Source organism: Paenibacillus sp. FSL H8-0260 (assembly GCF_045040625.1).
GTDB lineage: Bacteria > Bacillota > Bacilli > Paenibacillales > Paenibacillaceae > Paenibacillus_AQ > Paenibacillus_AQ odorifer.
This window is the reverse complement of record NZ_CP150298.1, coordinates 4,267,685-4,324,600: the sequence shown is the minus strand read 5'-3', so window position 1 is coordinate 4,324,600 and position 56,916 is coordinate 4,267,685. Positions and strand designations below refer to the sequence as shown.

The window sequence follows — 56,916 nt, the reverse complement described above, 5'->3', positions numbered from 1 at the left end:
GATTGGGATGCTGAGTGGAGAATTGTTCAGACTTGAGATTTCACAGGAGATGGGTGACTTCACAGCATTTTTCAGCCGTCCAGAAGTGTTGAGCCAGCTTACAGCTAATCAACAAAAGATCGTCAACGATTGCCGCAAAGAGTATGAGCGCAGTAAGAGTATTCCTTCCAAAAGATTTGAAGAGTACGCTGTCCTGTCTGCTCATTCCCAAACAATCTGGGAAGAAGCTAAGGAGAACAATGACTTTGCTACATTTGAACCTTATTTGAGTAAAATCGTAGCTCTGAAACAAGAGTTCATCGATTATTGGGGTGTAAATGGCACACGTTACGATACGCTACTAGATATGTATGAGCCTGATCTCACGGTAGAAAAGGTGGATGAAGTGTTCAGTCGCCTCCGCAGCCGCTTGGTTCCGTTAGTGGAAGCTATCGCTGCTTCACCCAATAAACCAGATACCAGCTTCTTGCAGCAGATTTTCCCTAAAGAGCAGCAACAAAAGTTTGGTAACTTTATTCTGAAGCAAATGGGCTATGACTTCGACGCAGGCCGCTTGGATGAGAGTGTGCATCCTTTTGCTACAGGGCTGAATCCAGGTGACGTTCGTATTACGACTGCTTATTTACTTGATAACGTGACTAGCGCCGTCTTCAGCTCACTGCATGAAGGTGGACATGCGCTTTACGAACAAAATATCAGCCAAGATTTAGTGGGAACACCACTGGCTCAAGGCGCATCGATGGGGATTCATGAATCTCAGTCGAGACTATGGGAGAATATGATCGGCCGCAGCCGTGCGTTCTGGCAACGTTATTACGGTGATCTGCAGCAGCATTTCCCAGAGCAGCTTGCGAATGTAGATGTAGAGGATTTCTACCGGGCTATTAACAGTGTGGAAAATTCATTCATCCGAATTGAAGCAGATGAGCTTACATACAATCTGCACATTATTGTGCGTTACGAGATCGAAAAGCTTATTTTTAATGAAGGTCTATCTGTCAAAGATCTGCCTCAGGTATGGAATGCTAAATATCAAGAATATTTAGGTATTACACCGCCTAATGATGCGCTTGGTGTATTGCAGGACGTGCACTGGTCCGGTGGAGACTTCGGATATTTTGCATCCTACTCTCTGGGAAATATGTATGCTGCCCAAATCTTGAATACACTCCGCAAGGAGCTGCCGAACTTCGATGAATTGATTGCTGCGGGAAATCTTTTGCCGATTAAAGAATGGTTAACAGAAAAAATCTACCGTTTCGGAAAAAGCCTGACCCCTTCGCAAATTATCGAACAAGTAACAGGTGAGCCGCTCAGTCCAGATTATCTGGCTGATTATTTGGAGGAGAAATACACGGAGATTTACAAACTGTAATCCAGTGAGGTCCGCGTGGTATAATAGAAAGAAAGCTTAGACGGAAGGATATGGATATGGCAAATACTCACACCTACACCCGGAGAGAAGAAGTCGCGAATGCGATTACGCACGGGATCGGAGCTGTATTAAGCGTCGCTGCACTTGTCCTGCTTGTTGTTTTTGCAAGTCTGAAAGGAACGGCATGGCATGTAGTCAGCTTCTCCATTTATGGAACGACAATGCTGCTTCTGTATCTCAATTCAACACTTGTGCATAGTCTCAAAGAGGGCAAGGCGAAGGATTTGTTCGAATTTTTCGATCACTCCTCTATTTATCTGTTTATCGCAGGCACGTATACACCCTTTTTGCTAGTAGCTATTCGGGGAACACTTGGCTGGAGTTTATTTGGTGTTATATGGGGAATCGCAGTATTTGGCGTTTTCTTCAAAGCGTTTTTTGTTAAAAAGTTCTTGTTCATGTCTACGGTATTCTACATTGCTATGGGTTGGCTGATTGTTATCGCCTGGAATCCTCTATCGGCAGTGGTAGCGGACGGTGGTATGATTCTGCTGATGGCTGGCGGAGTGCTTTATACTCTAGGTACAGTTTTTTATGTATGGAGAGGGTTTCCGTTCCATCACGCGATCTGGCATGTATTTGTTCTTGCAGGCAGTGTCACACATTTCTTCGCCATATTGATTTATGTACTGCCAATCCAATAATTTCAAGCGGATTTATCGCGGAAAATATGGATTTTTAATAAAGAAAGAGATGACAAGCAAAAGTGCTTGACATCTCTCTTTCTTTTAGGTATCATAAGGGACGTTGTGAAGGTGTAAAGTGTTTTTCCTTGACGAAGGGGTTGTCCTTAATGAGTCAGGAGAATAGGCTCGAGAAAACGAATCGTATCAATTTGCTTTTTGCCTTCTATGAACGACTGCTTACAGATAAGCAGCAAACGTTTCTTAAATATTATTTTCACGATGATTTTTCCTTGGGAGAGATTGCCGCTGAATTTGAAATCAGCCGCCAAGCTGTTTATGAGCATATTAAGCGGGCTGAGCAAGTCCTTGAGAATTATGAAGAAAAACTTGGACTATTAGTGAAACATGAGAGTCGTACTAAATATTTAGAAGAGCTGCGCAGACTGCCGGAGAATGGGATGCTGCCTGAGCAATATAAACTTCGGTTCGCGGAGATCGTGGATCGCTTGCAGAGGTTAGAGTAGCATGAAGGGAGAAATCTGCATATGGCGTTTGAAGGTTTAACCGGAAGATTGCAGAATGTGTTCAGCAAGCTACGCGGTAAAGGTAAAGTATCCGAAGAAGACGTAAACGAAGCTATGCGTGAAGTGCGGTTAGCCCTTCTGGAAGCCGATGTTAACTTTAAGGTAGTTAAAGAATTCGTGGCTAAGGTGAAAGAAAAGTCCATCGGCAAGGAAGTCATGGACAGCTTTACGCCTGGCATGGTAATTATCGACATCGTCAACAAGGAACTAACCGAGCTGATGGGCGGAAGCCAAGCGAAGCTGGCCAAGTCGAACAAGCCGCCGACCGTCATTATGATGGCGGGTCTACAAGGGGCTGGTAAGACAACCACTTCAGGTAAGCTGGCTAAGCTGTTACAGAAGGGCAATCATCGTCCGCTCCTGGTTGCGGGAGATATTTACCGGCCTGCTGCTATCAAGCAGCTGCAAGTGCTGGGAGAACAGATTAAGGTTCCTGTATTCTCACTTGGTGATCAGACTAGTCCGGTAGAAATTGCCAGACAAGCTGTACAACATGCGAAGGATAACGGACTTGATTATGTTATTATCGATACTGCAGGCCGCCTGCATATTGATGAAGAACTAATGGAAGAACTCAAGCAGATTCACAATGTTGTAAATCCTGATGAAGTACTTCTTGTAGTAGATGCTATGACAGGTCAAGACGCCGTGAATGTAGCCGAGAGCTTTAATAAGCAGCTTGAGCTTACAGGGGTCGTATTGACGAAACTCGACGGCGACAGCCGTGGTGGTGCTGCACTGTCAGTAAAAGCTGTTACCGGTTGCCCGATCAAATTCGCCGCTTTAGGGGAGAAGATCGACGCGCTGGAGCCGTTCCATCCGGAACGTATGGCTTCGCGGATTCTGGGTATGGGCGACATGCTGTCGCTGATTGAGAAAGCCCAGGCGAACATTGATACTGACAAGGCTAAAGAAATGGAACGTAAGATGCGTAATGCAGAGTTTACGTTCGATGATTTCCTTGAGCAAATGGATCAGGTGAAGAAGCTAGGCCCTATCGATCAAATTCTTGATATGCTCCCGGGTATGAACAAAGCCAAGGGCATTAAAGATTTAAAGGTCGACGATAAGCAAATGGGACGCGTTGAAGCCATAGTTCATTCTATGACTAAGGCGGAGAAGCAACAGCCTGAGATCATTAACCATAACCGCCGCAAGCGTATTGCAACCGGCAGCGGAACCTCAGTCGCTGAGGTCAACCGCCTCATCAAACAATTTGATGAGATGCGTAAGATGATGAAGCAATTCTCCGGCATGATGGGCGGAGGCGGCAAAGCCTCCAAGAAAAATGCCATGAAGCAGCTTAAAGGTCTTGGTGGTGGAAAAGGGCTGAAATTCCCTTTTAAATGATCTTGAATGTCTGACCAACTAATGTTGGAAACTATTATAAGGAGGTGATTTTTCGTGGCAGTACGTATTCGTCTAAAAAGAATGGGAGCGCATAAAGCGCCTTTCTATCGTGTAGTGGTTTCCGATTCCCGGTCCCCTCGTGACGGTCGTTTTATCGAGGAAATCGGTTATTATAATCCGATTGAACAACCGGCAGTAGTTAAGATCGATGAGGAAAAAGCTCTTAAATGGCTTCAAACAGGTGCGCAAGCATCTGATACCGTCCGCAACTTGCTTTCCAAAGCAGGCGTGATGAAGAAGTTTCATGAGCTTAAGCAACAGAAATAATGACTGATTGCGAGGGTCCTCTATGGAAGAATTAGTTGGAGTAATTGCTAAGGCTTTAGTGGATCATCCAGAAGATGTGACGGTACGGGCTGTGGAGAAAGAGCATTTGATTGTCTATGAGCTGTCCGTACATCCAGATGATGTAGGAAAGGTCATCGGCAAGCAAGGCAGGATCGCCAAGGCGCTCCGTACAGTAGTCACATCTGCAGCAGTCAAGAGCGATAAACGCGTAACTGTAGATATTTTATCTTAAATAATGCGTACAATGAGGGGCTAGGGATAGTATATCCCGGCTCCTTTTTGTTCAAATATATAGATGAAGCTTGTAGAGGAGAGGGTTATATGACGGAAGAATTAACCGTAGGCCGGCTTGTGAATACACATGGAATTCGCGGGGAGATTAAAGTATTATCCCATACCGATTTTCCTGAGGTTCGTTTCGCTAAAGACAAGAAGCTGTTCGTCATTCCTGCGGATGGCAGTGCAAAATTCGAAGTGACTGTAGAATCCGCTCGAGAGCATAAGGGTATGTTTATCGTTAAGCTTAAGGGATATACCAATATTAACGAAGTGGAAAAGTATAAGGGAAGTTTGCTTAAGGTGCCAAGTAATGATCTGGTTGATCTGCCAGAGAACGAATATTACTTCCACCAAATCGTTGGCTGTGAAGTTTATACGGATGATGCTGGAAGTGAACCGCTTGGCACAATTACGGAAATTTTACAGCCAGGTGCAAATGACGTGTGGGTTGTTAAGCCTGCTAAAGGTCAAGACATCCTTATCCCTGTAATTAACGATGTAGTGCTGAACGTGGACATTGAGGCCAAACGAATTACGGTTCACTTAATGGAAGGACTATTGCCATGATCAGAATTGATGTGCTAACGCTCTTTCCGGAGATGTGCGAAGGCGTATTTAGCACAAGTATTCTTGGTAAGGCACGCGAAAAAGGGATTGTATCTTTGAATGCTGTGAACTTTCGTGATTTCTCAGGAAATAAGCACAACAGTGTGGATGATACACCGTATGGCGGGGGCGGGGGTATGGTACTAAAGCCTGACCCGATCTTTGCAGCGGTAGAACATGTATTGGGGATCGAGGCTAGTCCTTTGGAGAATGGTTCTGAATCTGCAGTCCCGTCGCCTTCCTCTGTGAAGCCGCGCATCATTCTTATGTGCCCACAAGGAAAGACCTATAATCAGAAGATTGCTGAGGAACTGGCACAAGAGCAGCATCTAATCTTTATATGTGGTCATTATGAGGGCTACGATGAGCGGATACGGGAGCATCTGGTTACAGATGAACTGTCGATTGGCGATTACGTGTTAACGGGTGGAGAACTACCAGCACTGACGGTTATTGATTCAGTAGTTCGGCTACAGCCAGGGGCGCTTGGAAATGAAACCTCTGCGATCACGGATTCGTTCAGTACAGGGCTGTTGGAGTATCCTCACTACACTCGACCCGCTGAATTTCGCGGCTGGAAGGTACCAGATATGTTGCTGAGTGGCCATCACGCCAACATCGAAGTATGGCGGAGAGAGCAAGCGTTACAGCGTACACTTGAACGTAGACCTGATTTGCTCGAAAGTGCAGAACTAACATTGAAAGACAAGAAAACACTGGAACGTCTGAAAAATGAAATCAAGCCGGAGTAAAATTTTAATAAAACAGGCATATTTTACGTCTTTTTAACGTATCTTACGTTAAGGAGGCGTTTTTGTTATGTTTACTTAAGTATAAGAAGGGCTATAATCTCGTATTTTTTTGCGTAATTTCCAAAACAAATTAGCATAGGTGCGTTGAACTCTTCTATTTGGGGTAATAGATAGAGGTGGCGTAATACTATATGCAGCTTACGATGCAGCAAGCTTAACTATTGAAAGGAATGAACTGAAGTGACTACGAAGACGCGTGAAGAATTCAAGCCTAGCGTGGACACGATCCACAAAGATGCGGAGCCGCTCCGCACCGTGAATGATATTATCGATTATTATACAAATCGCAAATCGTAATTCCCATTCGCCCTTTAAAGCTTGAACATATAAGATTAATAATTAAGTATGAATAAGCAAGTCCAATAAAACCATTAGAGTATAGCGAACGAAAGTTCACTACATCTAATGGTTTTATTGTGCTCTACTAAGAGGTCAAACCCTGTGATTCTGATCAGAATGTAAACGCCCCCTCTTCAAGGAGAATTAAAAACTCTTTGGAAAGGGGGCGTTTGGTTAACTATAAAAATTCGTGGAGGCGCATTCTACTCTTTGCGAAAGAGGCGATATACTCCTGTAAGTAGAGCGTAAAGCGCAAAACATACGAGAACAGTAACTGCCCATGCATAGTTGCGAACGGTATAGGTAAGCGATGATAAAATAATAAAGATGGTAATACGCAGTACGCCTTCCTTAATAAACTGTTTACGTGCTACATTCATTCGATTGGCCTCCTTGAATGGATAGGATGGTACGGATAACAAGCCGAAAATATGTCTTTCCTTATATATAACCTTTGGGAATACAAAAAATGCAGAGAACGGAAAGTAAATATCGATCCAAACAAATGACCTATGTAACTTAGCCGTTACCGACCTGTACTCCTCACCATAGAGTATATCATTACGAATGAGGAGGAGTACACTAGTGGAGGCTTATTATAATTGCTTACGTTGTAAGAATAGAAGGGTACGTATCCTGACTACTGATGGCAGACAGCATGAAGGTGTGATTACAGATGTGGACAGATATAATGTTTACTTAAGAACAGGATCCAATGGACCTGTGCAGACTTCTGCATTTTTTGGTTACCCTTATGCTGCTGACAATATTTTAACTCTCAGCTTGTTCACGCTGTTGGCTATTGCATTAATCTGATATGATGATGCAAAAACAGACCGTCCGCTAATCCGGACGGTCTGTTTTTAGTGGTTGGTTACTCTACTGTAATTGCACCTATATCTGAGCTTAAGGATAACAAAGGACCTCCTCCGTTAACATCACGTTTGCCACCCTCAACCCCGGTGATCTGGCCTAGATCACTTTTAGCCACCAAGCTACATTTCACACCATCGGCTAGAACAGCATTGAGGCTACCTACATTTGTTGTCGCTTTAAGACGGCTATCACTCTTCATTCCGGCTATATCCATACGTATGCTTCCTGTATTAGACTCTAGAGTGGACTTACCGGTGATGTTAGCTCCTTCGATATCAATAGCTCCAACGTTGCTGACGATGCGGTAATTTCCGTCCAGATTGCGGAGACGAATTTGCCCGACATTATTGGTGATTTGATATTCATCCATACGGGTGGGGATCTTAATGGTATAGTTAATGCTAAAATCTGAATAACCGTATTTGTCTTGAGCCCAAGTCCATAAATCCTTCTTCGGATTTGATTTGGAATTTGTAGATACCTTCAGAGTATCGCCACTAACGTCTATTGAAATCTCAGCGTCATCCAAAATTTTCTGGCGGTCAGCTTTATGAGCGGAGCCGTTATGGGCTAAGATTGTCGCACTCACATTAATTTGATCACCCGTAGTTGATGTAACCTCTAGTTCTCCCACTGCATTGTTCATGCTAAGCACTGAAGCAGAGCCGATCTCTTTAGATAAGGATAGTTCTTTGCTAATGCTGTTTGCTTTAACTTCGTCGACCACCTTGGTAGCTGTATCCTGAACGGCCTGCTCCACGCTTGCAGCGGCTTTACCCAGCTCTTGCTTCACAGCCTCACCAATATTTTGCTGCACATCTTCAGTAATATTCTTTCCTAATTCATTATTAGCGGATTGCCTACCCGGTAATTCTGTGCATCCTGCCAGAAGTACGATGGACAAGACGGCTACAGCTGCCATTACGCTAGTTGTATTACTCTTTTTCATTGAATAAAATCCTCCTTATTTTTGGGTATATGTGTTCTTCCCTAAGCGCTACGTTATGTACGTACTTCTGTAAGTATAGCCTATGGGGATTTATTGTAAAAACGGCTGTAGGCGGGTTAATATACTGGACCAAAGACTAGGTATTTAAAAAGTGTTCACTACACTTCAAATTTCAATTGTGCTAAAATGAAATATAGATCTTACGCTCACATTAAAATGGGTAAGGGTACATATAAAAAGAGCGAAGATGCTCTCATATATAATCTTCAGCAGCTACTGAAAAGCGCTTTTTATAGTGAGATGTGCTAAGGCTAGTTTGCGAATACGATATAGACCGTTGCCTTACTTGCATCACAGGGCGGTCTTTTTATTTTCTTACCTCAAGTAAATCATGAAGAGCGGAGGGAGCCAGATGAAATATGTAGTTATTTTGCTTGTCTTGCTAGCGCTGGGTGTTGGGTATTATATCGTTCAGAAAAAGAAAACAAGCAGCTCAAGCGATCCTTTGCGCACAACTAGCAGTAATGTGATCTCAATGGATAGTCATCGCAAAGCCAAACAGAGTCCAGGGGAGCAACCTTGCTCTTCTTGCAAGAAGAAGAATGGGAAGTTGATCTTCTATGCTCAAGACAATGGAACCGTGGTCGGCTTGTGTAAAGACTGCCAGTCTAAGGCAAAAAAAAGAGATATGTTACCGTTATAAAATAGAAAAATAAGTTGTATTAGCCCGTCCTTTATGATATTATTAACTCTGTTGTGTGGAATACGGTGGTCCGCTGCGGATAATGAGGGAGAGCTCAGATCTCTCCGGAAGAGGCAAGAACACCTGTACGGAAGGAGGAAGTCCTTAATGAATATCCTACAAGCTATTACGCAAGAGCAACTTCGTAAAGATATCCCTAGTTTTCGTCCGGGTGACACTTTGAAGGTGCATGTAAAAGTTATCGAGGGAACTCGTGAGCGTATCCAGTTGTTCGAAGGCGTTGTAATCAAACGTCGTGGCGGTGGAATCAGTGAGACTTTTACGGTTCGTAAAATTTCTTACGGTGTTGGTGTGGAAAGAACATTCCCAATCAACTCGCCTAAACTCGAAAAAATCGAAGTGGCTCGTCGTGGTAAAGTGCGTCGTGCTAAGCTTTATTACCTTCGTGAACTACGTGGTAAAGCAGCGAGAATTAAAGAAATTCGTCGCTAGAATAGTGACAGAGGAGAGGGGCTTGAGTTCAAGCCCCTTTCGCTTTATTTTTTTTTGAAAATATAAGAAAAGCATAAGTTTTACGTTATACATTATTCTTATATTTCTCGCATAAACGCATACCGTCCTTAAAAGGACGCTGAGGGCGTTTTAGCTTGGTATACAATGCGTGTGACATATACGCTTGGGGATAAGCTTCTCCGAAAAGGCCTCCTGAAGGAGTATCTGTGGAGGGGTTTTTGGCAGGAGTTTTTTTGTGTTGTATAGTAAGAGTAGTATTAAGAGAGGACGGTGAACTATGCAGCAGGAACAAAGCGAAACTTTGGAATCAAGCGAGCAGAACCCACGTAAACAGAAAAATGAAGTGCTGGAATGGGTCAAGGCCATTGCGATTGCTTTAGTTCTGGTTATACTGATTCGCTGGCTTTTATTCAAGCCTTTTATTGTAGATGGACCTTCCATGCAGCCTAATTTCCATACGGGAGAACGTGTTATCGTTAATGAAATTTTATACGATATAAGATCTCCGCAGCGGGGTGAGGTTATTGTATTCCACGTGCCATCTGAAGGCAGAGATTTTATTAAACGTGTAATTGGTGTGGCTGGAGATACTGTGAAAGTAGAAGGAGATGTAGTTACAGTTAACGGTGAGGTTGTTAACGAGACTTACATCCAAGGCGCTATTGATGCTGCGCATAGTAACAACGCTCTGTATAATAATAAAGATTTTCCAAATGAAAAATTCACGGATGGTACTGTACCAGAAGGACATATTTTCGTTATGGGGGATAATCGCTCGGATAGTACAGACAGCCGGATGATTGGCTATGTGCCGCTGGGTGATATTGTGGGTCGTGCAGATTTAATCTTCTGGCCGATAAAAGATATTACACTGATTAACCATTAAGTTGACAGAAGTCAAAGGAGGTGACGGCAATGGCCATTCATTGGTTTCCTGGTCATATGACGAAGGCTAGGCGGCAAATCGAGGATAAGCTGAAGCTGATTGATGTTGTTATAGAGTTGCTCGATTCCCGTCTGCCGCTTTCCAGCCGCAATCCGATGATTGACGATATTTTGCGGGACAAGCCGAGATTAATTATTTTGAACAAAGCGGATCTGGCGGATCCGGAAATTACTCGGAAGTGGCTGGCGTACTTTAAGGAACAAGGGCATGTTGCCCATCCTGTGGACGCATCTACTGGAACAGGCGTTAAGGAGATTCCGGAGCAGGTCAAGCTGCTGTTGAAGGAAAAGATTGATCGGCAGATCGCAAGGGGAATGAACCCACGGGCTATGCGCGCATTGATCGTCGGTATTCCTAACGTCGGTAAATCAACGCTGATTAATCGAATGGCTGGTAAGAGTATCGCTGCTACGGGTGATCGCCCGGGGGTTACTAAGGGCCAGCAGTGGATTAAAACAGGAGGTAATCTGGAGCTTCTGGATACTCCTGGTATCTTATGGCCGAAGTTTGAGGATCAAGACGTGGGTTACCGCTTGGCCGTGACGGGTGCGATCAAAGAAGAAATCCTGAACATTGAGGACATTGCTTTTTATGCAGTGAAGTATTTGGTCAAGGATTATGGTTCCAGATTTCAAGAACGCTTTGGTATTGAGAAGCTTCCTGAGGATCTTGAGAACCCTGATGAGATCGTTGCAGTTATGGAAGCCGTGGGCCGCAAACGCGGTTGTCTGATTAGCGGTGGACGTGTTGATCTGGAAAAAGCTTCACGTGCTTTGCTGCATGAGCTGCGGGCAGGTAAGCTTGGTCGTTTTACGCTGGAAACACCTTAAAGGCGTTTAAATGAATGGGTATGGAAGAGCCATCCGGAAATTTTCGGGGGGCTCTTTTTTTGCTGATTTGGATCAAATTGGAGTGGTTATTTGTACATGACCATGTGAGCTTTACTATGGTAAGCTGACTTATGTAGTTTATAGAATAATTTATAATTGGCGGTGACAGATCGTGAGTACGATAGATATGTTGAGTTATGAAAAAGAGGGCTGGGAACAGTCTTATCGCCGTATAGCCGGCGTAGATGAAGTAGGCAGAGGTTGTTTGTTTGGGGATGTTGTTGCAGCAGCGGTGATTTTGCCGGAAGGGCTTATTATTGATGGCGTCAACGACTCTAAGAAGCTTACAGCGAAAAAAAGAGATGCCTTATTCGAGATTATTATGGAGCAGGCGATAGCTATTGGTGTAGGTTATGTGGATTCCCGCATGATTGATGAAATTAATATTAAACAGGCTTCTCGTCTGGCGATGAAAAAAGCGGTAGAAGGTCTTAGTCATACCCCGGACTATATGTTAATCGATGCTGAAAAAGTTGATCTTCCGTTGCCGCAGCAGGCGATCATAAAAGGAGATGCAAACAGCCAGTCCATTGCGGCAGCTTCGATTATAGCTAAAGTAACAAGAGATAGACTGTGTGAAGGGGTGTGGGAGGAATTATACCCTGATTATGGGATTGCGATACATAAAGGTTATGCGACCAAGTTTCACAGGGAACAAATTACGGCGTTAGGTCCGACACCTATGCATCGGCGCAGCTTTATTGGGAAGATTCTTGCTGAACAGCAAACCCTTTTTTAGAAATATCAGAATATAAAAGACGCCAAAGGCGTTTAAGCTTGGATGAATTCACCGCTCAAAAAAGTCGGATTAATACCGATATAGTAAGAAGAGAGAAAATGGAGGGAGGAGAAACGGTATGAATATCGGAACATTGATCCGTGGATTGCTCGGGGATAATAAACCGGGAGCAGCCAAGTCTTTGGAATTGAAGGAAGGGCAGGTTGTACGTGGTGTTGTATTGTCTGTATCGGATTCGGGAAAAGAAGCCGTTGTGCAGATTCAAGGCACACCTGTTCGTGCGGAGTTGGAAACACCACTACTGCCAGGAGAGACCCTGAACTTACAGGTTGGAGCACCCGGAGAAGGCGGATTGCCCGTATTGAAGCCGGTCTCCCTCGGCGAAACGGTGTTAGCCACCCCGCAAAACATGGGCGAGGCATTGGAATCGCTTGGGCTTACTGACTCCAAAGCGGGTCGGGAAATTGTGTTGGCGATGCAGTCGGGTGGTATTCCGCTTACCAAAGAGACAGCGGCGATTCTGGATGCTGTAATGAGTGCGAAACCTGCGGGCGTGCCGACCTCAGAGTGGCTTGATGCAGCTGTCATTTCTGTAAAGCGGGGCTTGCCGGTTACCCCTGAAAGTGTGAAAGGATTGCAGCAGGCAGTTTTTGGTCCGCAGCTTCATCAGCTTTTGTCAGCGCTCGAAGAACAGATTACGATTTGGGCAGGTCAAGTCGCCGGTGAAGAAACAACAACAGCCGAAGCTAAAACTGGAATGGGTACCCCAACCGGAAAGCTGAATGCTCCTGTAACGACAGGTACGGGCGCTGTGATTAACGGGGAAGCGGTATCAGCAGGTGATGCTGATGCGGAAATGGACCAGGTGGCGGTTAAAGGAACTGGACAACCTGTAAGTAAACCTGCTGAAGGTAGTGCTGGTGTTACTACTACAAGCGGAAGTGCTGCTGCAACAGGAGGGGCAACGGGAGCCGGAGTTATTTCTGATGAACCAATAATTCCTTTGAATTCAGTGAAATCAGAAATATCAGGAAGTGCAGCTGCAAGTACAGCTGAAACTCCTGAGAATGAAACCGGTATTGTAACTGCCAAGCCAGTGGTCCCCGAAGAGGCTGGTGAGGTAGCTCAGCTCTCGAAGAGTGGAAATACTGGTGAACCTTTGACTGGGAAAATAACTTCTACGCTTGCTTCAGGAACTCAGAGTAGTGCTGCTAACACGCAAGGGGACGGAATTGTAAGCAATCAAAATAGTTCTAATCAGAGCGAAACTCATGGCAATGAAATGAGTCTAAATAAAGATAGAGCGCAGGGTAGTGTCAGTGGCGCGATTACAAGCGCCACTGGATCAGCAGGTGCAGATAGCCAAGCTGCTGCGGGAAGCCAAGCTGCTGCGCCTAGCGGGGCTGCCCTGCTCGCGAAGCTGCAGGGCGTGCTCACCGAGCTGCGCGGCAGCATGCCGCAGCTCGCGAACGTCCCGCCCGCTGACGCGGCGGGACAAGATCCTGCCCCCGCGCCGGCAGCGCCGCGCGGGGAGACCACGGCTGCTGCGGCTTCGCCGGTGCAGCCAGACACCGCCCCACCCGCGGATGCGGAGTCGTGGGTGGGGCGGGTGTTGAAGCTGCTCGGTGCGGAGCACGAGCAGCAGGCCGTGCGCGGCGGCGCTTTGCCGGCCGCGGAGACAGCGCGAGCGGCAGCGGGGACAGCTGCAGCCGCGCTAGGCAGTGTCGGCGGGGAGCAAGCTGCCGACACGCTGAAGGGCGTGCTGCTGCAGCTTATGAGCAGCAGCGAGGTGCCGCCCGCGGTAAAAGATGCCGCGAGCGGGCTAGTGCAGCAGCTGACAGGCCAACAGCTGCTGCTGAATACAGATCGGACTGCTCCCTTCGCGCAGGTTACATTGTTCTTGCCGCTGCAAGGTCCAGATGGGCAGGAAACTGCATCGGTTCATATCCAGTCCAGGCGGGGCCGCAAAGGGGAGTTGGATGCAGCTAACTGTCGATTGTGGTTCGATTTGGACATGAAGCAGCTAGGGCAGACATTGGTAGATGTGCAGGTTGTAGATCGAATCGTTAGTCTTAAGCTTCATAATGATCATCCGTGGGTGCTTGAGCTGCTGGAGACGCGGCGTGAAGATATAAAAACTGCAGTAGAATCCATCGGTTATCAATTATCAGGTTTAAGAACCGAACCCTTGCCAGAATTGAATTTGCCTAAAGAGCTTGCTGGCTCCAATACTAATAAGTTTGTTGATTATGTTCCTGAGGCTTACAAAGGAGTGGATTACCGTATATGAATGAGCCTGTACAGCCAATTTCACAAGGGCTCAAAAAAGCGGTCGCTCTCAAATATAGTCCCGGACAAAACGAGGCTCCTGTCGTAGTAGCCAAGGGACAAGGCGCGATAGCAGACCTTATTCTGCAAAAGGCTAAGGAGAGCGGGGTTGCTGTTCAGGAAGATGCAGCCCTCGTGGAGGTTCTTTCAAAGCTTGATCTGGACCAACAGATTCCGTCTGAGCTCTATCAGCTGGTGGCGGAAATCCTCAGCTTTGTGTATCAGAGCGATCGTTCCGCTGGTGAACGGGGACAAGAATGAAAGAGCCCTATGTAAGAAAGCACTATAACCGCAAAGAGAAAGGAACTGCTGCAGAGAACGGAGCTGTGCAGTACCTATCTTCTAGCGGGTATATGATATTGGAACGGAATTGGCGTTGTCGTACTGGAGAGCTTGATATCATTGCGGAGCGTGAAGACTGTATTGTTGTTGTCGAAGTTCGTAGCCGCAGTGGAGAGCTGCTTCAGGGAACTCCAGAAGAATCGGTGAATGCTCGCAAAATAAACCAGGTTCGGAGTACAACACAGGTTTATTTGCATATGAAGGGTTATGAGGAACGGCGGGTTTCTTTTGATGTAATTAGCGTCTTGTTAAATGACGATCTTAGCCTAGCTTCACTTAGTCATATTCGCGAGGCGTTTTAAGAGTAACTCTATTTTCTCATGCGATTCTTTATGAATTTGCTGCTGTTCTGATAAAAAAGTCTTTACATACCTTCCGCACTGTGGGTCATTTCTCAAAAGAAATGGGTAAACATTAGGAGTAACTTTTTAATGTCATCATGAGGAGGGCTGTCTAGTGAAGAATAAACCTTCTGAAATGCAGGTTAGTTTTACATGCCAATATTGCCAGCAGAAGATTGAAGTGAAATTTAAAGCAGAGCCAATATCTGTCGTCTGTTGCGATAATTGCAATAAGACCTTCACGGTAATGCGGCCCACTATAGCGGAGGAAATATTAATAGATTGGGAAAATGAAGCGTTATTTCAAAAAATCCGGGCTGAAAAGTCGCAAAACAGCAATAGCAGTCTCTTAGCGCTTGTAATTAGAGTTATTGAACTGCTTACATGGCGTGACAAAGGCAATGGACAGGTGGAAGCGATCAAGGAGATGCGTGGCTGGCTCATTGACAATGAGGAGGCGCCTCCTTTAGCTGAACTGATTCAGAGTGATGTTAATAAACGTTCGAGTAAGCGGCGCGACTGGGAAAAGTAACATTAACAATAAAGAGGTATTCCGTCATCGCCTCATGACATAGAATGATACGTATAATTTCGTGAGAAATTAGGCGGAAAAGTCCTCGGGGCTCCGAATTTCCTAGGGTTTATGGGTAGTCGGAGCTTTTTTCATACATACTGTCATTAGAATAGGAACAAAAGGAGGGTGCACATGGCTAAGGTTTTTTTCACATCAGATCATCATTTTGGGCATAAGTTGATCATTGATTTTGAATCCAGACCCTTCAACGATGTAGAGCAAATGAATGAAGTTATGATTGAAAGTTGGAATTCGGTAGTGAATCCGGAAGACAAAGTATTTCATTTGGGAGACTTTTCTTTTCTGAATAAGGAGGCAACTCGTGCGATTGTGGCCAGGCTGCATGGATACAAAATCCTGATTCTTGGCAATCATGATCGCGGCCGCAGCCGAAGTTGGTGGCTTGATGCAGGTTTTGATGAGGTTAGTGAATATCCTTTGATTTATAAGGATTTCTTTTTCCTCTCACATGAGCCTATGTACATGAATAAACATATGCCTTACGTAAATGTGCACGGCCATATTCATGGGCAAAAATATGAGGGAAACAATCATTTTAACATTTGTGTAGAGCATTGGAACTATAAACCGTTGACTTTTGAGCAGATTAGGGACTCGGTCGTAGTTAAAGAAGGAGATTGATGTAGGTCTTTAGAGATGTGCTTTCGCTTTTATGTAAAACTTGAATTTCTTATTCTAAAGATAAATTGCTCACAGATTGCGTTAGGACACAACTTCTATAATGTACTTAACAGCTAATATATAATTGGAAAATAAGGAAGCACCTTTTTTCTTGAAGCTATGACACCCCAAATTAGGGTGTAATTCAGGAGATGAGGTGTTTTTATTATGTATGGGAAAATGTTTAGCGCGTGTCTGTATGGGATTGAAGGGGTAATGATTGGTGTGGAAATCGATCTTGCAAATGGACTGCCGCAGACGAATATCATTGGCTTACCAGATTCAGCGATTCGCGAGGCTGTTGAACGAGTTAGGGCTGCCGTTAAAAATTGCGGTTACCGCTATCCACAGCAGCGTATTACGATCAATCTTGCTCCAGCTGACCTGCGTAAAGAAGGTTCCGCTTTTGATCTAGCGATTGCTTTAGGGATACTGATAACTAGTGGCCAGTTGATTATGCCTTCAGCTCAAGAGATGCTTTTGATTGGAGAGCTTGCGCTCGACGGCAGTCTGCGTCCGGTTTCGGGTGTGTTGCCGATGGTTGAAGCAGCGCGTAAAAGCGGGTTTAAAGCCGTTCTGCTCCCGCAAGGCAATGCGGCAGAAGCCGCTTTAATCAGTGGCATAAATGTTTATACCATCGACCATTTGCAAGCGTTAGCGAATGCTGCTGAATCTGTGGCTAGCTTTGGTCCGATTATAGATAAGCTAGTTCCTCTAGAAGAATCTGAAGGATCACTACTTCCTTTTCCTGTATCCGTGAGTATGGGGATGGGGGCAAAAGAACAACCTCCGGTGCTTGTTCTTTCTGTTGAGCATCTCAAATATAACCCTAAATATTCTGATTCTGAGGCTGCTTCTTCCGAAGCGAATGAAATAATGGATGATTACAGTGATGTGCTTGGACAGCAACATGTGAAAAGAGCACTAACTATCGCGGCTGCAGGGATGCATAATATTATGCTCATCGGTCCACCTGGCACAGGCAAAACGATGCTGATCAAACGCCTTCCCAGTATCCTTCCGCAATTGTCGGACAGTGAGGCACTTGAGGTAACCAAAATTTTTAGTGCGGCTGGAAATTTGAAGGATGCACACAACGGTTTGCTGCGAAGTCGTCCATTTCGTTCTCCACACCACACGATATCTTCTGCCGGATTAATTGGAGGGGGCGGTATTCCCAAGCCAGGTGAGGTAAGTCTTGCGCATCGAGGTATTCTGTTTCTGGATGAATTGCCTGAATTCTCCCGGAATGTGCTTGAAGTGTTGCGACAGCCCCTCGAAGATGGGGTGGTTACTATAAGTCGTGCCCGGGCTTCCTTTACTTTTCCTGCCAAATTCATGCTCGCTGCATCGATGAATCCGTGCAGCTGCGGCTTTTTTGGAAGCGGTATCTCCCAGCAAAATTGTACCTGTAGTCCATCAAGGATTGCCCAATATCGAGCCAAAATATCCGGTCCATTATTGGATCGGATCGACTTACAGGTTGATGTTCCCCGCCCGAAGGAATGGAATCGGCAGGGGCATGTTTTATCGTCAGCAGAGATGCGTGCGGAGGTGTTGGCTGCTCAGGCCATCCAAGCTAAACGTTACAAACGACTGGCGATTTCATGGAACAGCGAACTTTCCGGTGCTTCCCTTCGGAAATATGCAAGCCTAAACCGTGAGAGTGCTCAAATACTGTATGACATATTGGAGAATTTAGGTCTAAGCATGCGAGCGCATGATCGGATTATTAAGCTATCCCGTACCATAGCTGATCTGGAGGGTGCACAGGATATTTCTTCTGCACATCTCGCGGAAGCTGTGCAATACCGTAATCTGGATCGACAGGTATTAGTGGAGGAATAAAGATAAAAGAGCAGCGATTCCCGTTAATGAGAATCGCTGCTCTATACTATGGACCGGTAGTGACGAGCATCGCCGAACCATTATTATGCTCTGATGCTTACGGAACGGACCTTGAGGACGTTGTTTGCAAGTTTTTAGCCCTTGGAGCGTAGATTCGGACTCTGGAGACGCTATTCCTTCGGAAGAAGGTTATATTGAGTGGTTTTCATTCCAATAGCTGCTATGAGGTCCGATAGCATCCCAAATATGGGATTAAGTTGCGTTTAAGATCAACTGTGTCCGTTAGCGACTTCGAATGTGAAATGCCACGTATTCAAACGAAGGTTAGATCGTTTAGCAAATTTCACATACATTTTTCTCTATAATTTCTTACAGTACATTCAGTTCTACTTCGATATTGCCACGAGTGGCACGGGAGTAAGGACATGCGCCATGGGCAGCTTCTACCAAAGATGCTGCGGTTTCTCTGTCAACGCCTTTAACCAGCACGTCAAGCTTAACCGCAATGCCGAATCCGCCATCTTCAACTTTACCAAAGCTTACAGTAGCCGTAACTTCACTGCCTTCAATCTTCACTTTTCCAAGACGAGCAACCATGTTCAGAGCACTGTCAAAACAAGCGGAGTAGCCAGCTGCGAATAATTGTTCAGGATTAGTGCCTTCACCACCGGCACCACCCATTTCGCGTGGTGTACTGATCGTAAGGTTGAGTTTAGGGCTTTCTGATTCTATATAACCGTTTCTTCCCCCAACGGCTTTAACTGTGGTTTCATACATCTTTTGTTGAATTGTCATCATAATAAATCTCTCCTATTCACTAATTAGTTTGTGTACAATCTAATTTATCACAATTAATATAAAAGTCAAATTAATTTTTTGCTATTATTATGATATATGAGGGAATTATGATAAAATAAAGAGATAAGGCGGGTGAATAAATATGAAAATGAGTGAAGAAGATATGCAGAAAATGACTACAACCCCAGAGCTGCTGATCGAGAATCAGCTCTGTTTTACCATTTATGCTTGCTCGCGTGAGATTACAAAGCTGTACCAACCGTATTTGGATAAGATCGGTTTAACTTACTCCCAATACTTAGTAATGCTTGTGTTATGGGAACGGCAGCAATGTACAGTGAAAGAGATTGGTGAGGCGTTATTTTTGGATTCAGGAACGCTGACTCCGTTATTGAAACGCTTGCAAGCTGCAGGCCTAATTATACGTGAACGCTCGATGCAGGATGAGCGAAAAGTATTAATCTCACTAACGAAACAAGGCTGGGCACTCCAAAGTGATGCCGTGTGTATTCCCGGCAAAATGATGGAAGAAACGACACTGACAAATAATGAATCCATAGAGCTACTTGATCAGTTTAAAGACTTACTGAATCGTGTTCACGAAGCTAATATCCAAGATAGTAAAAAGTAAGCGTAGTAAGGAGTCAATGCGATCGTTCGCATTCCGGCATGAAATCAAGCGAAAAAATGTGTACAAATCATGAATATATTTAAGGTAAGCGTTTTAAAAACATGTTACACTATTCTGGGTTCCTTTGTATGGCATATAGGTAAATATAAGCTTAGTCTTATAGATTTACACAATGTCTCTTGCAGAAATAATGCCATTCTTTTTACGAGTGGTAGATCAGTTTCTGCTGGTTCCGGAATAGTGCTGCATGTATAACATCAGCCTATCCCTAACCCCGCGGCAATCAAAACGGAAAGCGAGATGACAACAGGCTGCCTGTTTAGTCACCACGCTACTTTAGGAGGCTACCGCTATGAATATCCACGAGTATCAGGGAAAAGAAGTGCTTAAGAAGTACGGTGTAGCCGTACCGAATGGAAAAGTAGCTTATACAGTGGAGGAAGCGGTAGAAGCCGCAGAGTCACTGAGCACACCGGTTGTTGTAGTTAAAGCTCAGATTCACGCAGGTGGACGCGGTAAAGCTGGAGGAGTAAAGGTTGCTAAGAATATCGATGAGGTGCGTAGTTACGCAACTGAGATTCTGGGCAAGACTCTAGTAACTCACCAGACTGGACCGGAGGGTAAGGTAGTAAAAAGACTGCTCATTGAAGAGGGTTGTCAAATTGTTAAGGAGTATTATATTGGTATCGTAGTTGACAGAGGTACTGGCCGAGTGGTCATGATGGCTTCTGAAGAAGGCGGTACTGAAATTGAAGAAGTAGCTGCAACACATCCGGAGAAAATTTTTAAAGAGATCATTGATCCGGCAGTAGGTTTGCAGACGTTCCAGGCACGTAAGCTTGCTTACAGCATCGCTATTCCCAATGAGCTGGTAGGCAAAACTGTGAAATTCATGCAAGCGCTATATTTAGCTTTCGTGGATAAAGATTGCTCTATTGCCGAAATTAACCCTTTGGTAGTGACTGCGGATGGGAATGTGATGGCACTGGATGCCAAACTGAATTTTGATTCCAATGCCTTGTTCCGTCATAAGGATATTCTAGAGCTGCGGGATTTGGATGAAGAGGATTTAAAGGAAATCGAAGCCTCGAAGTATGACCTTAGTTACATTGCACTTGATGGCAATATTGGGTGCATGGTAAACGGTGCAGGTCTCGCGATGGCGACTATGGATATTATTAAGTATTATGGGGGCGAACCCGCCAACTTCTTGGATGTAGGGGGCGGTGCAACGACCGAGAAGGTAACAGAAGCCTTTAAAATCATTTTATCCGATGAAAAGGTGAACGGAATTTTTGTTAACATTTTCGGTGGTATTATGCGCTGTGATGTTATCGCTAACGGTGTTGTAGAAGCGGCTAGTCAACTGGGTTTGACCAAACCGCTGGTTGTGCGTCTTGAGGGAACAAATGTTGGATTGGGCAAGCAGATTTTGGCCGGATCGGGACTGAATATTGTTGCTGCTGATTCTATGGCGGACGGTGCCCGTAAGATTGTGTCTCTTGTGCAATAATGGCCTGATTTAGGAAGCCAGTTATCGTATTTGACAATATAAGTAGGGATGTGACTTAAGGCATGAGCATTCTTGTAGATAAAAATACGAAAGTTATCACGCAGGGAATTACAGGATCAACGGGTTTGTTCCATACTAAAGGTGCGCTGGATTATGGAACACAGATGGTTGGAGGGGTAACACCGGGTAAAGGTGGAACATCTGTCAACATCACGCTTGAAAATGGCAGTGAGGTTAGCCTTCCGGTTTTCGATACTGTTGTAGCTGCTAAGGCGGCTACAGGCGCAACCGCTAGTGTAATCTATGTGCCGCCGGCATTCGCAGCAGACTCCATAATGGAAGCCGTGGACGCAGAACTCGATTTGGTGATTTGTATTACCGAAGGGATTCCAGTGCTTGATATGGTAAAAGTGTCCCGTTATATGGAGGGGCGCTCTACTGTATTGATCGGACCCAACTGTCCGGGAGTTATCACTCCTGGTGAGTGCAAAATAGGAATTATGCCGGGTTATATTCATATGCCAGGGTATGTAGGTGTTGTCTCGCGCAGCGGAACTCTAACCTATGAGGCTGTTCATCAGCTGACTACGCGTGGAATCGGGCAATCTTCAGCTGTTGGTATTGGCGGTGACCCTGTTAAAGGCTCGGAGTTTATTGATATTCTGAAGCTTTTTAATGAGGATCCGGGTACAAAGGCAGTCATCATGATTGGCGAAATTGGCGGAACCGCAGAGGAAGAAGCAGCAGAGTGGATTCGCGAGCATATGACTAAGCCGGTTGTAGGGTTTATTGGCGGTGCTACTGCCCCTCCTGGCAAACGTATGGGGCATGCGGGTGCTATTATTTCCGGAGGCAAAGGCACAGCGAGTGAGAAAATTGCCGTACTTGAATCGTGCGGAATCAAGGTTGCTCCTACACCTGCCGAAATGGGCTCAACGCTGGTGAGTGTGCTTGAAGAACGCGGTATTCTTAGCGCTTTTACAACGCATTAATTATTTTTTTTTAATTGAAGGAATTCACTCTACGCGAGTGGGCTTCTTTCGTGTATAATTATTTCAGAGGTAAGCAACCTTTTGTTCCTATCCAAGGGATAAAAGGTTGCTTTTTTGTTTTTTGACATAGAAAAATATTGAATTACAAGAAAATATTGCATTACTCTAATTCATGTTACAAAATAGGGAAGGCTAACCCCTTCCATTAAAGGAGAGTAAGCTTATATGGAAGAAAAAGATCTGCTGTTTGGTTTTAATGAAGTGGAGGGGATTGGCTGGAAGAGTATCGACAAGATTCGCAGAGCCGGTTTAATGTCAGAACGAGCATTTTGCTGTAGTGCAAAAGATTGGGAAACGATCGGATTGAACGGAAAGCTGTCGAATTATCTTGCTTCCATATATACATTAGAATGGATCGCCAAAAGGCGCTTATTAATGGAAGAATGTGCAGTGAAAATGGTAACTGTGTTTGATGCGGCTTATCCTGTTTTGTTGAAGGAGACGGCACAGCCACCGTGGATCCTTTATTATCGAGGGCGTTTGGAACTGTTATCAACTCCTAGTGTGGCGATGGTTGGCACTCGTATGCCAACAGCTTATGGACGAAAGGTAGGGGAGATTCTCGCGGAGGAGCTTAGTGCAGCAGGTCTAACGGTGGTTAGCGGACTTGCGAGGGGGATCGATAGCATTTGTCATGAAGCGGCGCTAAGAAGCGGTGGAGGGACCATAGCGGTAGTGGCAACAGGGTTGGACAAAGTCTATCCAACTGAGAATATTGAACTGGAGCGGCGTATCTCTCAGGATGGGCTTGTCGTTACAGAGTATCCTCTTAGAACTAAAAGTCATCCTGGATTATTTCCACAGCGTAATCGGATCATAGCAGGTTTATCACGGGGGACAGTGGTCGTGGAGGCTGACAGTCGCAGTGGATCACTTATTACAGCCGATGCTGCCTTGGAAGCTGGAAGGGATGTCTTCGCAGTTCCCGGACCTATTACATCACCTAAGAGCAGAGGGGCGTTAGAGCTTATCAAACAGGGTGCAAAGCTGGTAACCAGTGGATTAGATATTATAGAAGAATACACTTCTTATTTGCCGAAAAACGTAATAAAAACAGGGAATAATAGCACTACCGAACAGACAGCAGACGACTTTATGATTGAAAAGAAATTGACAAATGAGGAGTCTCACCTATACCATATACTGCATCAAGGCCCTTTTATGTTGGACGATCTGCTTGTAAGAACAGGATGGGATTTTGGACATTTGCATTCAGTTCTGTTATCTTTAATCATAAAAAAAGCGGTAACACAATTACCAGGAGCTATTTACAAGGTAATTTGATATAGAGGTGCGAGTGTTAACGAGGAGGAAGAGTCTATGGCAGATGCATTAGTTATTGTCGAGTCGCCTGCAAAAGCGAAGACAATTGGCAAATATCTAGGTAGTAAATATATTGTAAAGGCATCAATGGGACATATTAGAGATCTACCGAAGAGTCAAATTGGTGTTGAGGTGGAGAATGATTTCAATCCAAAATATATTACTATCCGCGGTAAGGGATCTATATTGAAGGAATTGAAAGACGCTAGTAAAAAAGTTAAAAAAGTTTATCTCGCAGCTGACCCCGACCGCGAAGGGGAAGCAATTGCTTGGCATTTGGCGCATGCGCTGGATTTAGATAATACACAAGAATGCAGAGTTGTTTTTAATGAGATCACCAAACAAGCGGTAAAAGATGCTTTTAAGACACCGCGTAAGATTAATATGGATCTCGTGAATGCACAGCAGGCTAGACGTATTCTGGATCGACTGGTAGGGTACAAGATTAGCCCTCTATTATGGAAGAAAGTCAAAAAAGGTTTATCTGCTGGACGTGTACAATCCGTTGCCGTGAAGATCATTATGGATCGTGAGAATGAAATCTCCGCTTTTGTACCCACCGAATATTGGAGCATAACAGCGAAGCTTGGAATCCGGGATTCCGTCTTTGAAGCTAAGTTTCATAAGCTGAATGGTGTGAAAAAAGAACTGAACCAGGAAAGTGATGTTCAGGAGGTTCTTGAAGCCATTAAGAACGCATCTTTTAAGGTGAGTGATGTGAAGGAGAAGGAAAGACAACGTCATCCTTCAGCTCCTTTTACCACCAGTTCACTTCAACAGGAAGCAGCCCGTAAGCTTGGATTCCGTGCCGCTAAGACAATGTCTGTTGCACAGCAGCTATACGAAGGTGTGGAACTCGGTAAAGAAGGTACCGTAGGTTTGATCACTTATATGCGTACTGACTCCACGCGTCTCTCTGTCACCGCTCAGGATGAAGCTAAAGAGCTTATAACAGCTAAGTATGGTGAGAAGTTCTTGCCAGAATCCCCACGGCAGTATTCTAAAAAGGCAGCTGGAGCACAGGAAGCGCATGAAGCGATTCGTCCTACCTCGGCATTACGCGAACCTGAAATGGTCAAAGAGTTCTTGAGCCGTGATCAATTCCGTCTCTACAAGCTAGTGTGGGAGCGATTTGTATCAAGTCAGATGTCTTCTGCCCTGCTGGATACGCTTTCGGTCGATATTGCTGCAGGTAATGCTACATTCAGAGCTGTTGGTTCGAAGGTTTCATTCCCCGGGTTCATGAAGGTTTACGTAGAAGGCAACGATGACGGAACTACAGATGAAGACAAGTATTTGCCGCCGCTTCAAGCGGGAGATGCTTTAAATAAGCAGGAGATCGAGCCTAAGCAGCACTTTACACAACCGCCTCCACGATATACGGAAGCAAGACTTGTAAAGACGCTTGAGGAGCTGGGTATAGGCCGTCCAAGTACATATGCCCCAACGCTGGAAACCATCCAGAAGCGTGGTTATGTGGCTATTGAAGAGAAAAAATTCATGCCAACCGAACTTGGCGAGCTTGTTATAGAGCAGATGGAGCAATTTTTCCCGGAAATCCTAAACGTTGAATTCACCGCGAACATGGAAGGGGATCTTGACCATGTGGAAGAGGGCTCAGAAGACTGGGTAAAGGTTCTTGCAGAGTTCTACGAATCGTTTGAGAAGCGTTTGGTATTCGCGGAAGAAGAGATGAAAGAAATTGAGATTGAAGATGAAGTCTCTGATGAGATCTGTGAGAAATGCGGCAAACCTCTCGTGTATAAGCTGGGTCGCTTTGGGAAATTCCTAGCATGCTCTGGCTTTCCGGATTGCCGAAACACGAAACCGATTATCAAGGATATTGGCGTAACTTGCCCTAAATGTCATGAAGGTAAGGTTGTGGAGCGACGCAGCAAAAAAGGGCGAGTTTTCTATGGCTGCGACCAGTACCCTGGTTGTGATTTCGTTTCATGGGATAGACCTTCTATAAAACCATGTCCATCATGTGGATCTTGGATGATTGAGAAACGTAATAAGCAAGGAACCAAGCTACAATGTACATCTTGTGATCATACAGAGGCGGTTCTAGACAACGAAGAAGAATTAGCAGATTAATAGTCTCTATGGGAGGAAAAAAGACAGTGTCAGATACAGCAAAAGTAACAGTAATTGGAGCGGGTCTCGCAGGAAGCGAAGCCGCTTGGCAAATAGCATCACTAGGAGTACCGGTAAGATTATATGAGATGAGACCCGTAGTAAAGACACCAGCCCATCACACGAATCAATTTGCTGAACTGGTATGCAGCAACTCCTTGCGTGCGAATGGATTAGGAAATGCTGTAGGTGTATTGAAGGAAGAAATGCGGCGTTTGAACTCTCTTGTATTAGGTGCTGCTGACCGACACGCGGTACCCGCAGGAGGAGCACTCGCCGTAGATCGGGACGGATTCTCAGGTGAGATCACCCATACTTTGCATAATCATCCGCTCGTTGAAGTCATAAATGAAGAACTTACGCATATACCGGAGGAAGGGATTGTTGTTATTGCAACGGGCCCACTAACTTCACCGGCATTATCTGCTGAAATAAAAGGGCTGCTGGGTGAAGAGTATTTCTACTTCTATGATGCAGCAGCACCGATTGTTGAGAAAGACACCATTGATATGAACAAGGTGTATTTGGCTTCCCGTTATGATAAGGGAGAAGCGGCTTATCTGAACTGTCCGATGACAGAAGAGGAGTTCGACGTGTTTTATGATGCGTTGATTTCTGCTGAGACAGCAGCACTCAAGGATTTTGAGAAAGAGATATACTTTGAGGGCTGTATGCCTATTGAAATCATGATGAAACGCGGCAAGCAAACAGCGTTATTTGGCCCAATGAAGCCAGTAGGACTTATCAATCCGCATACAGGTAAACTTCCTTACGCGGTTGTGCAACTCCGTCAGGATAACGCTGCCGGCACACTTTACAATCTTGTTGGTTTTCAGACCCATTTGAAATGGGGCGAGCAGAAGCGTGTATTCTCGCTGATCCCAGGTCTTGAGAATGCTGAATATGTTCGTTATGGTGTGATGCACAGAAATACATTTATTAATTCTCCTAAGCTTCTGCACCCTACCTATCAGATGAAAGGCAAGGAAAGACTCTTTTTTGCTGGACAGATGACAGGTGTAGAAGGTTATGTTGAATCAGCTGCTTCCGGGCTCATTGCTGGTATTAATGCTGCACGGGCAGCACTTGGACAGGAAGGACTGATCTTCCCGCAGGATACTGTTCTAGGCAGCATGCCAGCTTATATTACTTCTGCCGATCCAGAGCATTTTCAGCCTATGAATGCCAATTTCGGTTTGTTGCCGAAGGTAGAGAAGAAGATCCGCAATAAGAAGGAAAAGAATGAAATGTTAGCTCATCGCGCTCTGGACAGTCTTGCCGAATATGCCAACCGTACAGGACTCGCTTATTCGGAGCCGGAGGTTGTCGATAGCGAACAAAGCCCATCTTAAGGAGGTAACTTACAATCATGGTACCCAGCTTTCATGCGACTACAATTTGTGCTGTAAGACATAACGGACAGGCAGCTATAGCAGGTGATGGACAGGTTACATTCGGAGAGAGTGTTATTATGAAGACGACGGCCAGAAAAGTCCGTCGCCTGTACAGAGGACAAGTAATAGCAGGCTTTGCGGGGTCCGTTGCGGATGCTATTACCCTATTCGAAAAATTCGAGGGCAAGCTGGAGGAGCATCATGGGAACCTGCAGCGGGCTGCAGTTGAATTAGCGAAGGACTGGCGTCAAGATCGTATTCTTCGGAAGCTTGAAGCTTTGATGATTGTTATGGATAAGGAAGGAATGCTCCTGATCTCCGGAAATGGTGAAATTATCGAACCGGATGATGACGTTCTTGCGATTGGTTCCGGTGGTAATTTTGCGCTGGCTTCAGGTCGAGCACTCAAACGTCATGCACCCAATCTTTCCGCTGCGGATATTGCTAGAGAATCGCTTCAGGTAGCTTCTGAAATTTGTGTGTACACTAATTCCAACATTATTGTTGAACAATTATAGACTCAGTGCCATAGAGACAAGGAGGAATTCACGATGGTGAATCAATCGCTTACACCCCGTCAAATTGTAGCCGAATTGGATAAATATATCGTAGGTCAGAAGCAAGCCAAGAAATCGGTAGCCGTTGCGCTTCGTAACCGGTATCGGCGCAGTCTGCTAGCAGAGGAACTGCGTGATGAAGTCGTTCCTAAGAACATCTTGATGATCGGACCTACAGGTGTGGGGAAGACAGAAATTGCCCGGCGTCTAGCAAAGCTTGTTAATGCACCGTTCATCAAAGTGGAGGCCACTAAATTTACTGAAGTCGGTTATGTAGGTCGAGATGTGGAATCTATGGTTCGTGATCTGGTAGAGACTTCTATTCGTATGGTGAAGCTTGAGCGTACGGAGAAGGTTAAGGATCGTGCGGAAGAACTGGCTAATGAGCGGATTGTTTCTATATTGGTCCCTTCCTCTTCCAAAAATAAATCACAAAAGAATCCTTTCGAGATGATTTTTGGAGGGAATTCTGCCCAAGAGGACTCTAAAGAAGACGCTGAGCAGGATGGAAGCCTAAGTGAACGCCGCCGTGGGGTTAGATTTAAGCTGTTAGCTGGTCAGCTGGAAGATGACATCATTGAAATTGATGTTGAGGATACAGCGCCAACTATGATGGATATGTTTGCAGGTCAAGGAAATGACCAGATGGGTATGAATATGCAAGAGATGTTCGGCAGTTTGCTGCCTAAGCGGACGAAGAAACGTAAGCTTCCTATTCGGGAAGCGCGCAAGGTACTCATTCAGGATGAGGCGGCCAAGCTGATAGATATGGATGATGTGATCCAGGAATCCGTGACTCGGGCTGAACAATCAGGCATTATTTTTATCGATGAAATCGATAAAGTAGCAAGTCAGGGAAAAGGGTCTGGACCGGATGTGTCGCGTGAAGGCGTGCAACGGGATATTTTGCCGATTGTAGAGGGCTCGACCATTATGACGAAATACGGTCCTGTGAAGACAGACTATGTACTCTTTATGGCTGCCGGAGCTTTCCATATTGCTAAGCCTTCAGATTTGATTCCAGAACTCCAAGGTCGTTTTCCGATTCGCGTAGAGCTGAGTAGTCTAACGTTAGAGGATTTCGTTTCTATTTTGACGGAACCAGAGAATGCTTTAACTAAACAATATGTGAATCTGCTTAAAACAGAAAATTTAGAAGTGGAATTCCAGAAGGATGCTATACATGAGATCGCCAAAATAGCGGCTTCAGTGAATCAAAATATGGAGAATATAGGTGCTCGGCGTCTTCATACTATTTTGGAGAAGCTGTTAGAGGATCTTTCTTTTGAAGCACCTGAGCTGACTTTAGAAAAAATGGTTATTACCCCGGAGTATGTGCGCGAGAAATTGGCAAGTATAGCTCAGGATCGTGATTTAAGTCAGTATATTCTTTAAAGCGACAAAAAAACAAAAAATCTATGTATTTTGAATTTGGGCATAACGGATTAGATAAATTACAAATTGGTGTCGCGAAAACGTAAAATTATGTCAAAACATGCAATTAAAAAGAAAAAAATGAGTTGAAAATGTAAATAAATAGTAATAAAGTGCTAAAAGCCCTGTCTTTTCTAAAAAGATAGGGCTTATTTCTTATTGTAATAATATACAAATTAAATGAAAATCAATGTATGTGAAAATGCTAAGTGTTATTCATTGCGACAGCGTTCGACGGAATACCGTAAATTTAGAGTATTTTTTTCTTTATTTGTCGAAAGCAAGCAGGTTTTTTGATGGAAGTTGTGGAATTCTTTTCATTATGATAGCTTTGAAAGGAGGAATTGTCTTGGGATTGCTGAATAGTGTCAGTTTTCAACGATTGCAGGGAGGCATTGATGCTGCCTATAAACGACAAAATGCTCTAGCAAATAATGTGGCTAATCAAGATACGCCCAATTTCAAACGTTCTGATGTTTCATTCGAAAGTATCCTGCAACAACAGGAAAGTGGAATCCAATCTACACTTAGAGCGAAAGTTTCGGATACCCGGCATTATCAATTTGGCAGCAACACAATTGTTCCCGCTGCTGTTGAAAATACTGATGAAACTACCTCTATGAACAATAACGACAACAATGTGGATGTAGATCGCGAAATGGCGTTAAGCGCAGAGAATCAGCTTAGGTATAGTTCTTATGTTGAACAGATTAACAGTCAGATTTCGATGATGCGAGCCGTAATTCAAGGAGGATAAGAGAGTATGAACTTTGGAAGTAGTTTTGGGATCAGCGCATCTGCATTAACGGCTCAACGGTTGCGGATGGATGTAATTTCTTCCAACGTAGCCAATGCTGAAACTACAAGAGCATCCGTGGTGGATGGCAAGGCTGTTCCTTACCGACGTAAGTTGGTTGTTTTGGAAACGAACGAAAGTAATAAATTCTCGAATATACTAAATTCGAAAATGAATAATAGCAATGAAGGGGTTAAGGTGCAGTCGATCATAGAAGATACTTCACCATTGAAGCCGGTATACAATCCGAGCCATCCTGATGCGGATGCTGAAGGATATGTCTATATGCCAAACGTAGACATTACCAAAGAAATGGTTGATATGTTATCTGCATCTCGTTCTTATGATGCCAATGTTACGATGCTTAATGCATCCAAGGCTATGGTAAGCAAGGCACTCGAAATTGGTAGATAAATGAATGTTGATTAACTTAAGGGGGGAAACAGTTGATACAGAATATATCTAATGGGGTTCAGGCTGTACAGCAGCTTGCTATGAAACCGACAACTTCCGAAGTTTCATCCACTCCTGCTAATTCGATGGAGAGCTTTGGCTCTTATCTTGAGGATGCGCTCAATAAAGTGGCTGATCAGGAACAACAAGCTAAGGATATGAGTAATAAATTTGTATTGGGAGAAGTGAACATTGACGAAGTGATGATTTCTTCCCAACAGGCTCTACTGAGTTTACAGTTGACTACACAAGTCCGGAACAAAGTGATTGAAGCCTATCAAGAAATTATGAGAACTCAAATATAATAAATCCTAGCTTAGTTTCGGATGGGGTGACACTGTGAATGAAAGATTTGCCCAATATCGGGAGAAGGTTCTCTTGTATTGGAACAGATTTAGTGGTAAACAGAAGATTTTATTCTTTTCAACATTGTTTATCATTCTAATAATAATCGTAGTTATGACCATGCAGCTTTCAAAAACAGAATATGAAGTAGCATTTCAAGATTTGGACAGTACGGATTCGGCTGGAGTAATGAAAGCCTTAGATTCAGCAGGTGTTTCATACCGATTAAGTCAAGATGGAAAGAGTATTTCTGTACCAAGTACAGAAGCAGCTCGGGTCAAGGTGGATATCGGTTCTCAGGGGATTGTTCAAGGTGGCTCTATCGGATATAAAGTCTTTGACGAAAATTCGTCAATGATAGGTACAACAGATAGCGAGTTTAACGTGAAGTACAATAATGCATTAAACGGTGAAGTTGAACAGTTAATGAGACGTATGCAAGGGATTAAAGATGCAAAAGTGCTGATTAATTTGCCTAAAGAGACAGTTTTTGCCTCACAGGCTGATCAGGAGCAGGCGTCTGCATCCGTTGTGCTTTCATTTGATCCAGGATTTAGACCTACCCAAGACAATATTGACGGGTATTTCAATCTTGTGAAAACTGCTGTGCCTAATTTACCAATTGACAACATTACCATTGCAAATAATGAAATTGAATTAATGCCAACAGCTAAAGGTGGACAGGCTGGTGTCACAAACCAAGTTGAAGAAAACTTCGCTCTTCAGAAGAAATTCGAAGAAGAAGTAAAGAAAAATGTGAAACAATTCCTTAGCACTCTTACCGGTCCTGATAAAGTGGATGTTCTTGTGTTCTCAAAGTTGAACTTTGACAAGGAAAACCGGAAGGAAGATCTTGTTACCCCTGTGGATACAGAGAACATGAAGGGGATTGAGATCAGTTCACAAATAATTAGTAATTCGTATTCGGGTCAAGGTAACACGACTGGCGGAGTGGCTGGCACTGGTTCTCAAGATGTTACGGGCTATCCTTCTAATGCGGGTGCGGATACTTCTACCTCGGAGGAATCTTCGGAAACGAGGAACTTCGAAGTTAACCGAATTACTAAAGATGTTATTGCTAGTCCGTATACTGTTAAAGACTTAACCATAAATGTTGCAGTTGAACCACCTTCAGGAGAAAAAAGTTTAGATGATGCAACATCAGCTGCAATTCAAAATATTTTGGTGAATATTGTTCGCGCTTCTCTTGCAGATTCAGGTACTACATATACAGACGCTGATTTGACCAAAAAGGTTTCGGTCTACTCGCAACAATTTGGTGGCACCGATGCCAACACCGTTAAAGGTGGTCTCGCTTCTTGGATGATATGGGCTATCGGAGCAGCAGCATTGCTGGTTGGAGCAGGTGGAGGATATCTAATCTACCGGAGTCGTAAACAGACTGTGGAAGAGGAAGATGAAGACATTCCATTGCAGGTTCCTACTGAATTTCCTTCTATTAACTTGGAGAGCGTGACGAATGAAAGTCAAGTTCGTAAGCAATTGGAAAGTTTGGCCAAGAAGAAGCCAGACGAATTCGTAAATCTGCTGCGTACATGGCTTGCAGACGAACAGAGGTGAACTAATGGCAAAGGCTAGCCAGCAGGGACTTAGTGGCCGTCAAAAAGCTGCGATCCTGCTTATCACACTAGGGCCCGAGGTATCGGCGCAAATTTTCAAACATTTAAGAGACGAGGAGATTGAACAGCTGACTCTTGAAATTGCTAATGTTCGCAAAGTGGACAGCGGTGAAAAAGAGTCGATCATGTCTGAATTCCATCAGATATGCCTCGCCCAGGAATATATATCACAAGGCGGTATTAACTACGCTAAAGAAATTCTGGAGAAAGCGCTTGGGTCAACAAAAGCAATGGAGGTCATTAATCGTCTGACTGCAACATTGCAAGTAAGACCTTTTGATTTTGCACGAAAAGCGGATCCTAATCAGATTCTCAACTTTATCCAGAATGAAAATGTACAGACTATTGCACTTGTATTGTCTTATCTGCAATTTGAACAAGCTGCTGCAATCCTTTCCTCACTTCCTCAAGAGAAGCAGGCAGAGGTGGCGAGAAGAATTGCTGTGATGGACAGTACCTCTCCAGAGGTAATTACGCAAATTGAACGTGTGCTGGAGCAGAAGCTTTCCGCTACAGTAACCCAGGATTATACAAATGCTGGTGGTATCGAATCAATTGTACAAATCTTGAATGGGGTTGACCGGGGGACAGAACGTACGATTCTGGATTCTCTTGAAATTCAAGATCCAGAGCTTGCCGAAGAGATCAAAAAACGGATGTTCGTATTCGAAGATATTGTTAATGTGGACAATCGTTCAATACAGCGCATTGTTCGTGATATCGATAATGCGGATTTACAGCTTGCACTCAAGGTTGCCAGCGAAGAAGTACGGGATGTTATTTTCAGAAATATGTCCAAGCGTATGGCAGAAACGTTCCGAGAAGAAATGGAATACATGGGTCCTGTGCGGCTGCGTGATGTTGAAGAAGCACAGACTCGTATTGTAGGCACGATCCGCAGACTCGAAGAGTCTGGTGAAATTATCATCGCTCGTGGCGGAGGAGATGACATCATTGTCTAAGCTGATCAAACACTCCCAGTATGTTCCGGTTGATGTCTTTAAGAGACTGGAACAGGCCCGGCAATATGCGGGCCTAACTGAGGAGCCCGTTCCCGAGGAGACTTTAAGCGAGACTGACTATCATGATCCCGCACGTGAAGAGGCAGAAGAGACGCGTAAGCAAATGCTTAAGGACGCTCAGGATTTTGCTGAAGAGCAGGTTCGGAATGCATCTCTTGAAGCGGAACAGATTGTAGAGTCCTCGAAAGCGGAGGCTGAAGAGTGGTGGAAACAACGGCGTGAGCAGGATGAACATCTGATCGAAGCTATCAAAGCTGAAGCTCATCAGCAAGGTTATGAGGAAGGTGTTTCTCAGGCTGAGGAAGAGATGAAGCATAAGATCGCAGAGATGATGGAAGAAGCGCGTGCTGTTTTGACTGAGGCGTATAAAGCAAGAGAAGTGATTATTCAGGAAGCGGAGCCTTTTTTAGTAGAGTTAAGCTGTGATATTGCAGAGAAAATTGTGGACAAGCAGTTAACGGTAGAACCACAATTCGCAATGGACTTAATTCGCAAAAATCTGGCTCGTAAGCGAGAACAGGGTTTGATCTCACTTTGTGTATCCCCAGCGCAGTTCGCTTTTGTGAATGCTGCTCGGGAAGAATTATCACTAGCTGTTGATTCACAGGCTGAACTGCAAATCTTGCCCGACTCAACGGTAAAAGACCAAGGATGTGTTATCCGCTCTTCCTTTGGCAGCATTGATGCTCGAATCGACACTCAGCTCGCAGAGATCAAGAAAGAGCTGGTAAGAATTGCGCTGGACACCGATGAGCAGAGAAATGGGGAAGACGATGCTTAATAGCAACCGTTATAAGGAGCAACTTCGTAATCTCGATCCGGTGAGGATCAATGGGAAAGTGACGCAGGTAATCGGTCTAATGGTTGAATCGGAAGGTCCTGACGCAAGTATAGGTGATGTATGCTACATCTACCCTTCTAAAGGAAACAAACCGCTGCAAGCTGAGGTCGTTGGTTTCCGTGATAACAAGGTACTATTGATGCCACTTGGTGAACTGCAGGCGATTGGACCTGGTTGTGATGTAGTGGGCACTGGTAAGCCGCTTAGCGTGCAAGTAGGTTCTGAATTGTTAGGAAAAGTACTGGATGGTCTGGGGCAGCCGCTTGATGGCTCTCTCATTCCAGCACGAATGCCACATAGCTCTACCTTTAATATTCCTTCCAATCCACTTAATAGACCGCGGGTGCAGGAACCCATCAGTATTGGTGTGAGAGCGATTGATGGTTTGCTAACGATTGGCAAGGGACAGCGGGTCGGTATTTTTGCTGGCTCGGGGGTCGGCAAGAGTACTTTGATGGGGATGATTGCCCGGAATACATCGGCCGATGTAAATGTTATTGCTCTGATTGGTGAGCGTGGCAGAGAAGTATTGGATTTCATCGAACGTGATTTAGGACCAGAGGGCTTGCAGCGATCCGTAGTAATTGTTGCTACCTCTGACCAACCTGCATTGATTCGCATAAAAGGTGCTCTTATCGCTACAACGATTGCCGAGTATTTTCGCGATCGTGGCCTTAATGTAATGCTGATGATGGATTCGGTCACCCGTTATGCCATGGCCCAACGTGAAGTTGGACTTGCAGTTGGAGAACCGCCAGCCATGCGGGGATATACACCTTCGGTGTTTGCCAGCTTACCCAAACTGCTGGAACGCGCCGGTACAGGTCCTACAGGCTCTATAACAGCCTTCTATACGGTACTGGTTGATGGTGATGACATGAACGAGCCAATCGCAGATGCAGTCAGAGGAATACTTGACGGACATATTGTACTCAATCGAAATATTGCTAACAAAGGACACTTTCCAGCAATAGATGTTCTTTCCAGCATAAGTCGAGTAATGAAGGATATTGCTCCAGAAGAACAGATTGCAGCAGCGGAGAATGTGAAACGCCTTACGGCCGTTTATAAGGATTCAGAGGATTTGATTAATATTGGAGCTTATCAAAGAGGCTCTAATGCTCAAATTGACGAGTCGATGGAATTTATCGACAGTATATGGGATTTCACCAAACAAAAGGTGAATGAAAAAGTTACGCTGGCTGAAGTTCAACAGTCTTTAATTTCACAGTTCTCAAGGAGTTGATTCGGTATTATGAGGTTTCATTATACTTTTCAAAAAGTCGTTGACTTGAAGGGCAATGAGAAGACACAGGCAGAATGGATGCTCTCAAGCGCGCTTGGAGAATTGCAGGCACAGGAAAGAAGCCTGGATGAACTCATCTTTCAGCGGAGTGCTATCATGCTATCCTTACAAAATGCCGCAGAGCAAAAGACACCTATGATTAAGATTCGTGAAATGCAGGAGTATGTGGAATATCTGGATAAATGCATTGCCCGTAAGCATACGGACATTAGCCGTGCACATCAAGAAGTCCAGAAGAAACAAGATCAGTTAAGCACTAAGGTTTTAGATGAAAAAGTATGGTTGAAGGCAAAAGACAAGGCTGAGACACTGTTTCAGCAAAGTATGATTTTACGGGAACAAAACGAACTGGATGAGATGGCAACCGTCCGCTTCGCGATGAAATCCCTCTAACCCGGGAGGTTTCCGCTAGTGGCTAATATTGATAATGATATGGAACTTGAAAATGAAGGGTCAGCGGGGAAATTTGAGCGGTTCTTATTCTTAATGATACCGATTATCTTCACGCTAGTACTGCTTGGAGTACTGTTGACGCTTTTTAATATGGACATTCGTAATAATGTGCTTGAAGTTGCGAATAAAATTCCTATCCTGGAAAAATGGGTTCCTGATCCGCCTGCGGATCCTTCTAAACCGAAGGAAGAAAGCAAAAAGCAGGAAGTGAGCTCAGCGACAACGATTAAGGAGCTTAAAGCTCAGCTCGCCCAGCAGGAAGAAAACCTGAAGAAGGTTACAGAAGAAAAAACAGCCCAGGATACCAAGGTTCAGGCGCTAGAGTCACAGATTGAGGGAATGAAGAAGGAAGCTGAAACCGCAGAAGCAAGCACAGAAGAAACTGAAGATCCTTATCAGAAACAGGTTTCTGATTTGGCTAAGCTGTATGCGGGCATGAAAGCTTCGAAGGCTGCACCGATCATGGAGAATTTAACTACAGAAGAAATGGTACAGATCTTCAGTGTCATGAATAAAGCGAGTAAAACTGCGATTTTGGAAAAAATGGATCCGCAAAAGGCTGCAGATGTAACAATTAAGTTAAAAGAAACCACATCTTCGAGTGACATGGCGATCGCAGCCCTTCAATCTAGATTGAAGAAAGATGCCGGCACAACAGCAACAGCAACAACCAGTAAGAATTTGGATAAGGAAAAGTTGAATCAGACCTTCAGCTCAATGACTCCTGCTAATGCAGCATCGTTACTAGGAGAAATGTACAAGATTAGCCCTGATAAGGTCGTGACGATTATGAATACCGTAAGTGATAGTGTTCGTTCATCTATTTTGGGAGAAATGACTAAAAATGATAGCGCGCAAACTGCGAAAATTGTTAATCGTCTGATGGGTGCTAAATAGATAGGGAAAGGAGGTGAAAAATAAATGAGTTTAGTCGTTCAATCGCTTGTGAGTGCAAACGCAACTGCAGTAAACGGGAGTTCATCGACTACAACGGGCACAACAACGACGGGTGCACCATTTGCTCAAACCCTGGTACAAACCATGGGAGGCAATGCCAACACCCCGTCGACTCCAGCTGAACCCCTATTGGGAAATCTAGCTTTTTTGCTGCAAGGCCTTTTAAAGGAAGTGCAGCCGACTGGAGAAGAGCAAGCAGGGCAAGACACTCAGAAGGGTGAGCTCCTTGAAAAACTTGCTGCTGATGTTGAGAAGCTGGATGAAAGTATCAGTAGTGATCCAGCTCTGTTGGTAGCCTTGCAAGCTTGGATTCTTCAGGTATCTGCACTTCTATCTGGAAGCCATGCTCCAGAGAATGGTACTACTACAACGGAAGCAGAAGTGGCTGGAAGCTTGTCACCATTGGCACAGAATGCTGATACATTAAGATTTGCAGTTCAAGATGACTTGCAAAGTTTAGTTTCTATGATTCAAGAAGCTGCAGTAAGTGGCAATGAGGAAGTTGCAACTAAGGGAATCAGTTTATTGAATAATTTCACAGGGCTTTTAGAAGAGTCCTCCTCTAACACTAATAAGGGGAAGGGAAAGACCAGCAATGTGAGTATTAATTCTGATTCTTCCTTACAACAGCCCGTTATTACTGAAAGCAAAAATAACCCAACGGATAAAACAATTCAGAATGTGAGCAGTCGTTCCGGAGAAGCTGTTGTAGTGAAAAATGATACGGTTGTAAGCTCGCCTGTGACATCAGGAACTGTGCAAGAAGCTGAAGCAGAGACTGCGAACACACCGTTAATCAAGACAGGCGTAACCGGGGAAACGAAGACAACAGAATCTGCTCAAGATTCCCCGCTAGGAATTACAGCTAACGAAGGGGATCATGAGGTTGTTACTGCGGGGCAGTTATCTCTGCGCGGAGGAATTACAGCACCGCTGAAGGCTGAAGTGCCAACAGCACCTGTTCCGGTTCAGCAATTTGCTCAGGAAATGACAGGTTTCATTACGGGTAAATTAGAGATTGTGCAAAAAGGTGGTATCGCTGAAGCGACTATATCCCTTTTTCCAGAAAATCTCGGACAAGTTGATGTTAAGATCACCATGCAAAATGGTCATTTAGTTGCCCAGTTCATGACTGAACATTCCGGCGCTAAAGACATGCTGGAACAACAAATGAACCAGCTTCGTGCTGCATTGCAATCTCAAGGTCTTCAAGTGGAGAAGCTGGAAGTTACGCAAAATAATACCCCTCTTAATTCGCAATGGGGGCAGGAAGGACGCCAACCTAATTCCGGAAGTGGACAGCAGGGTAGACGCTCCAAAGAAAGCAGAGAGGAAGCCAGTGATGCTGTTCTAGCCGCAGAGCTGAATGGTGAATGGAAGGACTGGGTTTCAAATGCGGGACAAGAAGATCAGTCCCAAGGTGGATCTTTTTCTGCTAAGGCTTAACTTTAATAACAAAGGAAAGAGAGGTGAGTGGTTATGGCGACAACAGTTCCGGTCTCTACTAAAGATCAGTGGAATTATACAACTCCCGACTCTAGTGCACGCACAACGGGTAATTCTACTTTAGGTAAGGATCAGTTTTTGAAAATTTTGATTACTCAGCTGCAAAATCAAGATCCGATGCAACCGATGGAAGATAAAGAATTTATTGCGCAAATGGCCCAGTTTACATCCGTGGAGCAATTGATGAATATCTCAACTCAGCTTACGGCTATGAATCAGTCCCTTGGATCTGTATCCGGGTTGATCGGTAAAGATATTACATGGACAGACGCCGCCACAAAGCTGCCTAAAACAGGTAATGTTGAATCTATCGTTGTTAGCAATGGTATTCAATATGCGGTTGTGGGGAAAGACAGAATTGCTTTAACCGATATTACACAAATTCAGAATGCCGCAGCAACGCCAGAAGGCGGTTCTGGTACAGATAGTAATACTCCGGAGAATAGCGGAGGAAGCGGGGCGACCATATGAGTGACAGGCTTACTATAGGCCAACTGTATCCTGCGTCCCTGCATTCCTCAACGTTACAACGATCTTCGCTGCCTAAGCAGTCTGTGGCGGGGGAAGCTTCTTTTGAGAGTCTACTGCAACAGAAACTATTAAAATTCAGCAATCATGCTGCTAAGCGCCTAGAACAAAGAGGGATAGAGCTTGGAAGCGGCCAGCTGGATCAAATTTCATCTGCTGTGGATAAAGCAGCTGCTAAGGGAAGTAAAGAATCCTTGATATTAATGAAGGATTTGGCTTTTATCGTTAGCGTTCCTAATCGCACAGTAGTTACTGCTATGGATGGTAACTCGATCAAAGATAATGTATTTACACAAATCGATAGTGCAATAGTGATTTCATAATAGGCTGGTCCTAACGGAAAGCCGAGGCGGCCGCTGACCGACTGACGCGGTCCCAATTCACTTGGAAAGTTATTAGGACTCTATAATCTGGGAGGACATTAAACATGTTAAGATCAATGTATTCAGGGGTTTCAGGAATGAGAGGCTTTCAAACTAAGCTTGATGTAATCGGTAATAATATTGCTAACGTAAACACTATCGGGTTTAAATCCGGACGTGTTATGTTCAAAGATATTATGAGCCAAACTGTTTCTGGTGTTACAGCACCGGGTGAGGATGGTCAAGGTGGGGTGAATGCTAAACAAATAGGGCTAGGAGTTAGTATTGCATCTGTTGATACTCTTCACTTAGCTGGTAGTGCTCAAACTACTAATAACCCGACAGATTTACGTATCGATGGGGATGGATTTTTTCTAGTTAAGCTTACTGAGGATCAGGAGACTGCATTTTTGACCCGCGCTGGAGATTTCCACATTGACGCTGCGCGTAATCTGGTTACCGCTGACGGACTCCATGTTTTAGATTCCGAAGGTGGGCTCATTCAATTAGGAGACGATGTAACGGCGTTTTCTATTTCTAATGATGGAACGATTGTACAGACCTTGGCAGATGGAACAACTGGAGCCGGAGTGAAGATTGGTGTAGCTAAGGTTACTAACCCATCTGGTCTGGAGAAAATCGGAGGCAATCTATACCGTATGACACTTAATGCGAATGCAGAAGGCGAACTAGTTCCGACTACAGCAAATAATACAGAAGATGGAACCGGAGCAATCATCTCTGGACAGCTGGAAATGTCCAATGTAGATCTTACCAGTGAATTTACAGAAATGATCGTATCACAGCGTGGATTCCAGGCGAACTCACGTATCATTACAACTTCTGATGAAGTGCTGCAGGAAGTAGTAAACCTGAAGCGTTAATTTAATCAATAATTTCTAAATTTTCTTAAATGGTTCATGCGGAGTCGTGGGGGAGTTACTCCTCCCCCTATTTTGTTAGGAGGCCTGTTATGATATCGGTAACGAGATTAAATGGAACACCGATGTGGATCAATGCCCTACTGGTCGAAATGGTAGAAGAAAGCCCGGATACATATATTACGCTCGTAACTGGAAAAAGACTAATCGTTCTCGAAAAAGCCGATGAGGTTATTACGAAGATCCGGGATTATAACAGGGACATAGGCACATATGCTGCCACCATTAAAATCCAGTCAATGGAGGAGCTAACATGAAAAAGATGATGCCGTGGCTTATCACGATATTACTAGCGATTACTCTGATCGTGGTCGCCGCATTTTTACTAATGGACAGGATCTTTCCGAAAGATACGAACGAGGTAAGTGCTGCTGTTCAAAATGTGGAAACAAAACATTTAACTGCAGATGAAATCGTCGAATTGACGGCAGAGATCATTGATATCAAAACAAATCTTGCTGATCCCGATTTTATCCTTCAAGTAGATTTCGCCTTCCAACTAAGTTCTGCGAAATCAAAGGAAGAATTCGAAAAAATAAAAGAGATCAAAATCAAACCAATAATTATCAAGACGCTTGCAGATACCAAACCTGAGGACCTTAATGGAGCGAATGGAAAAGATCAGCTTAGCAGTAAGCTTATTAATCTGATCAATAAGACATTGACTGAGGGCCAAATTACTCAGATCGAAATCACCAAATTCCTTTTGGCTTCTGTGTAGCTTTATTCCTGATAATTCTTTGATGGGGGGGTGATTGAATTGGTTGATGTACTATCACAAAACGAAATTGATGCTCTACTTGCTGCACTTTCTTCAGGTGAGATGGACGCCGATGAACTTAAAAAGGAAGAAACTCAGAAGAAAATCCGCTCTTATGACTTTAAACGGGCTGTCCGCTTTTCCAAAGATCATATCCGCAGTCTTACACGGATACATGACAATTTCGCCCGTTATCTTACAACGTATTTTTCAGCCCAATTGCGCACCTTCGTTCAGATTAATGTCGTTCAAGTAGAGCAGCTCCCTTATGATGAATTTATTCGCTCCATACCGAAAATGACGATATTGAACATTTTTGAAGCAGAACCTTTAGAGGGCCGCATGGTAATGGAAGTTCATCCTAACATTGCTTTTGCTATGCTGGACAGGTTGCTTGGAGGCTTTGGAACTGCACCTTCTAAGATTAATGCTCTTACTGAGATCGAAACAACAATTATGGAGCGTATCTTTAGTAGATGTTTTGAGAGTCTGCAGGAGGCTTGGAAAACGGTGCTGGATATTCATCCGCGGATGGAAGCTCTCGAGACGAACCCGCAGTTCATGCAGATTGTATCGCCCAATGAGACCATTGCATTAATCTCTCTAAGTACCAAAATTGGAGATACAACGGGCATGATCAATCTTTGTATACCGCATGTCGTTCTAGAGCCTATCATGTCCAGACTTTCTGTTCATCAATGGTTTGTGACAGAGAAGAAGACACGGGATGAAGATGAGCTTCTAGCCATTAGAGCTAGAGTTCATAAAGCGAAGCTGCCGATTGTTGCTGAACTTGGAGAATCGAGCTTATCCATATCTGAATTCTTAGGGCTTAGTGTCGGTGATGTGATTTCTCTCAACAGAAACGTAGATTCTGGACTGTCGATTAAGGTAGGGGAGAAGCTTAAGTTCATCGGAAGTCCCGGAATGGTTAAAGATCGGGTAGCCGTGCAAATAGACGAAATTGTCAATGAAGGAGTTGAAGAATTTGACGAGTAAAGATTATTTATCCCAAGAAGAAATCGACGCCCTTCTGAGACAATCTGCGGAGGGCTCATTAGCTCCTACGGAGAAAACGGTAGATGACTATTTAACACCGTTTGAACAGGACGCTTTGGGCGAAATTGGTAATATAACGTTTGGCAGTGCAGCAACAGCACTTTCCACTTTACTAGGGAAAAAAGTAGATATTACAACCCCTCAAGTTTCGATCATTACACGCGGGGAGTTTGAAATTGCTTTTCCTAAACCGCATGTAGCTGTTCACGTTCAATATGTGGATGGGTTTCAAGGCATTAACTCACTAGTTATTAAGATTAGGGATGCGCAGGTCATTGCCGATTTGATGCTTGGCGGTGCTGGCGAACCTCAGGATGAAGAGTTGAACGAAATTCATATTAGCGCTGTGCAAGAAGCTATGAATCAAATGATGGGTTCTTCTGCTACATCGATGTCTACGATTTTTAATCGTTTTGTTAATATCTCGCCTCCGGGTATCGACATTTTGAATATGTCCAGCGGAGAAGGAGTGGGCAGTCTGCCAGACGATGAGACCTTAATTCGTATTTCGTTCCGGCTTAAAATTGGTGATTTGATAGATTCTACTATTATGCAGCTCTTGCCTGTTCAGTTCGCAAAAGATATGGTATCCATGCTTCTTGGTGATGTTAGTCCTGCAGAGGAGGAGGCAGCGGTCACAATGGCTGAAACACCTGCCGTGACTAATTCTGCTGAGACACCACCTCCAGCACCTCCGGTGCAACAGGCGCCCTCACAGCCCGCAGGAGGAACGCAACCACCATATCCACCGCAGGGTATGCCACCGTATCCAGGGATGCCAGAAGGCGGGTATTATTATCCTCCAGCGGGTATGCCAGCATACGGAATGCCTGGGATGCCACCATACGGTATGCCACCGCAAGGGATGCCATATGGACAGACACCACCGCTTAATTCTGAGGCAAATCGCAATGTAAATGTACAGCCTGTGCAATTTGCAAATCTGAATGGTGGGGCCTTTGGTCATATTGATGAAAATAATTTAAATTTATTGATGGACATACCGCTTAGAGTAACCGTAGAATTAGGAAGGACCCAGAAGCAGATCAAAGATATTTTAGAAATGTCACAAGGCTCAATTATTGAGCTGGACAAGCTCGCAGGTGAGCCTGTAGATATTTTGGTTAACAACAAGCTTATTGCCAAAGGTGAAGTCGTTGTTATCGACGAAAACTTTGGCGTACGCGTTACGGATATCGTCAGCCAGTGGGACCGAATTCAGAAATTACAATAAGCATACTTAGGGAGGATTTTGTAAAAATGGCTAACCGAATTCTAATCGTGGACGATGCAGCATTTATGAGAATGATGATCCGTGACATTTTGTCGAAAAACGGATTTGAAGTAGTGGGCGAAGCTCAGGACGGTTCTCAAGCGATAGAAAAATTCAAGGAACTGCGTCCGGACCTCATCACGATGGATATTACTATGCCTGAGATGGACGGAATCGCCGCCCTGAAAGAAATCAAAAAAGTAGATCCGGCTGCAAAGGTTATTATGTGTTCAGCCATGGGCCAGCAGGCTATGGTTATCGATGCAATCCAAGCAGGAGCTAAAGACTTTATTGTGAAGCCTTTCCAAGCTGACCGGGTTATCGAAGCTATTAACAAAACGTTGGGCGCGTAGGATAAAGTCATGTTATATTCCGAAGCGTTCGGAAGCAGTAACACCCTGCTGAATTTGTTTAAAGTTATTATTGTCCTGGCGATAATCATTGTACTTATAGTGGTACTAATTCGTTTTCTTGGACGACGTAATCAGACCTTTATGAGCAACCGTTCCATAAGAACGCTTGGTGCAATTGGGCTTGGACCTAATAAGTCGATGCAGGTTATCGAACTGGGAAGCAGTCTTTACTTAATCGGGATTGGTGAGAATATATCCATTTTGGATAAAGTCACCGATCCGGATGAGGTAGCATTGATCATTGCGGCATTTGAGGATCAGTCCTCTAACCAGAATAATTTCCTCGCACCGCTTATTGCCAAGGTTAAGGTAAAGCTGCGTGGGGAGGTTCCATCTCAGGAAATTGAACTTAGTGAAACATCATCTTTTTACGAGACTCTGCAATCCAAGCTTCGTTCTGCACCAGAGCGTAAAGAGAAAATGGAAGAGCTGCTTCGGGATGATGTTACTAAGGATGAGTCGAGGAATATATGAAAAAGAAGCTAATTCTTGCTATTCTGCTGTTCGGTATTATCAGTGTGGTTATGATGACGCCGATACATGCTGATCCTATACCTAATGTTAATATTCAGGTCGGTAATGAAGGTTCAAGCAGTGGTACCAGTTCCATATCAATTCTTCTTCTTGTTACGGTTCTGAGTATTGCTCCGGCGTTTCTGGTTCTTATGACTAGCTTTACTAGAATTGTAATCGTATTAGGTTTTGTGAGAACATCGCTGGGTACTCAGAATATGCCTCCGAACCAGGTGCTGGTAGGACTTGCTCTGTTTCTGACCCTGTTCATTATGTCACCAACGCTGGCCACTGTGAATGAAAACGCGTTGCAGCCGTATATGAAGGGGACAATCACCCAGACCGAAGCTTTTGATAAAGCTGCTGATCCGATGAAAGAATTTATGTTTAAACAGACGAACACCAAAGATCTTCTGTTATTTATGAAATACACCGGTTATACCGGATCTACTAAACCGGCTACATACAGTGATATTCCACTGACGGTGATGGTGCCAGCTTTCGCAATTGGTGAATTGAAAAAAGCTTTTACAATGGGCTTCTTAATTTTCATACCATTCCTGATTATTGATATTGTTGTGGCGAGCACGCTGATGGCCATGGGGATGATGATGCTTCCCCCGGTTATGATTTCATTACCTTTTAAAATAATGCTCTTTGTACTGGTAGACGGCTGGTACTTAGTCATTAAATCATTACTTCTTAGTTTTAACACCTGACCTAAAGAGGAGGCATGAGGGATGAGTACGGAGTTTATAATCGGGCTAGCAAGCCAAGCCGTATATTTAGTGCTGGAAGTCAGCGCACCCATGCTGATTCTTGGTCTGGTGGTAGGACTAATAATCAGTATTTTTCAGGCTACGACACAGATTCAGGAACAGACGCTAGCGTTTGTTCCCAAAATCGTCGCAGTGCTACTGGCTTTATTGCTATTTGGTCCGTGGATCGTCACGAAGCTGATTGACTTTACAAGCCAAATTTTGGGTAATCTCTATATGTATATTGGTTAAAGAATGAACATGGAGACCCTACTGCAAAGTTTACCCGTCTTTTTGCTTATTTTTTGTCGAATAACCGCTTTTTTTGTTGTCGTTCCTGTGTTCTCTTCACAAGGGGTCCCGACAACCTTTAAGATTGGCATTTCTTTTTTTGTAGCATTGGTTGTCTTTAGCGCTAATGGAACAGGACTTACAATCCCGCAGGATTTCAGTTATATTTTGCTGATTGCCAGAGAGATATTAATAGGTTTATTGCTAGGTTTCATTGGATATTTGATGTTTATGGCGATTCAGACAGCAGGTTCGTTTATAGATATTCAGATTGGCTTCGGTATTGCTAATGTCATTGATCCTATGACTGGAACATCTGCACCTGTTATCGGTAATTTCAAATATATGATTGCCCTGCTAATGTTTCTGAGCATGAATGGTCATCACCATCTGCTAGATGCTATTGTGTACAGTTATAAATGGGTTCCTATGAATAATGATTTATTTCTAGGCATGATTGACGGTAGTTTATCAGAGTTTCTGGTTCGAACATTTGTGCAGTCCTTTGTACTCGCTTTTCAAATGTCGGCTCCTTTAGTAACTGCGCTGTTTCTGACTGATGTTGGCCTTGCTTTCTTGGCGAGAACGGCTCCGCAATATAATGTATTTGTTATTGGGGTTCCGCTCAAAATCATTATAGGTCTTGCACTGCTTTTAGTGCTCATGCCTGGTCTGGCTGTGCTGTTTCAGAATCTCTTCGATATCATGTTCGAATCCATGGAGAATTTATTGAGTCTCATGGGGAAGAGTCCGTAGGTGACCGTAAGGGGAGCGTATTATGCCTAAGACGAAGCGGTATAGACTGGATCTTCAACAATTCGCCGGTGAAAAGACGGAAAAAGCAACCCCGAAGAAACGGCAAGATGCTCGTAAGAAGGGTCAAGTAGCCAAAAGTGCTGAGCTATCCGGTGCAGTTGTATTGTTATCAGCAATAGTTAGCTTGATGATGTTTGGTGGTTTTATGAAAGAACGTTTCATGAAGCTATATATGGACGTATTTCAGAATCAAATGACGATGGAGGTTACTCCTGAGAATATAACGCTGCTATTTAATCAATATGGACTACAAATACTGATTTTGCTAGCTCCATTACTTGGAATAGTTTTTGTTATGGCGCTTGTAAGCAATTTGGCGCAGGTGGGCTTTATGACCACGGGAGAGGGGATCACCCCTAAATTCAGCAAGATTAATCCGATAAAAGGGTTCAAAAATATTTTCTCCATGCGTTCGTTTGTCGAGTTCCTGAAATCCATATTTAAGCTTCTAATTATCGCTTATCTGGTATATAGCACTTTATGGGGAGAAAAGAAAAACTTTGCATCCCTGTCGCATATCAGTGCGGAGGGGATTTTTAAATTTGCGGCCAAGCTTACGATGAGTCTTGGTTTGAAAATCGGGGCTGCCCTGTTGGTTATGGCTTTTCTAGACTACATGTATCAGAAGTACGAGCATGAAAAAAGTCTGAAGATGTCCAAGCAGGATATTAAGGATGAATACAAAAAAATGGAGGGTGACCCTCTAATTAAAGGTAAGATCAGGGAACGCCAACGTAGAATGGCCATGCAGCGTATGATGCAGGAAGTTCCAAATGCGGATGTAATCATTACGAATCCTACGCACTTTGCTGTTGCGCTTAAATATGACGGTACCAAGATGGAAGCGCCGCAGATTATAGCAAAAGGGCAGGATTATGTAGCACTTCGCATCCGGGAGCTGGCTAAAGAGCACGGCGTCGTGACTATGGAAAACAAACCGCTGGCACGGGCGTTATTCCAAAGAACAGAGATTGGAGATGTCGTTCCAAATGATCTGTTCCAGGCTGTGGCTGAAGTGCTGGCATATGTATATAAGCTTAAAGGTAAAGGTAAGAGGAGATAAGGCGGGGGGGTTAGGACATTGAAAGCTAAAGATTTAACAGTTTTGCTAGGCATCATCGGGATCGTGCTTATGATGATTCTGCCTATCCCGTCCTGGTTATTGGACGTTTTGCTTGTTATTAATATCTCAATCGCATTAATTATCATTTTGGTTGCTATGAATACGAAAAATGCGCTCGAATTTTCAATTTTTCCTTCACTGCTCCTAGTAACCACACTGTTTCGTCTGTCACTTAACATCTCGACTACAAAACTGATCCTGACTTACGGAGATGCCGGTTCAGTGGTATCTACTTTCGGTAGCTGGATCGCTGGCGGACAAATTGCTGTTGGATTTATCGTGTTTCTGATTTTGGTAGTAGTGCAGTTTATTGTTATTACCAAAGGTTCAGAGCGCGTAGCTGAGGTAGGCGCTAGATTTACCTTGGATGCGATGCCCGGTAAGCAAATGAGTATTGATGCCGATCTTAACGCAGGCATGATTAACGAAACCCAGGCACGTGAGCGTCGGCGTAACGTAGAACGCGAAGCGGATTTTTTCGGAGCCATGGACGGTGCGAGTAAATTCGTTAAAGGAGACGCGATTGCGAGTATTATCATCTTGCTGATCAACCTCATCGGTGGTTTTATCATCGGTATGATGGTTCACGGGATGGACTTTGCTACTGCGTTATCCACTTATTCTGTATTGACAATCGGGGATGGTCTCGTGAGTCAAATTCCAGCTTTGCTGATTTCGACAGCGGCCGGCTTAATTGTTACTAGAGCTTCTTCGGAAGGTAATCTGGCAGAAGAACTGACAGGACAGTTGTTGTCCTATCCGAAATTGTTGTATATTGTCGCAGTTACCGTAGCTTTTCTTGGACTCTTTACACCCATACATATGATTACAACGCTCCCATTGGCCGGATTGCTGGCTTTTGCAGCCTACCGTATGGGACAAAATTTAAATAAGAAACAGATTGCCGAAGAGCAACTTGTTGAAGAGAAGCAGATTGAAGAGGTACGAAGTCCGGAAAGTGTCATTAATTTGCTGTCGGTTGATCCCATTGAATTCGAGTTTGGTTATGGTCTAATTCCTTTGGCGGATACAGGTCAGGGAGGCGATCTGCTAGATCGTATCATCATGATTCGACGGCAATGTGCCCTAGAAATGGGTCTTGTAGTACCTGTTATTCGTATTCGCGACAATATTCAACTAAAACCGAATGAATATGTCATAAAAATTAAAGGAAATACAGTCGGTGGTGGTGAATTATTACTTAATCATTACCTTGCAATGAGTCCAGGATATGATGATGAATCCATAAACGGTATTGAGACCATTGAACCATCCTTTGGGCTTCCAGCATTATGGATTGATGAATCGGTTAAAGAGCGGGCTGAATTGTCCGGCTATACTGTAGTAGACCCTCCATCTGTTGTCGCAACACATCTGACGGAGTTAATCAAACGTCATGGACATGAGCTGATAGGGAGACAAGAAACTAAGATGTTGGTGGACAATCTTAGGGATAATTATCCAGTGCTCGTCGACGATCTTATTCCTTCCGTATTGGCGATTGGGGATGTGCAGAAGGTTCTTGCTAAGCTGCTTCGTGAAAAAATATCGATCAGAGATTTGGTTACGATTTTTGAGACTTTGGCGGATTATGGGACATACACCAAGGATCCGGATATTCTCACTGAATATGTTCGTCAGTCCTTGTCTAGACAGATTACTCAGCAATTCTCACAAGTAGGAGAAACGCTGAAAGTCATCACGGTTGGACCTAATCTTGAAAAGAAAATTTCCGAGAGTGTGCAGCAATCTGAACAGGGAAGTTATTTGGCCCTAGATCCAACTTCGACACAAACGATCTATCAGCGGTTAAGTGAACAGATCAATCGATTGCTGCAGACAGGGCAACAGCCAATAGTGCTCACATCACCAACCATTCGTATGTATTTGCGGCAGGTGATTGAACGAACGATGCAGGACATTCCTGTACTGTCTTATAGCGAGCTAGAGCCTAACATTGAAATACAAAGCGTCGGAGTGGTGAATTTATGAGAGTAAAGCGTTACGTGGTCGATTCGATGCCTGACGCCATGCTTTCCATTCGCAACGAGCTTGGGAGCGAGGCCGTCATTTTAAGTACAAAGGAAATCAAAATCGGCGGATTTTTAGGATTATTTAAGAAGAAAAAAATAGAAGTTGTAGCAGCAGTAGAAAAGGCAGAGAAGAATAATGTTCCAAAAAAGCCGGCTGCGCCAGCGATGAACATTCCACGGAGTGCAGTACCACAGGCTTATCAAAAAGCGTCATCTGCTTCAACTACATCTTCTATACCTTCCGTACCTTCTGTTTCATTAGAAAAGCCAGAAGAGTCACGGACGTTTGCGGAGATTGCCGCAGCCTTATCAGAAGCTATTAATGTACAAGAATCGACAGCCAAGCAGGCAGAGCCAGAATCTGAGCAGAAACTTCCTGAATTAAATCTGGATGATGAACCTTCTGTATCAGCGTTGTATGAATCATTAGGATTAGAACAATCTTCACAGGTTGCCACCGGTCTCGAAAATGATGTTCTTCGTGAGATTAGAGATATGAAGCTCTGGATGGAGCGAATTGCCAGACACTCTTCAGGTGGAAGAGAATTGCCAGACAGTCTGCAGGAGTTACGGGATCTTTTGTTAGAGCAGGAAATGGATGCTGTGCTTGTTGAGGAATGGATCAGTAACATCTCGGAACGGTGGGTAGATGAAGGGCGTACATGGGGACCAGAGAAATTTATGGGGTCTCTTAAAGAACAGATTGACGGTTTCCTGACGGGGCGAATTGCTGATGGAATTGCCCGGGATACTCAAATTGTATATATTGCCGGACCTACTGGAGTTGGAAAGACCACAACCATAGCTAAGCTTGCGGCAGAACAGCTATTTAAGCACGGACGCAAGGTAGGGTTTATCACCTCAGATACGTATAGAATCTCAGCTGTTGAACAGTTGCGAACCTATGCTGCTATCCTCAATGTCCCACTGGAGGTTGTCCAATCGCCAGGAGATTTGCAAAGAGCACTCTTTCGCTTGGAGAGTTGTGATCTAGTATTAATGGATACAGCTGGCCGAAATTATCGCAATGATATGCTAGTAGCAGAATTGCAAAGCTTGCTTGCGAAGGAATTGAGAAGTGAAACCTATCTTGTGCTTAGCCTGACCTCCAAAAGCCGAGATATGAAACTTATTGCAGAGCATTTCGGCAGATATAGACTGGACAAGGTTATTTTCACAAAGCTGGATGAGACGGGGAGTTACGGCCCGCTCTTTAATGTCCTGAATGACTTCCCACTTACCTTGTCTTATATGACCGATGGTCAAAATGTACCTGATGATCTGCTTATGGCTACCAAAGGACAGCTTAGTGAGTTGCTTCTTGGAACAGGTGAAACATGATGGATCAGGCACAATCCTTAAGACAGCTTGTATCCAGTCAGGATTCTAAAGTAGCTGTAAGAGGGGGATCATCCGCCAGGATCATTACGGTGTGTAGTGGTAAAGGGGGCGTTGGTAAGTCGAATTTTACACTTAACTTCGCTCTAACTTTAAAAGCTATGGGCAAACGGGTTTTGCTGTTCGATGCAGATATCGGCATGGCTAATATAGATGTGTTGATGGGCGTATCGGCGAGATATAATCTATATCATTTGTTAAAAAGAGAAGCGGATATCGAGCAGATTATTCAATACGGTCCGAATTCGCTCCCTTTTATAGCAGGTGGCTCTGGAATGGATGAGCTATTTACTCTTTCAGAGTCTGATCTTGATTATTTCACAAATCAGATAGCACTTATCGCGGACAGCATGGATTATATTTTGTTCGATACAGGTGCTGGATTATCTAAGGAAACGATGAAGTTTATAACTTCTGCCGACGATTGCTTAGTCGTTACTACACCAGAACCAACAGCTATCACAGATGCATACGCATTAATGAAGGTTGTGAATCGTTCCTATCCTGAGACTTCCTTTAAATTGATTGTGAACCAGGCAGGTGATGAAAGGGAAGCCATAGCGACAAGCGACAAGATCCGAATGGCCGCCAGTCGTTTTTTGCAATTAGATATTTCTTATCTTGGTCATATAAGCTCAGATGCCCATGTAGTGCAGGCTGTCAAAAGGCAAACGCCTTTCACATTGGCTTTTCCAAACAGTATTGCTGCAAAAGATATACATCGGCTTGCCCTAAGTTATTTGACCATTGATTCTAAAAAGACCACAAAAGTCCAAGGGATTAAAGGCTTTATCCATAAATGGTTAAAGCGAAGTAAATAGTTGTTCTGAATTTGGGACAGAGGTGGAAATGATATGAAGCCATATAAAGTATTGGTTGTTGATGATTCGGCATTTATGCGCAAGATCATTTCCGATTTAATTGAAAATGACGCTGACTTTCAGGTGACGGCAACAGCAAAAAACGGTCGTGAGGCTATCGAAAAAATCAATGAGCTTCGTCCAGATCTGGTTACTATGGATGTAGAAATGCCAGAAATGAACGGCCTGGAAGCGCTGAAAATAATAATGGCCTCAGACCCTCTGCCAGTGATTATGCTGTCAGGGATCAATGAAGAGGGCATGAAGGAAACCATTCTTGCACTGGAATGGGGCGCTTTTGACTTTATTCGTAAACCTTCGATTACCAACTCTCAGGATATCATGGGAGTGGGAGAATCCTTAAGGGAACAAATGAAAGAGGCTATGATGGCCCGGGAGCAGCGCGAAGCACGTGCTTCTGCATTTAAGTTGCCAGACATACCGCCAGTAGAAGTCGCACCGCCAACTGTACCGAGAGTGATGCCCGGCAAACCCAAGGTAGAACCTAAAGCTTCACTCAAAAATGAAGTGACCAAAAAACCGCGGGTGAAGCAGCTGTTAGATCATACTGATCCTAAAAGAGCAGCAAAACCATTAATCCCTACTCCACCATCTTTATCAGAAAAGAGTAATGCAAGGTCAAGAGTAGAGAATAACGCTACCCCACCAAAACCGTTGCCTAAACCTAAAGTGGAAGTGTCTTCTGACGCTCCTGCAAATCCTCAGGTCCGGAAGTATGGGAGTAATGATCTGCAAAAGTTGGTTGCCGTGGGGTGCTCTACAGGTGGACCACGTGCTCTAAAGGTATTTCTGGAAAAGATTCCTGCGGATTTTCCAGCGCCTATTGTTATTGTGCAGCATATGCCGCCTAACTTTACCAAATCACTAGCCCAGCGACTGAATACCTTCAGCCCGCTAGAAGTGATTGAAGCTGAGCAGGGGATGATATTGCAAAAAGGAACTGCTTATATAGCACCTGGAGGCTATCATTTACAAGTTGTCCCATCCTCTAGAGGGCAATATGCGGTTGTACTCACAAAGGAGGAGGCACGTAATGGCCATCGACCTTCTGTGGATGTTTTATTTGAATCATTGCTGCCGCTCACATCGTTAGAACGTCATTTGTTACTAATGACAGGGATGGGTAGTGATGGGGCAAGAATGATGAAATCCTTATACGACTCTGGGGTAACCTCAACCTTTGCTGAAAGCGAAGAAACTTGTGTCGTATATGGAATGCCGCGATCTGCGGTGGAATTACAGTGCGTCCAGCACGTACTGCCTTTGCAAGAAATTGCTCCAAGGCTGGTGCAAGCTGTTAAATAACAGAAAAGCGAACTCAAAGGGGAGGTGCTCACTGATGGACATGAACCAATATTTATCCATGTTTATTGATGAGTCGAACGATCATCTGCAGTCATTGAACGAGAGCATGATGGGGCTGGAAGCGAATCCTGAGGACATTAGTATTGTACAGGTAATATTCCGCTCTGCGCATACCTTAAAAGGTATGGCAGCAACTATGGGCTTTGAAGATTTGGCTTCACTCACACACCAAATGGAAAATGTTCTTGATTTGGTACGCAACAACAAACTGCGCATGCAGGATTTCATTTTTGATACGTTGTTCAAAAGTTTGGATGCCTTGGAGTCTATGGTTGAGGATATTACGGGAGGAGGCGAGGGTAAAGCGGATGTTTCGTCTATCGTCTCCTCCTTACAGGCTATAGTCCGGGGAGAGATTCCTGTTGCGGGTGGTGAGGCAGCTTCTGTCTCAGGACCTGCTGCACAAGCGGTTGAAACCCCGATTCATTTAGATGAGTTTCAATTTTCTGTTCTAGAACAGTCGATTCAAGAAGGACATCAAGTATTATATGTGGACGTAACCATTCGCAAGGATTGTCAGCTTAAGGCAGTACGTGCATATATGGTGTTTGATCTTTTGGAGCGTTCAGGTGAAGTGGTTAAATCCTTCCCATCCGTTCAGGATATTGAACAAGAGAAATTTGATCAAAGCTTCTCTCTCTATTACATAACTCAAAAAAGTGCTGATCAAATTCAGGCTATGATACTAAATCTGTCTGAGATTGATAAAGTATCGGCAGTAGCATTGGATCAAGACTCTCTGCAACAGCTGGGTCAAGAAACAGCAGCAGCCTCTGAAGTGGCTGCCACGACTACTGAGGCTCCAGCAGCAGCTGCACCTGCGGCTTCTGCCGCTAAACCCCTGCCAACCAAAGAAGAGGGCAACAAACCGGCAGCTCATAAAACAGGTGGGGCACCATCACGTACCATTCGTGTAGATATTGAACGTTTGGACGTGTTGATGAATTTATTCAGTGAACTTCTTATCGACCGTGTCCGATTGGAACAGCTGGCTTCTGAGGTTCAAAATGGTGATCTTACAGAAACGGTTGAGCATATGGGCCGGGTAAGCGGAGATCTCCAGAATATTGTAATGAAGCTGCGGATGGTTCCAGTAGATACAGTATTTAACCGATTCCCACGTATGATTCGTGATCTAGCCAAGTCACTAGACAAAAAAGTAGATCTTATCATCACAGGAGCAGAAACTGAGCTAGACCGAACGGTCATTGACGAAATCGGGGATCCGCTGGTGCATTTATTGCGTAATGCAGTTGACCATGGTATTGAATCCATTGCGGATCGTGTTGCTGCTGGTAAGCCTGAGACCGGTACGGTCTATTTGCGGGCTTTCCACAGTGGTAATCACGTCTTCATTGAGATCGAAGAAGATGGAACAGGGATTTATCCAGAGAAGGTTCTGAAATCTGCTGTGAAGAAGGGTGTTATAACACAAGAGCAGGCAGCCAGTATGTCGGACGATGAAGCTTTTCAGTTGTTATTTGCCCCAGGCTTCAGTACAGCAGAGGTCATTTCTGATGTTTCAGGCCGCGGGGTAGGGCTGGATGTAGTGAAATCTAAGATTTCTTCTTTAGGCGGCAATGTAACGATTTATTCTGCTCCAGGTAAAGGAACAAATTTCTCAGTGCAGCTGCCTTTAACTCTATCAATCATTGCTGCAATGCTTATCCGATTAGGTTCCGAGAAGTATGCCATTCCTTTGACCTCTATAGTGGAAACCGGAATCGTGAAGCAATCTCAGATCCGTACAATCCATGGCAATAAAATGGTAGAATTCCGTGATTCGCATATTCCTCTGGTTTCGCTAAGTCGTCTCTTTTCAGTACCAGATTATGATGAGAGTACCGAAGAAGAAACAGAAATCGTAGTGGTGCGTAAGGGAGAAAGATTAGTTGCCTTAGCAGTACAGGATTTTATTGGCCAGAACGAGGTTGTGATTAAGAATCTGGGTAAATATTTGCCTGATGTACAAGGAATATCTGGCGCAACCATTCTTGGTGATGGTCAAGTAGCACTTATTATTGATCCGAACGCTTTTATTAAATAACTAGGATAGAACAGGGAGGTTCATTCCATGGCTGAAGATATTAAAGTGATAGTGTTTAAATTAGGCGTAGAGGAATATGGAATTGAAGTTGAAAAGGTACAAACTATTGAGCGTATGATGCCCATTACTCGCGTACCTAAGACCTATTCATTTATCAAAGGTGTAATTAATTTACGTGGTGTTGTTATTCCTGTAATTGATCTGCGGGGCCGTTTCGGCATCGAAGAGGCTGAACACACCGATCAGACAAGAATCATCATCGTATCTGTGAATGAAATGGAAGTAGGCTTCATTGTAGACTCTGCAAATGATGTTATAGATCTGAACAGAGATTCTATTGATACACCTCCTGATGTTGTTGGCGGCATCAAGGCAAAGTATTTGGATGGGGTGGCCAAGATTGGAGACGAGCGCTTACTGATTATGCTTAACTTGTCAGAAGTGCTTAACAAAAGCGAAATCGTTCAATTAGAAAGCCTAGAGGGCTAACCTGTGGAACTATTTAAGCACTATAAGGATTTCAAAATGGATGTGCTTAAGGAAGTTGGGAACATTGGAGCTGGAAATGCAGCCACCGCATTATCACAGCTCTTGAATAAGCCTATAGATATGGCTGTTCCTAAGGTACAGCTCCTTAACTTTGAAGAAATAACAGATAAAGTTGGCGGAGCCGAAGAACTTGTATATGCGGTGTTTCTACGTGTGGAGGGTGAAGCTCCAGGTAACCTATTTTTCATTCTGTCACCAGAAGCGGCTATGAACTTACTTAGTCGTATTGCAGGCATTGAGCTATCGAGTGATGAAGAGCTTGGAGAAATGGAGCTTTCTGCACTAAGCGAAATTGGCAATATTCTAGCAGGATCGTATCTTTCTTCTCTGGCAGACTTCACCGCACTTTCTATGTATCCAACGGTTCCGGCTCTTGCTATGGACATGGCTGGCGCTATCCTTAGCTACGGTCTGCTGCAATTCGGGCAGATGGGGGACGATGCTTTATTGATCGACACTACCTTCTTTGAAGGAAAAAACGAAATTGAAGGGCAATTTTTCCTTATTCCCGATCCGGAATCATTCCCGAAAATCTTCAAATCGCTAGGAGTTCCTTTTGAAAATGATTGAAGAACAAAGCATTATTAAAGTAGGGATGGCGGATCTTAACGTTGGAAGCCAAGACAGTTTAATTCGTACCACAGGTCTTGGCTCCTGCGTGGGATTAACATTGTTTGACCCTGGAAAAAAGCTCGCAGGGATGGCGCATGTGATGCTCCCATCATCTGAGATTGCTAGGGAAGGGCAGTTAAACATTGCTAAGTTTGCAGATACTGCAGTGCCGGAGCTCTTATCCCGTCTGCTAGAGCTTGGGGCGGTTCGGAGCCGGATCGTAGCCAAGATGGCCGGAGGTTCACAGATGTTTGCCTTTGCCGGGGGGAGCGACACCATGAGGATCGGGCCTCGTAATGTTGAATCTTGTAAACTAGCACTTGAAAATTTAAAAATTCCGTTAATCGCAGAAGACACAGGCGGCAATTATGGCCGTACGATAGAAATAGCCTGCAACACTGGTGTATTGTTTATTCGCAGTGTGCAAAAAGGCGCTAAGGAACTATAATTATGAATATGATTGGAAACATTTTGATAAACTTGGTGTCGGGTTTGGTAGGTTTCATATTTACCTTTTTTGTAACCTACAGTAACAATGTTTTGGGTACTAGTTTATTAAGAAGCCTAATTGCATTTATCATCTGGTTTCTGCTTGCTTTCCTCGTAAGATGGGTATTGGGTTTTATTATGATTCAAACATCGCCTCCGGATGAAGTGGACACTGGCGGCGAAGAACTTGGGGCGAAGCTGGACATCAGCACGCCTAATGAGGATGAAGAATTAATCAATCTACTAAAACCGAAGCCAGGACTAGGAAACGAAAATAGCGAGGGGTTTAAGCCTCTTACACCTCCTAAGCTAGTTTCGATGAAGGATCCTGAAGAATTGGCCAAGGCCGTTCGTCACCTGAAAGAAGAATAAGTGAGGGCTGAGGCGGAATCGGTGATCTTATTGGAAGGTACATTTCGCCGCGCATGCTCGCTGACTA

The 56,916-nt window shown here is 44.2% G+C and carries 63 protein-coding genes (1 of these 63 running past the window's edge); 60 read left to right on the top strand and 3 right to left on the bottom strand.

The genetic code is table 11. The annotated features are described in order from the left end of the window. The 8 genes from MHI51_RS19240 to trmD form a co-directional block, all read left to right on the top strand. Nucleotides 1-1,375, top strand: the 3' portion of a protein-coding gene (locus MHI51_RS19240; RefSeq protein WP_076276193.1) for a carboxypeptidase M32. Its footprint begins 143 nt before the window's first position; the window shows 1,375 of its 1,518 coding nt (coding positions 144-1,518); its start codon lies beyond the left edge, outside the window; the stop codon is at nucleotides 1,373-1,375. Nucleotides 1,376-1,431: 56 nt separating this feature from the next. Next, nucleotides 1,432-2,079 (top strand): hemolysin III family protein, encoded by a 648-nt coding sequence (locus tag MHI51_RS19235; RefSeq protein ID WP_036688612.1) that lies wholly within the window; start codon nucleotides 1,432-1,434, stop codon nucleotides 2,077-2,079. A 149-nt stretch (nucleotides 2,080-2,228) separates the two neighbouring features. After that, complete coding sequence (gene ylxM, locus MHI51_RS19230) at nucleotides 2,229-2,585, top strand: YlxM family DNA-binding protein (protein ID WP_036688609.1); 357 nt, start codon at nucleotides 2,229-2,231, stop codon at nucleotides 2,583-2,585. Nucleotides 2,586-2,606: 21 nt separating this feature from the next. Continuing rightward, nucleotides 2,607-3,995 carry a signal recognition particle protein gene (gene ffh / locus MHI51_RS19225; protein WP_036688607.1) on the top strand — a complete coding sequence of 463 codons (1,389 nt, stop codon included), beginning with the start codon at nucleotides 2,607-2,609 and terminating at the stop codon, nucleotides 3,993-3,995. A gap of 54 nt (nucleotides 3,996-4,049) precedes the next feature. Further along, a complete protein-coding gene (rpsP, locus tag MHI51_RS19220; protein WP_036688604.1) occupies nucleotides 4,050-4,322 on the top strand; it encodes a 30S ribosomal protein S16 in 273 nt (90 codons plus the stop codon). A gap of 22 nt (nucleotides 4,323-4,344) precedes the next feature. Then, complete coding sequence (locus MHI51_RS19215) at nucleotides 4,345-4,575, top strand: KH domain-containing protein (RefSeq protein WP_036688600.1); 231 nt, start codon at nucleotides 4,345-4,347, stop codon at nucleotides 4,573-4,575. A gap of 89 nt (nucleotides 4,576-4,664) precedes the next feature. After that, the gene (rimM, locus tag MHI51_RS19210) at nucleotides 4,665-5,189 is read left to right on the top strand and encodes a ribosome maturation factor RimM (protein ID WP_036688599.1); all 525 of its coding nucleotides are present in this window, start codon (nucleotides 4,665-4,667) and stop codon (nucleotides 5,187-5,189) included. Further along, on the top strand, nucleotides 5,189-5,980 hold the full coding sequence (gene trmD, locus MHI51_RS19205; RefSeq protein WP_036689109.1) for a tRNA (guanosine(37)-N1)-methyltransferase TrmD: 792 nt from the start codon (nucleotides 5,189-5,191) through the stop codon (nucleotides 5,978-5,980). The genes rimM and trmD overlap by 1 nt, the downstream gene beginning before the upstream one ends. Nucleotides 5,981-6,582: 602 nt before the next feature. Here trmD and MHI51_RS19200 read toward each other — a convergent pair. After that, nucleotides 6,583-6,759, bottom strand: a complete 177-nt coding sequence (locus tag MHI51_RS19200) for a hypothetical protein (RefSeq protein ID WP_155288145.1) — start codon at nucleotides 6,757-6,759, stop codon at nucleotides 6,583-6,585. Nucleotides 6,760-6,964: 205 nt separating this feature from the next. Here MHI51_RS19200 and MHI51_RS19195 point away from each other — a divergent pair, with 205 nt between their 5' ends. Further along, nucleotides 6,965-7,195, top strand: coding sequence for a hypothetical protein (locus MHI51_RS19195; protein WP_036688596.1), 231 nt, complete (start codon nucleotides 6,965-6,967; stop codon nucleotides 7,193-7,195). Nucleotides 7,196-7,253: 58 nt separating this feature from the next. Here the strand turns inward: MHI51_RS19195 and MHI51_RS19190 are convergent, their stop codons facing one another. Beyond that, complete coding sequence (locus MHI51_RS19190) at nucleotides 7,254-8,204, bottom strand: hypothetical protein (protein ID WP_076218231.1); 951 nt, start codon at nucleotides 8,202-8,204, stop codon at nucleotides 7,254-7,256. 412 nt (nucleotides 8,205-8,616) lie between these two features. On the opposite strand from MHI51_RS19190, the gene MHI51_RS19185 reads away from it, so the two are divergent. From MHI51_RS19185 to MHI51_RS19135, 11 genes are all read left to right on the top strand, one after another. Then, nucleotides 8,617-8,907 carry a hypothetical protein gene (locus MHI51_RS19185; RefSeq protein ID WP_051491579.1) on the top strand — a complete coding sequence of 97 codons (291 nt, stop codon included), beginning with the start codon at nucleotides 8,617-8,619 and terminating at the stop codon, nucleotides 8,905-8,907. A gap of 147 nt (nucleotides 8,908-9,054) precedes the next feature. Then, nucleotides 9,055-9,399, top strand: coding sequence for a 50S ribosomal protein L19 (gene rplS / locus MHI51_RS19180; protein ID WP_036688590.1), 345 nt, complete (start codon nucleotides 9,055-9,057; stop codon nucleotides 9,397-9,399). A 298-nt stretch (nucleotides 9,400-9,697) separates the two neighbouring features. Continuing rightward, entirely contained in the window at nucleotides 9,698-10,306 is a 609-nt protein-coding gene (gene lepB / locus MHI51_RS19175; protein WP_036688589.1) for a signal peptidase I, read from the top strand. Nucleotides 10,307-10,335: 29 nt separating this feature from the next. Then, the gene (ylqF, locus tag MHI51_RS19170; RefSeq protein WP_036688587.1) at nucleotides 10,336-11,196 is read left to right on the top strand and encodes a ribosome biogenesis GTPase YlqF; all 861 of its coding nucleotides are present in this window, start codon (nucleotides 10,336-10,338) and stop codon (nucleotides 11,194-11,196) included. 187 nt (nucleotides 11,197-11,383) lie between these two features. Next, a complete protein-coding gene (locus MHI51_RS19165) occupies nucleotides 11,384-11,995 on the top strand; it encodes a ribonuclease HII (RefSeq protein ID WP_076218244.1) in 612 nt (203 codons plus the stop codon). Nucleotides 11,996-12,113: 118 nt separating this feature from the next. After that, complete coding sequence (locus tag MHI51_RS19160; protein WP_076218230.1) at nucleotides 12,114-14,285, top strand: hypothetical protein; 2,172 nt, start codon at nucleotides 12,114-12,116, stop codon at nucleotides 14,283-14,285. Continuing rightward, entirely contained in the window at nucleotides 14,282-14,584 is a 303-nt protein-coding gene (locus MHI51_RS19155) for an EscU/YscU/HrcU family type III secretion system export apparatus switch protein (protein ID WP_038571992.1), read from the top strand. The genes MHI51_RS19160 and MHI51_RS19155 overlap by 4 nt, the downstream gene beginning before the upstream one ends. Continuing rightward, complete coding sequence (locus tag MHI51_RS19150) at nucleotides 14,581-14,967, top strand: YraN family protein (protein WP_076127091.1); 387 nt, start codon at nucleotides 14,581-14,583, stop codon at nucleotides 14,965-14,967. Before MHI51_RS19155 ends, MHI51_RS19150 begins: the two co-directional genes overlap by 4 nt. A gap of 154 nt (nucleotides 14,968-15,121) precedes the next feature. Continuing rightward, on the top strand, nucleotides 15,122-15,538 hold the full coding sequence (locus MHI51_RS19145; RefSeq protein ID WP_051491578.1) for a hypothetical protein: 417 nt from the start codon (nucleotides 15,122-15,124) through the stop codon (nucleotides 15,536-15,538). 174 nt (nucleotides 15,539-15,712) lie between these two features. Then, nucleotides 15,713-16,222 carry a metallophosphoesterase gene (locus MHI51_RS19140; protein ID WP_076127089.1) on the top strand — a complete coding sequence of 170 codons (510 nt, stop codon included), beginning with the start codon at nucleotides 15,713-15,715 and terminating at the stop codon, nucleotides 16,220-16,222. A gap of 207 nt (nucleotides 16,223-16,429) precedes the next feature. Continuing rightward, nucleotides 16,430-18,109, top strand: a complete 1,680-nt coding sequence (locus tag MHI51_RS19135; RefSeq protein WP_248548844.1) for a YifB family Mg chelatase-like AAA ATPase — start codon at nucleotides 16,430-16,432, stop codon at nucleotides 18,107-18,109. A 369-nt stretch (nucleotides 18,110-18,478) separates the two neighbouring features. On the opposite strand, the gene MHI51_RS19130 is transcribed toward MHI51_RS19135, so the two are convergent. Continuing rightward, nucleotides 18,479-18,907, bottom strand: coding sequence for an organic hydroperoxide resistance protein (locus tag MHI51_RS19130; RefSeq protein ID WP_036688575.1), 429 nt, complete (start codon nucleotides 18,905-18,907; stop codon nucleotides 18,479-18,481). Nucleotides 18,908-19,049: 142 nt separating this feature from the next. Between MHI51_RS19130 and MHI51_RS19125 the strand changes: the two genes are divergently transcribed. From MHI51_RS19125 to MHI51_RS18930, 40 genes are all read left to right on the top strand, one after another. Beyond that, nucleotides 19,050-19,538: a MarR family winged helix-turn-helix transcriptional regulator gene (locus tag MHI51_RS19125; RefSeq protein WP_235219564.1), complete on the top strand. Its 489-nt coding sequence runs from the start codon at nucleotides 19,050-19,052 to the stop codon at nucleotides 19,536-19,538. Between the two features lie 352 nt (nucleotides 19,539-19,890). Continuing rightward, nucleotides 19,891-21,051: an ADP-forming succinate--CoA ligase subunit beta gene (gene sucC, locus MHI51_RS19120; RefSeq protein WP_076219532.1), complete on the top strand. Its 1,161-nt coding sequence runs from the start codon at nucleotides 19,891-19,893 to the stop codon at nucleotides 21,049-21,051. Between the two features lie 62 nt (nucleotides 21,052-21,113). Beyond that, nucleotides 21,114-22,043: a succinate--CoA ligase subunit alpha gene (sucD, locus tag MHI51_RS19115; protein ID WP_036688571.1), complete on the top strand. Its 930-nt coding sequence runs from the start codon at nucleotides 21,114-21,116 to the stop codon at nucleotides 22,041-22,043. A gap of 225 nt (nucleotides 22,044-22,268) precedes the next feature. After that, the gene (dprA, locus tag MHI51_RS19110; RefSeq protein ID WP_076219531.1) at nucleotides 22,269-23,387 is read left to right on the top strand and encodes a DNA-processing protein DprA; all 1,119 of its coding nucleotides are present in this window, start codon (nucleotides 22,269-22,271) and stop codon (nucleotides 23,385-23,387) included. 36 nt (nucleotides 23,388-23,423) lie between these two features. Further along, the gene (gene topA, locus MHI51_RS19105) at nucleotides 23,424-25,523 is read left to right on the top strand and encodes a type I DNA topoisomerase (RefSeq protein ID WP_076219530.1); all 2,100 of its coding nucleotides are present in this window, start codon (nucleotides 23,424-23,426) and stop codon (nucleotides 25,521-25,523) included. An 8-nt stretch (nucleotides 25,524-25,531) separates the two neighbouring features. Beyond that, on the top strand, nucleotides 25,532-26,914 hold the full coding sequence (trmFO, locus tag MHI51_RS19100) for an FADH(2)-oxidizing methylenetetrahydrofolate--tRNA-(uracil(54)-C(5))-methyltransferase TrmFO (protein WP_076100371.1): 1,383 nt from the start codon (nucleotides 25,532-25,534) through the stop codon (nucleotides 26,912-26,914). A gap of 17 nt (nucleotides 26,915-26,931) precedes the next feature. Further along, a complete protein-coding gene (hslV, locus tag MHI51_RS19095; protein ID WP_036688562.1) occupies nucleotides 26,932-27,474 on the top strand; it encodes an ATP-dependent protease subunit HslV in 543 nt (180 codons plus the stop codon). A 33-nt stretch (nucleotides 27,475-27,507) separates the two neighbouring features. After that, nucleotides 27,508-28,908 (top strand): ATP-dependent protease ATPase subunit HslU, encoded by a 1,401-nt coding sequence (gene hslU, locus MHI51_RS19090; RefSeq protein WP_036688559.1) that lies wholly within the window; start codon nucleotides 27,508-27,510, stop codon nucleotides 28,906-28,908. 388 nt (nucleotides 28,909-29,296) lie between these two features. Continuing rightward, nucleotides 29,297-29,704, top strand: coding sequence for a flagellar basal body rod protein FlgB (flgB, locus tag MHI51_RS19085; protein WP_036688558.1), 408 nt, complete (start codon nucleotides 29,297-29,299; stop codon nucleotides 29,702-29,704). Nucleotides 29,705-29,710: 6 nt separating this feature from the next. Beyond that, nucleotides 29,711-30,157: a flagellar basal body rod protein FlgC gene (gene flgC / locus MHI51_RS19080; protein WP_036688555.1), complete on the top strand. Its 447-nt coding sequence runs from the start codon at nucleotides 29,711-29,713 to the stop codon at nucleotides 30,155-30,157. A gap of 32 nt (nucleotides 30,158-30,189) precedes the next feature. Continuing rightward, nucleotides 30,190-30,501 (top strand): flagellar hook-basal body complex protein FliE, encoded by a 312-nt coding sequence (gene fliE / locus MHI51_RS19075; RefSeq protein WP_076276201.1) that lies wholly within the window; start codon nucleotides 30,190-30,192, stop codon nucleotides 30,499-30,501. 34 nt (nucleotides 30,502-30,535) lie between these two features. Beyond that, entirely contained in the window at nucleotides 30,536-32,122 is a 1,587-nt protein-coding gene (fliF, locus tag MHI51_RS19070) for a flagellar basal-body MS-ring/collar protein FliF (protein WP_076127802.1), read from the top strand. Between the two features lie 4 nt (nucleotides 32,123-32,126). After that, a complete protein-coding gene (gene fliG / locus MHI51_RS19065; RefSeq protein WP_036688550.1) occupies nucleotides 32,127-33,143 on the top strand; it encodes a flagellar motor switch protein FliG in 1,017 nt (338 codons plus the stop codon). Continuing rightward, on the top strand, nucleotides 33,136-33,984 hold the full coding sequence (locus MHI51_RS19060) for a FliH/SctL family protein (RefSeq protein ID WP_036688548.1): 849 nt from the start codon (nucleotides 33,136-33,138) through the stop codon (nucleotides 33,982-33,984). Before fliG ends, MHI51_RS19060 begins: the two co-directional genes overlap by 8 nt. Further along, a complete protein-coding gene (fliI, locus tag MHI51_RS19055) occupies nucleotides 33,977-35,290 on the top strand; it encodes a flagellar protein export ATPase FliI (RefSeq protein WP_405174066.1) in 1,314 nt (437 codons plus the stop codon). Before MHI51_RS19060 ends, fliI begins: the two co-directional genes overlap by 8 nt. A 9-nt stretch (nucleotides 35,291-35,299) precedes the next feature. Beyond that, nucleotides 35,300-35,743: a flagellar export protein FliJ gene (fliJ, locus tag MHI51_RS19050; RefSeq protein WP_036688544.1), complete on the top strand. Its 444-nt coding sequence runs from the start codon at nucleotides 35,300-35,302 to the stop codon at nucleotides 35,741-35,743. A 39-nt stretch (nucleotides 35,744-35,782) separates the two neighbouring features. Further along, nucleotides 35,783-36,700 (top strand): MotE family protein, encoded by a 918-nt coding sequence (locus tag MHI51_RS19045; RefSeq protein WP_076220696.1) that lies wholly within the window; start codon nucleotides 35,783-35,785, stop codon nucleotides 36,698-36,700. Nucleotides 36,701-36,724: 24 nt separating this feature from the next. Further along, the gene (locus MHI51_RS19040) at nucleotides 36,725-38,206 is read left to right on the top strand and encodes a flagellar hook-length control protein FliK (RefSeq protein WP_076220695.1); all 1,482 of its coding nucleotides are present in this window, start codon (nucleotides 36,725-36,727) and stop codon (nucleotides 38,204-38,206) included. 33 nt (nucleotides 38,207-38,239) lie between these two features. After that, nucleotides 38,240-38,737 (top strand): flagellar hook capping FlgD N-terminal domain-containing protein, encoded by a 498-nt coding sequence (locus tag MHI51_RS19035; RefSeq protein ID WP_076276202.1) that lies wholly within the window; start codon nucleotides 38,240-38,242, stop codon nucleotides 38,735-38,737. Beyond that, nucleotides 38,734-39,117, top strand: a complete 384-nt coding sequence (locus MHI51_RS19030; protein WP_076221004.1) for a TIGR02530 family flagellar biosynthesis protein — start codon at nucleotides 38,734-38,736, stop codon at nucleotides 39,115-39,117. The genes MHI51_RS19035 and MHI51_RS19030 overlap by 4 nt, the downstream gene beginning before the upstream one ends. 104 nt (nucleotides 39,118-39,221) lie before the next feature. Further along, nucleotides 39,222-40,040: a flagellar basal body rod protein FlgG gene (flgG, locus tag MHI51_RS19025; RefSeq protein ID WP_076221002.1), complete on the top strand. Its 819-nt coding sequence runs from the start codon at nucleotides 39,222-39,224 to the stop codon at nucleotides 40,038-40,040. Between the two features lie 89 nt (nucleotides 40,041-40,129). After that, complete coding sequence (locus MHI51_RS19020) at nucleotides 40,130-40,354, top strand: flagellar FlbD family protein (RefSeq protein ID WP_036688535.1); 225 nt, start codon at nucleotides 40,130-40,132, stop codon at nucleotides 40,352-40,354. Beyond that, nucleotides 40,351-40,818 carry a flagellar basal body-associated FliL family protein gene (locus tag MHI51_RS19015; RefSeq protein ID WP_076100380.1) on the top strand — a complete coding sequence of 156 codons (468 nt, stop codon included), beginning with the start codon at nucleotides 40,351-40,353 and terminating at the stop codon, nucleotides 40,816-40,818. Before MHI51_RS19020 ends, MHI51_RS19015 begins: the two co-directional genes overlap by 4 nt. 39 nt (nucleotides 40,819-40,857) lie before the next feature. Then, nucleotides 40,858-41,856, top strand: a complete 999-nt coding sequence (fliM, locus tag MHI51_RS19010; protein WP_036688529.1) for a flagellar motor switch protein FliM — start codon at nucleotides 40,858-40,860, stop codon at nucleotides 41,854-41,856. Then, complete coding sequence (gene fliY, locus MHI51_RS19005; RefSeq protein WP_341004290.1) at nucleotides 41,846-43,150, top strand: flagellar motor switch phosphatase FliY; 1,305 nt, start codon at nucleotides 41,846-41,848, stop codon at nucleotides 43,148-43,150. The genes fliM and fliY overlap by 11 nt, the downstream gene beginning before the upstream one ends. A gap of 26 nt (nucleotides 43,151-43,176) precedes the next feature. Beyond that, nucleotides 43,177-43,542, top strand: a complete 366-nt coding sequence (locus MHI51_RS19000) for a response regulator (protein ID WP_076127811.1) — start codon at nucleotides 43,177-43,179, stop codon at nucleotides 43,540-43,542. A 9-nt stretch (nucleotides 43,543-43,551) separates the two neighbouring features. After that, complete coding sequence (locus MHI51_RS18995; RefSeq protein ID WP_076127813.1) at nucleotides 43,552-44,076, top strand: flagellar biosynthetic protein FliO; 525 nt, start codon at nucleotides 43,552-43,554, stop codon at nucleotides 44,074-44,076. Further along, a complete protein-coding gene (gene fliP, locus MHI51_RS18990; protein WP_076220247.1) occupies nucleotides 44,073-44,834 on the top strand; it encodes a flagellar type III secretion system pore protein FliP in 762 nt (253 codons plus the stop codon). The genes MHI51_RS18995 and fliP overlap by 4 nt, the downstream gene beginning before the upstream one ends. 21 nt (nucleotides 44,835-44,855) lie before the next feature. Then, on the top strand, nucleotides 44,856-45,125 hold the full coding sequence (gene fliQ / locus MHI51_RS18985) for a flagellar biosynthesis protein FliQ (RefSeq protein ID WP_076220246.1): 270 nt from the start codon (nucleotides 44,856-44,858) through the stop codon (nucleotides 45,123-45,125). Between the two features lie 9 nt (nucleotides 45,126-45,134). Further along, nucleotides 45,135-45,920, top strand: coding sequence for a flagellar biosynthetic protein FliR (gene fliR / locus MHI51_RS18980; RefSeq protein ID WP_076276204.1), 786 nt, complete (start codon nucleotides 45,135-45,137; stop codon nucleotides 45,918-45,920). Nucleotides 45,921-45,942: 22 nt separating this feature from the next. Then, complete coding sequence (flhB, locus tag MHI51_RS18975; RefSeq protein WP_076220244.1) at nucleotides 45,943-47,043, top strand: flagellar biosynthesis protein FlhB; 1,101 nt, start codon at nucleotides 45,943-45,945, stop codon at nucleotides 47,041-47,043. Between the two features lie 18 nt (nucleotides 47,044-47,061). After that, nucleotides 47,062-49,095, top strand: a complete 2,034-nt coding sequence (gene flhA / locus MHI51_RS18970; protein WP_036688509.1) for a flagellar biosynthesis protein FlhA — start codon at nucleotides 47,062-47,064, stop codon at nucleotides 49,093-49,095. After that, nucleotides 49,092-50,477, top strand: a complete 1,386-nt coding sequence (gene flhF / locus MHI51_RS18965; protein ID WP_076276205.1) for a flagellar biosynthesis protein FlhF — start codon at nucleotides 49,092-49,094, stop codon at nucleotides 50,475-50,477. Before flhA ends, flhF begins: the two co-directional genes overlap by 4 nt. Further along, the gene (locus MHI51_RS18960) at nucleotides 50,474-51,355 is read left to right on the top strand and encodes a MinD/ParA family protein (RefSeq protein WP_076276206.1); all 882 of its coding nucleotides are present in this window, start codon (nucleotides 50,474-50,476) and stop codon (nucleotides 51,353-51,355) included. Before flhF ends, MHI51_RS18960 begins: the two co-directional genes overlap by 4 nt. A 33-nt stretch (nucleotides 51,356-51,388) precedes the next feature. Further along, on the top strand, nucleotides 51,389-52,720 hold the full coding sequence (locus MHI51_RS18955) for a chemotaxis response regulator protein-glutamate methylesterase (protein ID WP_076220423.1): 1,332 nt from the start codon (nucleotides 51,389-51,391) through the stop codon (nucleotides 52,718-52,720). A gap of 34 nt (nucleotides 52,721-52,754) precedes the next feature. Continuing rightward, the gene (locus MHI51_RS18950; protein ID WP_076140998.1) at nucleotides 52,755-54,827 is read left to right on the top strand and encodes a chemotaxis protein CheA; all 2,073 of its coding nucleotides are present in this window, start codon (nucleotides 52,755-52,757) and stop codon (nucleotides 54,825-54,827) included. Between the two features lie 27 nt (nucleotides 54,828-54,854). Continuing rightward, a complete protein-coding gene (locus MHI51_RS18945) occupies nucleotides 54,855-55,316 on the top strand; it encodes a chemotaxis protein CheW (protein WP_036688501.1) in 462 nt (153 codons plus the stop codon). 36 nt (nucleotides 55,317-55,352) lie between these two features. Continuing rightward, a complete protein-coding gene (locus MHI51_RS18940) occupies nucleotides 55,353-55,946 on the top strand; it encodes a chemotaxis protein CheC (protein WP_370511156.1) in 594 nt (197 codons plus the stop codon). Further along, the gene (locus tag MHI51_RS18935; protein WP_076219965.1) at nucleotides 55,939-56,436 is read left to right on the top strand and encodes a chemotaxis protein CheD; all 498 of its coding nucleotides are present in this window, start codon (nucleotides 55,939-55,941) and stop codon (nucleotides 56,434-56,436) included. Before MHI51_RS18940 ends, MHI51_RS18935 begins: the two co-directional genes overlap by 8 nt. 2 nt (nucleotides 56,437-56,438) lie before the next feature. Next, complete coding sequence (locus MHI51_RS18930; RefSeq protein ID WP_405173185.1) at nucleotides 56,439-56,849, top strand: hypothetical protein; 411 nt, start codon at nucleotides 56,439-56,441, stop codon at nucleotides 56,847-56,849. The last annotated feature ends 67 nt before the right edge of the window (nucleotides 56,850-56,916 follow it).

Bases quoted from the DNA above. Each gene is read 5' to 3' on its own strand.
- MHI51_RS19235 (WP_036688612.1), top strand. From the start codon at position 1,432: ATGGCAAATACTCACACCTACACCCGGAGAGAAGAAGTCGCGAATGCG.
- ylxM (WP_036688609.1), top strand. From the start codon at position 2,229: ATGAGTCAGGAGAATAGGCTCGAGAAAACGAATCGTATCAATTTGCTT.
- ffh (WP_036688607.1), top strand. From the start codon at position 2,607: ATGGCGTTTGAAGGTTTAACCGGAAGATTGCAGAATGTGTTCAGCAAG.
- MHI51_RS19215 (WP_036688600.1), top strand. From the start codon at position 4,345: ATGGAAGAATTAGTTGGAGTAATTGCTAAGGCTTTAGTGGATCATCCA.
- rimM (WP_036688599.1), top strand. From the start codon at position 4,665: ATGACGGAAGAATTAACCGTAGGCCGGCTTGTGAATACACATGGAATT.
- MHI51_RS19200 (WP_155288145.1), bottom strand. From the start codon at position 6,759: ATGAATGTAGCACGTAAACAGTTTATTAAGGAAGGCGTACTGCGTATT.
- MHI51_RS19190 (WP_076218231.1), bottom strand. From the start codon at position 8,204: ATGAAAAAGAGTAATACAACTAGCGTAATGGCAGCTGTAGCCGTCTTG.
- MHI51_RS19185 (WP_051491579.1), top strand. From the start codon at position 8,617: ATGAAATATGTAGTTATTTTGCTTGTCTTGCTAGCGCTGGGTGTTGGG.
- rplS (WP_036688590.1), top strand. From the start codon at position 9,055: ATGAATATCCTACAAGCTATTACGCAAGAGCAACTTCGTAAAGATATC.
- lepB (WP_036688589.1), top strand. From the start codon at position 9,698: ATGCAGCAGGAACAAAGCGAAACTTTGGAATCAAGCGAGCAGAACCCA.
- ylqF (WP_036688587.1), top strand. From the start codon at position 10,336: ATGGCCATTCATTGGTTTCCTGGTCATATGACGAAGGCTAGGCGGCAA.
- MHI51_RS19165 (WP_076218244.1), top strand. From the start codon at position 11,384: ATGTTGAGTTATGAAAAAGAGGGCTGGGAACAGTCTTATCGCCGTATA.
- MHI51_RS19160 (WP_076218230.1), top strand. From the start codon at position 12,114: ATGAATATCGGAACATTGATCCGTGGATTGCTCGGGGATAATAAACCG.
- MHI51_RS19155 (WP_038571992.1), top strand. From the start codon at position 14,282: ATGAATGAGCCTGTACAGCCAATTTCACAAGGGCTCAAAAAAGCGGTC.
- MHI51_RS19150 (WP_076127091.1), top strand. From the start codon at position 14,581: ATGAAAGAGCCCTATGTAAGAAAGCACTATAACCGCAAAGAGAAAGGA.
- MHI51_RS19140 (WP_076127089.1), top strand. From the start codon at position 15,713: ATGGCTAAGGTTTTTTTCACATCAGATCATCATTTTGGGCATAAGTTG.
- MHI51_RS19135 (WP_248548844.1), top strand. From the start codon at position 16,430: ATGTATGGGAAAATGTTTAGCGCGTGTCTGTATGGGATTGAAGGGGTA.
- MHI51_RS19130 (WP_036688575.1), bottom strand. From the start codon at position 18,907: ATGATGACAATTCAACAAAAGATGTATGAAACCACAGTTAAAGCCGTT.
- MHI51_RS19125 (WP_235219564.1), top strand. From the start codon at position 19,050: ATGAAAATGAGTGAAGAAGATATGCAGAAAATGACTACAACCCCAGAG.
- sucC (WP_076219532.1), top strand. From the start codon at position 19,891: ATGAATATCCACGAGTATCAGGGAAAAGAAGTGCTTAAGAAGTACGGT.
- sucD (WP_036688571.1), top strand. From the start codon at position 21,114: ATGAGCATTCTTGTAGATAAAAATACGAAAGTTATCACGCAGGGAATT.
- dprA (WP_076219531.1), top strand. From the start codon at position 22,269: ATGGAAGAAAAAGATCTGCTGTTTGGTTTTAATGAAGTGGAGGGGATT.
- topA (WP_076219530.1), top strand. From the start codon at position 23,424: ATGGCAGATGCATTAGTTATTGTCGAGTCGCCTGCAAAAGCGAAGACA.
- trmFO (WP_076100371.1), top strand. From the start codon at position 25,532: ATGGGAGGAAAAAAGACAGTGTCAGATACAGCAAAAGTAACAGTAATT.
- hslV (WP_036688562.1), top strand. From the start codon at position 26,932: ATGGTACCCAGCTTTCATGCGACTACAATTTGTGCTGTAAGACATAAC.
- hslU (WP_036688559.1), top strand. From the start codon at position 27,508: ATGGTGAATCAATCGCTTACACCCCGTCAAATTGTAGCCGAATTGGAT.
- flgC (WP_036688555.1), top strand. From the start codon at position 29,711: ATGAACTTTGGAAGTAGTTTTGGGATCAGCGCATCTGCATTAACGGCT.
- fliG (WP_036688550.1), top strand. From the start codon at position 32,127: ATGGCAAAGGCTAGCCAGCAGGGACTTAGTGGCCGTCAAAAAGCTGCG.
- fliI (WP_405174066.1), top strand. From the start codon at position 33,977: ATGCTTAATAGCAACCGTTATAAGGAGCAACTTCGTAATCTCGATCCG.
- fliJ (WP_036688544.1), top strand. From the start codon at position 35,300: ATGAGGTTTCATTATACTTTTCAAAAAGTCGTTGACTTGAAGGGCAAT.
- MHI51_RS19045 (WP_076220696.1), top strand. From the start codon at position 35,783: ATGGAACTTGAAAATGAAGGGTCAGCGGGGAAATTTGAGCGGTTCTTA.
- MHI51_RS19040 (WP_076220695.1), top strand. From the start codon at position 36,725: ATGAGTTTAGTCGTTCAATCGCTTGTGAGTGCAAACGCAACTGCAGTA.
- MHI51_RS19035 (WP_076276202.1), top strand. From the start codon at position 38,240: ATGGCGACAACAGTTCCGGTCTCTACTAAAGATCAGTGGAATTATACA.
- MHI51_RS19030 (WP_076221004.1), top strand. From the start codon at position 38,734: ATGAGTGACAGGCTTACTATAGGCCAACTGTATCCTGCGTCCCTGCAT.
- flgG (WP_076221002.1), top strand. From the start codon at position 39,222: ATGTTAAGATCAATGTATTCAGGGGTTTCAGGAATGAGAGGCTTTCAA.
- MHI51_RS19020 (WP_036688535.1), top strand. From the start codon at position 40,130: ATGATATCGGTAACGAGATTAAATGGAACACCGATGTGGATCAATGCC.
- MHI51_RS19015 (WP_076100380.1), top strand. From the start codon at position 40,351: ATGAAAAAGATGATGCCGTGGCTTATCACGATATTACTAGCGATTACT.
- MHI51_RS19000 (WP_076127811.1), top strand. From the start codon at position 43,177: ATGGCTAACCGAATTCTAATCGTGGACGATGCAGCATTTATGAGAATG.
- MHI51_RS18995 (WP_076127813.1), top strand. From the start codon at position 43,552: ATGTTATATTCCGAAGCGTTCGGAAGCAGTAACACCCTGCTGAATTTG.
- fliP (WP_076220247.1), top strand. From the start codon at position 44,073: ATGAAAAAGAAGCTAATTCTTGCTATTCTGCTGTTCGGTATTATCAGT.
- fliQ (WP_076220246.1), top strand. From the start codon at position 44,856: ATGAGTACGGAGTTTATAATCGGGCTAGCAAGCCAAGCCGTATATTTA.
- fliR (WP_076276204.1), top strand. From the start codon at position 45,135: ATGGAGACCCTACTGCAAAGTTTACCCGTCTTTTTGCTTATTTTTTGT.
- flhB (WP_076220244.1), top strand. From the start codon at position 45,943: ATGCCTAAGACGAAGCGGTATAGACTGGATCTTCAACAATTCGCCGGT.
- flhF (WP_076276205.1), top strand. From the start codon at position 49,092: ATGAGAGTAAAGCGTTACGTGGTCGATTCGATGCCTGACGCCATGCTT.
- MHI51_RS18960 (WP_076276206.1), top strand. From the start codon at position 50,474: ATGATGGATCAGGCACAATCCTTAAGACAGCTTGTATCCAGTCAGGAT.
- MHI51_RS18955 (WP_076220423.1), top strand. From the start codon at position 51,389: ATGAAGCCATATAAAGTATTGGTTGTTGATGATTCGGCATTTATGCGC.
- MHI51_RS18950 (WP_076140998.1), top strand. From the start codon at position 52,755: ATGGACATGAACCAATATTTATCCATGTTTATTGATGAGTCGAACGAT.
- MHI51_RS18945 (WP_036688501.1), top strand. From the start codon at position 54,855: ATGGCTGAAGATATTAAAGTGATAGTGTTTAAATTAGGCGTAGAGGAA.
- MHI51_RS18940 (WP_370511156.1), top strand. From the start codon at position 55,353: ATGGATGTGCTTAAGGAAGTTGGGAACATTGGAGCTGGAAATGCAGCC.
- MHI51_RS18935 (WP_076219965.1), top strand. From the start codon at position 55,939: ATGATTGAAGAACAAAGCATTATTAAAGTAGGGATGGCGGATCTTAAC.
- MHI51_RS18930 (WP_405173185.1), top strand. From the start codon at position 56,439: ATGAATATGATTGGAAACATTTTGATAAACTTGGTGTCGGGTTTGGTA.